The sequence below is a fragment of the Paenibacillus sp. FSL K6-1558 genome, from assembly GCF_038002565.1.
GTDB classification, from domain to species: domain Bacteria; phylum Bacillota; class Bacilli; order Paenibacillales; family Paenibacillaceae; genus Paenibacillus; species Paenibacillus polysaccharolyticus.
The window spans coordinates 3,171,932-3,229,602 of record NZ_JBBOCV010000001.1 but is presented as its reverse complement, the minus strand read 5'-3'; the positions used below and the strand labels follow the sequence as shown (position 1 = coordinate 3,229,602).

The 57,671-nt window shown below is 49.6% G+C and carries 40 protein-coding genes, 1 pseudogene and 1 riboswitch (2 of these 42 running past the window's edge); of the genes and pseudogenes, 39 read left to right on the top strand and 2 right to left on the bottom strand.

What is annotated here, in order from left to right; all coding sequences use genetic code 11:
• From MHI38_RS13905 to MHI38_RS13780, 26 genes and pseudogenes are all read left to right on the top strand, one after another.
• Nucleotides 1–1,194, top strand: the 3' portion of a protein-coding gene (locus MHI38_RS13905) for a catalase (protein WP_154890288.1). The gene continues 258 nt to the left of window position 1, outside the view; 1,194 of the gene's 1,452 nt are visible here — the last part of the coding sequence; the start codon falls outside the window, past its left edge; its stop codon occupies nucleotides 1,192–1,194.
• Nucleotides 1,195–1,445: 251 nt separating this feature from the next.
• Nucleotides 1,446–1,862: a BlaI/MecI/CopY family transcriptional regulator gene (locus tag MHI38_RS13900; protein ID WP_090924139.1), complete on the top strand. Its 417-nt coding sequence runs from the start codon at nucleotides 1,446–1,448 to the stop codon at nucleotides 1,860–1,862.
• A 1-nt stretch (nucleotide 1,863) separates the two neighbouring features.
• Nucleotides 1,864–2,724 carry a M56 family metallopeptidase gene (locus tag MHI38_RS13895; protein ID WP_154890290.1) on the top strand — a complete coding sequence of 287 codons (861 nt, stop codon included), beginning with the start codon at nucleotides 1,864–1,866 and terminating at the stop codon, nucleotides 2,722–2,724.
• A 64-nt stretch (nucleotides 2,725–2,788) separates the two neighbouring features.
• The gene (locus tag MHI38_RS13890) at nucleotides 2,789–3,211 is read left to right on the top strand and encodes a DoxX family protein (RefSeq protein WP_154890356.1); all 423 of its coding nucleotides are present in this window, start codon (nucleotides 2,789–2,791) and stop codon (nucleotides 3,209–3,211) included.
• A 320-nt stretch (nucleotides 3,212–3,531) separates the two neighbouring features.
• Nucleotides 3,532–4,233 carry a pirin family protein gene (locus tag MHI38_RS13885; RefSeq protein ID WP_154890292.1) on the top strand — a complete coding sequence of 234 codons (702 nt, stop codon included), beginning with the start codon at nucleotides 3,532–3,534 and terminating at the stop codon, nucleotides 4,231–4,233.
• Nucleotides 4,234–4,277: 44 nt separating this feature from the next.
• Complete coding sequence (locus tag MHI38_RS13880; RefSeq protein ID WP_090924143.1) at nucleotides 4,278–4,616, top strand: hypothetical protein; 339 nt, start codon at nucleotides 4,278–4,280, stop codon at nucleotides 4,614–4,616.
• A 211-nt stretch (nucleotides 4,617–4,827) separates the two neighbouring features.
• Entirely contained in the window at nucleotides 4,828–6,426 is a 1,599-nt protein-coding gene (locus MHI38_RS13875; protein WP_154890295.1) for a spore germination protein, read from the top strand.
• Between the two features lie 4 nt (nucleotides 6,427–6,430).
• Entirely contained in the window at nucleotides 6,431–7,630 is a 1,200-nt protein-coding gene (locus tag MHI38_RS13870) for a Ger(x)C family spore germination protein (protein WP_186809706.1), read from the top strand.
• Nucleotides 7,623–7,844, top strand: a complete 222-nt coding sequence (locus tag MHI38_RS13865) for a hypothetical protein (RefSeq protein ID WP_154890297.1) — start codon at nucleotides 7,623–7,625, stop codon at nucleotides 7,842–7,844. The genes MHI38_RS13870 and MHI38_RS13865 overlap by 8 nt, the downstream gene beginning before the upstream one ends.
• A 56-nt stretch (nucleotides 7,845–7,900) precedes the next feature.
• Nucleotides 7,901–9,181 (top strand): GerAB/ArcD/ProY family transporter, encoded by a 1,281-nt coding sequence (locus MHI38_RS13860; RefSeq protein WP_154890298.1) that lies wholly within the window; start codon nucleotides 7,901–7,903, stop codon nucleotides 9,179–9,181.
• Between the two features lie 130 nt (nucleotides 9,182–9,311).
• Nucleotides 9,312–10,142, top strand: a complete 831-nt coding sequence (locus MHI38_RS13855; protein WP_154890299.1) for a uroporphyrinogen-III synthase — start codon at nucleotides 9,312–9,314, stop codon at nucleotides 10,140–10,142.
• Between the two features lie 229 nt (nucleotides 10,143–10,371).
• A riboswitch (cobalamin riboswitch) is annotated at nucleotides 10,372–10,560 on the top strand.
• 337 nt (nucleotides 10,561–10,897) lie between these two features.
• A pseudogene (cobJ, locus tag MHI38_RS13850) lies at nucleotides 10,898–12,833 on the top strand (precorrin-3B C(17)-methyltransferase).
• Between the two features lie 270 nt (nucleotides 12,834–13,103).
• Complete coding sequence (locus MHI38_RS13845) at nucleotides 13,104–14,366, top strand: CbiX/SirB N-terminal domain-containing protein (RefSeq protein WP_154984467.1); 1,263 nt, start codon at nucleotides 13,104–13,106, stop codon at nucleotides 14,364–14,366.
• Nucleotides 14,363–15,133: a precorrin-6A reductase gene (gene cobK / locus MHI38_RS13840; protein ID WP_341181320.1), complete on the top strand. Its 771-nt coding sequence runs from the start codon at nucleotides 14,363–14,365 to the stop codon at nucleotides 15,131–15,133. Before MHI38_RS13845 ends, cobK begins: the two co-directional genes overlap by 4 nt.
• An 81-nt stretch (nucleotides 15,134–15,214) precedes the next feature.
• Entirely contained in the window at nucleotides 15,215–15,862 is a 648-nt protein-coding gene (locus MHI38_RS13835; RefSeq protein WP_090924152.1) for a precorrin-8X methylmutase, read from the top strand.
• Between the two features lie 623 nt (nucleotides 15,863–16,485).
• Entirely contained in the window at nucleotides 16,486–17,640 is a 1,155-nt protein-coding gene (locus MHI38_RS13830) for a cobalt-precorrin-5B (C(1))-methyltransferase (RefSeq protein WP_341181319.1), read from the top strand.
• The gene (gene cbiE / locus MHI38_RS13825; RefSeq protein ID WP_341181318.1) at nucleotides 17,603–18,892 is read left to right on the top strand and encodes a precorrin-6y C5,15-methyltransferase (decarboxylating) subunit CbiE; all 1,290 of its coding nucleotides are present in this window, start codon (nucleotides 17,603–17,605) and stop codon (nucleotides 18,890–18,892) included. Before MHI38_RS13830 ends, cbiE begins: the two co-directional genes overlap by 38 nt.
• Before the next feature lie 90 nt (nucleotides 18,893–18,982).
• On the top strand, nucleotides 18,983–19,705 hold the full coding sequence (gene cobI / locus MHI38_RS13820; RefSeq protein ID WP_154890304.1) for a precorrin-2 C(20)-methyltransferase: 723 nt from the start codon (nucleotides 18,983–18,985) through the stop codon (nucleotides 19,703–19,705).
• Nucleotides 19,702–20,499: a precorrin-4 C(11)-methyltransferase gene (gene cobM, locus MHI38_RS13815; protein ID WP_154890305.1), complete on the top strand. Its 798-nt coding sequence runs from the start codon at nucleotides 19,702–19,704 to the stop codon at nucleotides 20,497–20,499. The genes cobI and cobM overlap by 4 nt, the downstream gene beginning before the upstream one ends.
• Nucleotides 20,492–21,580 (top strand): cobalamin biosynthesis protein, encoded by a 1,089-nt coding sequence (locus MHI38_RS13810; protein ID WP_154890306.1) that lies wholly within the window; start codon nucleotides 20,492–20,494, stop codon nucleotides 21,578–21,580. The genes cobM and MHI38_RS13810 overlap by 8 nt, the downstream gene beginning before the upstream one ends.
• A gap of 145 nt (nucleotides 21,581–21,725) precedes the next feature.
• Nucleotides 21,726–23,360, top strand: a complete 1,635-nt coding sequence (locus tag MHI38_RS13805) for a cobyrinate a,c-diamide synthase (protein WP_336121722.1) — start codon at nucleotides 21,726–21,728, stop codon at nucleotides 23,358–23,360.
• A gap of 418 nt (nucleotides 23,361–23,778) precedes the next feature.
• Nucleotides 23,779–24,417, top strand: coding sequence for a ThuA domain-containing protein (locus MHI38_RS13800; protein ID WP_090924157.1), 639 nt, complete (start codon nucleotides 23,779–23,781; stop codon nucleotides 24,415–24,417).
• Nucleotides 24,418–24,490: 73 nt separating this feature from the next.
• Nucleotides 24,491–24,874: a phasin family protein gene (locus MHI38_RS13795; protein WP_090924158.1), complete on the top strand. Its 384-nt coding sequence runs from the start codon at nucleotides 24,491–24,493 to the stop codon at nucleotides 24,872–24,874.
• Complete coding sequence (locus MHI38_RS13790; RefSeq protein ID WP_154890309.1) at nucleotides 24,875–26,545, top strand: ABC1 kinase family protein; 1,671 nt, start codon at nucleotides 24,875–24,877, stop codon at nucleotides 26,543–26,545.
• A gap of 756 nt (nucleotides 26,546–27,301) precedes the next feature.
• A complete protein-coding gene (locus MHI38_RS13785) occupies nucleotides 27,302–28,777 on the top strand; it encodes a SulP family inorganic anion transporter (protein ID WP_341181317.1) in 1,476 nt (491 codons plus the stop codon).
• Between the two features lie 988 nt (nucleotides 28,778–29,765).
• Nucleotides 29,766–31,355, top strand: a complete 1,590-nt coding sequence (locus MHI38_RS13780; RefSeq protein ID WP_154892007.1) for a DEAD/DEAH box helicase — start codon at nucleotides 29,766–29,768, stop codon at nucleotides 31,353–31,355.
• A 560-nt stretch (nucleotides 31,356–31,915) separates the two neighbouring features.
• On the opposite strand, the gene MHI38_RS13775 is transcribed toward MHI38_RS13780, so the two are convergent.
• Nucleotides 31,916–32,851, bottom strand: coding sequence for a hypothetical protein (locus MHI38_RS13775; RefSeq protein WP_341181316.1), 936 nt, complete (start codon nucleotides 32,849–32,851; stop codon nucleotides 31,916–31,918).
• Between the two features lie 409 nt (nucleotides 32,852–33,260).
• On the opposite strand from MHI38_RS13775, the gene MHI38_RS13770 reads away from it, so the two are divergent.
• From MHI38_RS13770 to MHI38_RS13725, 10 genes are all read left to right on the top strand, one after another.
• A complete protein-coding gene (locus tag MHI38_RS13770) occupies nucleotides 33,261–35,054 on the top strand; it encodes a VWA domain-containing protein (protein WP_154892005.1) in 1,794 nt (597 codons plus the stop codon).
• Nucleotides 35,055–35,293: 239 nt separating this feature from the next.
• Complete coding sequence (locus MHI38_RS13765; RefSeq protein WP_341181315.1) at nucleotides 35,294–38,683, top strand: tubulin-like doman-containing protein; 3,390 nt, start codon at nucleotides 35,294–35,296, stop codon at nucleotides 38,681–38,683.
• Nucleotides 38,684–38,696: 13 nt separating this feature from the next.
• Entirely contained in the window at nucleotides 38,697–41,279 is a 2,583-nt protein-coding gene (locus MHI38_RS13760) for a transcription initiation factor TFIID (RefSeq protein WP_341181314.1), read from the top strand.
• 177 nt (nucleotides 41,280–41,456) lie between these two features.
• Nucleotides 41,457–42,740, top strand: a complete 1,284-nt coding sequence (locus tag MHI38_RS13755) for a vWA domain-containing protein (protein WP_341181313.1) — start codon at nucleotides 41,457–41,459, stop codon at nucleotides 42,738–42,740.
• Nucleotides 42,741–42,761: 21 nt separating this feature from the next.
• Nucleotides 42,762–43,454 (top strand): beta-mannanase, encoded by a 693-nt coding sequence (locus tag MHI38_RS13750; RefSeq protein WP_154892003.1) that lies wholly within the window; start codon nucleotides 42,762–42,764, stop codon nucleotides 43,452–43,454.
• A 126-nt stretch (nucleotides 43,455–43,580) separates the two neighbouring features.
• Entirely contained in the window at nucleotides 43,581–44,840 is a 1,260-nt protein-coding gene (locus MHI38_RS13745; protein ID WP_090924168.1) for a TRAFAC clade GTPase domain-containing protein, read from the top strand.
• The gene (locus MHI38_RS13740; protein WP_186809860.1) at nucleotides 44,840–48,055 is read left to right on the top strand and encodes a GAP1-N2 domain-containing protein; all 3,216 of its coding nucleotides are present in this window, start codon (nucleotides 44,840–44,842) and stop codon (nucleotides 48,053–48,055) included. Before MHI38_RS13745 ends, MHI38_RS13740 begins: the two co-directional genes overlap by 1 nt.
• Nucleotides 48,056–48,548: 493 nt before the next feature.
• On the top strand, nucleotides 48,549–49,433 hold the full coding sequence (locus tag MHI38_RS13735; protein ID WP_090924170.1) for an ABC transporter ATP-binding protein: 885 nt from the start codon (nucleotides 48,549–48,551) through the stop codon (nucleotides 49,431–49,433).
• 102 nt (nucleotides 49,434–49,535) lie between these two features.
• Nucleotides 49,536–50,354 carry a ferric iron reductase gene (locus MHI38_RS13730; protein WP_186809859.1) on the top strand — a complete coding sequence of 273 codons (819 nt, stop codon included), beginning with the start codon at nucleotides 49,536–49,538 and terminating at the stop codon, nucleotides 50,352–50,354.
• Between the two features lie 65 nt (nucleotides 50,355–50,419).
• Nucleotides 50,420–50,899, top strand: a complete 480-nt coding sequence (locus MHI38_RS13725) for a glutathione peroxidase (protein ID WP_090924172.1) — start codon at nucleotides 50,420–50,422, stop codon at nucleotides 50,897–50,899.
• Between the two features lie 124 nt (nucleotides 50,900–51,023).
• Here MHI38_RS13725 and pelA read toward each other — a convergent pair whose 3' ends face one another.
• Complete coding sequence (gene pelA, locus MHI38_RS13720; protein WP_445667210.1) at nucleotides 51,024–52,220, bottom strand: pectate lyase; 1,197 nt, start codon at nucleotides 52,218–52,220, stop codon at nucleotides 51,024–51,026.
• 517 nt (nucleotides 52,221–52,737) lie between these two features.
• Between pelA and MHI38_RS13715 the strand changes: the two genes are divergently transcribed.
• The 3 genes from MHI38_RS13715 to MHI38_RS13705 all read left to right on the top strand — a co-directional run.
• Nucleotides 52,738–54,099: an FAD-dependent oxidoreductase gene (locus MHI38_RS13715; RefSeq protein WP_154892001.1), complete on the top strand. Its 1,362-nt coding sequence runs from the start codon at nucleotides 52,738–52,740 to the stop codon at nucleotides 54,097–54,099.
• Between the two features lie 256 nt (nucleotides 54,100–54,355).
• Entirely contained in the window at nucleotides 54,356–55,213 is an 858-nt protein-coding gene (locus MHI38_RS13710) for a formate/nitrite family transporter (RefSeq protein ID WP_154892000.1), read from the top strand.
• A gap of 468 nt (nucleotides 55,214–55,681) precedes the next feature.
• A protein-coding gene (locus MHI38_RS13705) for a molybdopterin-dependent oxidoreductase (protein ID WP_154892015.1) crosses the window boundary here: on the top strand, nucleotides 55,682–57,671 show its 5' portion. The gene runs 74 nt beyond the window's last position; 1,990 of the gene's 2,064 nt are visible here — the first part of the coding sequence; its start codon is at nucleotides 55,682–55,684; its stop codon lies off the right edge, out of view.

The following is a 57,671-nucleotide window of genomic DNA, read 5'->3' as shown; positions in this document are numbered from 1 at the left end:
GTGTTCGTACGATTTTCAACTGTAATTCATGGTACGGGTTCTCCTGAGACCGCACGTGACCCTCGCGGGTTTGCTGTTAAATTCTATACACGTGAAGGCAATTATGATATTGTGGGTAACCATCTGCCTGTTTTCTTCATTCGGGATGCCATTAAATTTCCGGATATGGTGCATTCTCTCAAACCGGCTCCAGATACCAACATTCAAGATCCGGCGCGATATTGGGATTTCATGACCCTCTCCCCGGAATCAACACATATGATGACTTGGCTGTTCTCGAATCTGGGCATTCCGGCCAACTATCGGGAGATGGATGGATTCGGAGTACACGCATTCAAATGGGTCAATGACCAAGGTGAAGTACACTATGTGAAATACAAATGGGAATCAGCGCAGGGTGCTCGTGGCCTTTCTCGTAAGGAAGCTTCCGAAGTTCAGGGACAGGATTTTAACCACGCAACGCGAGACTTGCATGAACATATCAAAAATGGAGAATATCCGCAGTGGAAGCTGCAAGTGCAGCTGCTGAAGCCGGAACAGATGGATGATTTCTCTTTTGATCCGCTCGACCCAACGAAAACATGGCCTGAGGATGTACTACCGTTCCAGACAGTAGGGACGATGACATTGAATCGTAATCCTCAGAATTTCTTCGCAGAAGTGGAGCAGGTCGCATTTTCACCAAGTGCTGTTGTGCCAGGCATTGAACCGTCTGAGGATAAATTGTTGCAGGGTCGTCTGTTCTCCTACCCGGATACACAGCGGCACCGTCTTGGACCTAACTATCTCCAAATTCCAGTGAATTGCCCGTATGCACCTGTGCGCAATCATCAGCGTGATGGGCTCATGAACGTGAACCAGAACCCATCTCCCGTAAACTATGAACCTAACAGCTCAGGTAACAGTCCACAGGAAGATCCGGCTTATCGGGAAACCCAGGTTCCATTACAGGGGCATGTCACACGGGAAAAGATTGAGAAAACGGATGATTACACGCAGGCAGGAGAGCTGTTCCGTTCCTTCACACCAGAAGAGCAGCATCATCTGCTGGATAATCTGACGAATGATCTCAAAGCCGTACCGGTAGATATCCAGATGCGAGCATTATGCCACTTCTTCCGGGCTGACGGACAGCTGGGTGGACGACTGGCTCATGGCTTGGGTGTAGATATTTCTGGGCATATGCCAAAATAAAGTGAGATTATCTGTCGACGCGGGAACTTCCCGCATCTCGCACAAGCGAATAGCTGGTCTTTATGCCAGCTTGGAAAGGTCATGATACGAACCGGGTATGACTGCAATTTTGCAGAATTGCCCGGTTTTCTTATGTACTTTTATACACGAATGAAAAACATTTTTACAAATTATTTACATAAAATACCTGACATAGAGGTTGACTTCTCATTTCTGGACACTACAATGGGTAGTGTGAGGGGTGTCAGAATATGAGAATACTCAATTTTAAAGTGGGCGAGCGAGGACTGAATCGTTTTTTTGGACCACTTGAGGCCAAGATTATGGAAGTATTGTGGGCTCGTCCCGGCAGCAGCATCCGTGAAGTACAGACGGCACTGGAACAAGACAAAGACGTAAATTTCAATACAGTTATGACTGTGATGAATCGGTTGGTGGATAAGGGATTACTCGGCAAAACACAGAAGGGCCGCACATCGCTGTACCGGCCGGTACAAAGCAGGGAGGACTTTATGAACGATCAATCCAAGGAACTGTCCCAGGAATTGGTGGACGAATTCGGGACACTGGCAGTGAATCACATGCTGGATGCGTTAGATGAAGCCGATGAAGGCTTGATTGAACGGCTCGAAATGAAGATTAAGCAATGGAAAAAGGATAACGATTAAGATGTGGAAGACCCGTTCCAAGATTTTGTTCACCGTCGGGTTGGGTATTCCGGTACTCGTGCTCATGCAGATGTTCATGTATGCGATGTATAAAATATTTGGATGGGACATCCGGTTGAATCTGCTATGGCTATGCAATCACTGGATGAGTCGTATGGGGTGGATGTCTGTAGGTCAGTTCCTGTTGCTTCTGGTTTTGCTGACTTTTGCTGGTACAAGCTGGATGATGATTAGACGAATTGTCCAGACGCGTGCCGCAGTAACCAAGCTCCGCTCCATGGAGATTCGCGCTTGGTCGGAAGAATTGACTGCAAGGTACAGACATCTTAAGAAACCCCGATTTCTTGTTGTGGGCAAACCTTCTCCGGTTGCGTTTACCATTGGACTGTGGCGACCTTGTATTGTGCTTTCCACTGGCCTGCTCCATATGCTGGATTCGGATGAAGAGAAGGCTGTCGTGTATCATGAGGTTCACCATTTGTGGCACCGAGATCCACTGAAAACAACATTGCTCTCGGTATTTGCTACGATGATGCCGTATATTCCTGTGCTGAAGCATACGTCACAGCAATATCGCATCGTCAGAGAGATTTTAGCAGATAACGAAGCGATTGAACGTACGGGGAATGCCGCAGGTATTGGCAGTGCACTCTTGAAACTGCTTCGGACATGCACACCATCTGGGGAGGGAAGAGCGATGACAATTCAGTCCTCATTTGCCGATACGTCTGTAAATGTGCGTATTTCCCGTCTGCTCGACCCTGAACGTGATGTTACACTGCGCTTACCGCGATATGCCATTCTAATCTCTGTAACGGTGTTTCTGCTGCTGTCTGTTCTGTTTGTATGGTCGATCGGATAGAAAACGACCATGAACCAAGCAATCCATCCGGACTAAAATTATGAATGAAATGGGGAGATGTATGATGAATAACAAAACCATTGAAATTGGACTTTTTTTCTCAAGGATTATGATTGGTCTCATTTTTCTATTACATGGCTGGAGTAAATTCGAGGGTGGAATTAGCGGTACGGTTGGTTTCTTTGAAAGTATAGGGATTCCCGGTTTTATGGCGTCTGTTGTTGCTGTCATTGAACTGGCAGGTGGTGCGGCCATGATCCTGGGTCTGGGTACACGTGTATTTGCCTTGCTGTTCATCGCGGTTATGGTCGGCGCACTGTTCACAGCCAAGGCAGGGCAACCGTTTTTGATGGGAACAGAGTTCGATTACATGCTGATGGCAGGATCATTGACTCTTCTCCTGACTGGCAGCCGCTTTTTGGCGCTGGATTATCTGTTTAACCGGCAAGGAGCTACACGTCAGAACAGCCAAAATGTGAGTGCCTGATCTGCATCAGGGAGGAAAGCGACATAACAGGATGAGTATAATCAAAGCATAATATAACGATTCATAGAAAAGTGTAACGGAAAGTGTTAAAGCGCAGGAATACGCCTGCGGCCAAGCTCTTTGCTTGCCAGTCCGACGAGGTAACGGTGATTGCCGGATCGAGCTGACAGGTAAAGAGCTTTTTGGTTTGAAGGAAGGAGCGTCACTTTTTGGCTTGGACGTATTACCTTAACATTTGATATAATGAGAATAAGTATGCTACTAAGAAAAAATAAGAGGGATCTACACGAACCATAACAGATTTGAGGAGGTTACGCGATATGATTAAGGTTATTCCATCCGAAGCACGTTCCAGCTTTGACCGTGGTTGGTTGCGGGGCAGTCACAGCTTTTCCTTTGGGGAGTACCAGGACCCGGACAACACTGCTTTTGGACCCATGCGGGTGGCCAATGATGATGTCATCGCACCAGGTCGCGGCTTTGGGGCACATCCACACAGTGATATGGAGATTGTATCCATCGTGCTGAATGGCAAGCTGAGACATGAAGATAGTCTGGGCAATGTTGCCGTAACAGGCTTTGGTAGCATTCAGCGCATGTCAGCAGGAAGCGGCGTCATTCATACAGAGCATAATGCCTCAGATACCGAGGAAGTAAGACTTCTCCAGCTGTGGTTTATGCCACATACGAAAGGGTTACAGCCATCCTACGAAACGACTTCGTATGATACAACTGCTCTGGAAGGCGCTCTTGTGCCTGTAGCATCATCCGATGGTGGGCCGCGGGTTGCCACGGTTCATCAAGACATGACGATTTACCTTGGGCGGTTATCCAAGGGCAAGACGCTTGATTTTGAACAGAACGAAGGTCGCCGCATGTACATTTTCTCCATTGAGGGCAAGCTTGGCCTGCAGAATGAACATGTGCTCCATACAGGAGATACCGCACGCGTGGAGCAGACTTCTTCCATGAAGCTGGAAGGGCATGAGGATACGTTTTATATGTTGATTGATTTGCCTTAATGAATAAGAACTCCCACTCCAAGATCAAAGGAGGAACGATACGTATGGCACAGCAGGAATGGTTTATGGTAAAACATGGGGTCACCGGGCGTGGGCTGGCGAACAGCAAGACGGATGCAGCCTTGTCTTATCGCTTTCAGCAGGAAGGAACAGGTTACCTGTTCACTGTATCGGGACTTGATGAGCAGACCGCCTTGAAGATTATTGAGCTGAGACAGGAATTAAACGTATTCCGTTTCGTACAGCGCAAAGACCGTCCTCTGACAAAGCACTGGTATTATGTTGACGGCGACCGCGTAAAATATGACAGCGAGCGGCATACACTCACCATCTATGCCAAGTCGGAAATTCAATATATACCTGATGATTATTTTGCTGACTAACCGAACAGAGATAAGTGTATGATCTAAGATTGTTATTCTGTTCATGGTGTAAGTTATTGATTTAACACGTATGGTTCAGTTTTCAAGTTGATCGTTTCGATTGTTAAGTCTTCCCTTGAGGAAGGCTTTTTTTTGTGAAAAAAGACCACATAATTCCCTGCCTTCTGGCACAAGCTACCTTGTATAAAAACCAAGAATGGAGGGGCGGCATATGGCAGATAAATCATCAAAAGGTAGCGAAAAGTCCAAGACTTCAGCATCAACGACTGACAGTAGCAAATATGTACCCTTGGGACTGCCGTCCCCGCCTATTCTGAAACAACCGATCAGTGCCATACATACCAATCAGATTCAGGCGTTAAAAGAAATCTTCTCAAACTCCTCGGATGTCGTGTTCCGAAACGTTATGATCACACCGGAGGTTCAGGGGCTTCTCGTTTATGTCGAGGGAATTGTGAATTCGGCGGATATTCAGGAGCATATGCTGCGCCCGCTTATTCGAGGGCTGATCCAGCAACGGACTGACGAGCCGGATGTGCCGATTGATGATACACGAATTGAATTAACGCAGGTCAAGCGAGTTCAGACCTGGGCTGCTGCGACCGAGGGCGTGCTCGCCTCGTCGGCTCTACTGGTTATGGACGGAAAAGCCGAAGCTTGGCTGTTCAACGTGAAAGGCGGGGTGCGGAGAGGTGTAGAGGAGCCGCAGACGGAGTCGGTCATCCGTGGACCGCGTGAGGGATTTACCGAGACACTGCGCATGAACACAGCTTTGCTTCGTTTCAAGCTGAAGACACCTGCACTCAAAATGGTGAGTATGACACTGGGCTCCGATACTAAAACCGATGTTGTTCTCGTCTATCTGGAGGGAGTCGCCGATCCCCAATTAATTCAGGATGTCAAAAAACGTCTGGAGAAGATTGAAATCGACGGTATTCTGGAGAGCGGTTATATCGAGGAACTTATCGAGGATAACCCGAATTCCCCGTTTCCACAGATGCACTATTCGGAGCGCCCGGATACAGTTGCCGCGAATCTGCTGGAAGGTCGGTTTTCCATTATGGTGGACGGAACACCGTTTGCATTGATTGCACCCGTGACGATGTGGCAGATGTTACAGGCTAGTGAGGATTATTATGAGCGGTTCTTCATTACCAATTTGATTCGTTGGATCCGCTTTTTGTTTGTGTTTATTGCTTTGTTCCTGCCAGCATTGTATATCGCTATTACGACCTTTCATCAGGACATGCTTCCAACCACATTGATTCTCAGTATTGCCGGTGCTCGCGAAGCCATCCCTTTCCCGGCACTCATTGAAGCGCTCATTATGGAATTATCTTTTGAAGCGCTGCGGGAAGCAGGGGTCAGGTTACCTAAAACGGTGGGACAAGCGGTCAGTATCCTCGGTGCCCTTGTGATTGGTCAAGCTGCCGTGCAGGCGGGTATCGTCTCTGCCCCAATGGTTATTATCGTATCGATGACGGGGATTGCATCCTTCACGATTCCGCGCTTTAACTTTGCCATTACCGTAAGGCTGTTACGGTTTCCGATCATGCTTCTGGCAGGCATGCTGGGATTATACGGCATCGTGATTGGTCTAGTGCTGATTTCTGTACATCTGACACAGATGACTTCTTTTGGTGTACCTTATCTGTCAGGGGTGAGTCCATACCATAAGAAGGATACCAAAGATATTTTGGTCCGGGTGCCTTGGTGGAAAATGATCAATCGTCCTTCGACCGTGCACCGGGATCGCAAACGTATGGCTAGAGATATTAATGGTTCGCCAGAAGCAGAGGAAGGATGGTGATCCCATGCGGTTTCTTACCAAATATAGAGCTGTCATTTCGTTGATTTTGTGTACATCTCTGCTTACAGGTTGCTGGGATCGCGAAGAGATTAATGATGTCGCCTTTGTCATCGGTATTGCTGCTGATAAAGAAGGTGATGAATACCGATCCAGTCTGCAGATTGCCCTTCCTGGACAGTCTGGAGCCTCGGGAAGTGAAGGGGGCGGGGGCGGTACAAATGGTGACAAGCCATGGTTTATCCTCTCCAACACGGATCGAACTTTACGCGGGACTACGCTTAAGGGTCAGAAGTCACTCTCTCGCCGTATTTATTATGCACATCGCCGTACCATCCTTATTGGGGAAGAACTGGCACGTGACGGTGTTGCCCCGATGCTAGATCTGTTCACCCGATATCCCCTAAATCGGTTATCGGCACTTCCTGTTGTTACCAGAGGTGAGGCACACAAGGTCATGGACACGGATGCGCCGATTGAGAAGTTCCCTTCGGAGATGGTACGAGAACTATGTTTTCTTAATATGAGGAATCCAAGATCCCTTAAAACGTTTATAGACTCCATTCTAGACGAAGGGGTTGATCCTTTTCTGCCGATCGCATCCGTTTCGGACAGTGTACCTGAGGGTTGGAAAGGTGCTGTGACCAATATCAAACTGGACGGCTTGGCTATTTTCAAAAAAGACAAGTTGGTGGGCATGATGGACAAGGCTCCGGCCGATGCATTAATTCTTGCCATGGGTGAAGCCAATGAACCCGAAGTCATGATTAAAGCTCCGCGCGGCAAAGGAGATATGTTTATCAAGTTAAACGAGAACAATTCCTCCCTTCATCCCAAGATTGTGAATGGCAAAGTGAGTGTGACCATTCAGATGTATGCCAAGGGAGTGCTTGTGGACAATGAATCGGATTATGGTGACAGGCGCGAAAAGGAAATTTTAAATTTGAATGAAGCCGTACACCGGAAGATCAAAGAGGATATTGAGGAAGGTGTAAGGCTGGTTCAGAAGAAATTCAAAGCGGACATTATCGGCATCGGCCGTTCCATCCATAGGCAGTTACCCAAGGAATGGGACAAGATTAAAGATCGTTGGGAGTTTCTCTATCCGGAGGTTCAAGTAACTGTGGACCCGCATGTCATTATTGAGAATGTCGGTGTTGTCAATAAACCGATTGGAGTCGTAGAGGAGGACATCATACATGATTAAACCGCTGCTGTTTACCTATCTGGCAATGGTAATCGGGGTGCTGATTATGGATTTCAGGCATCTGAAACAAGCGGCCCCCATTAATCGCTGGCTGTCTTATGGAATCATTGCGCTTGGAACAGGCCTCTGGTTCTACGTTACGGCGCTGAACAAAACCGTATTCCTATCGGTATGGATGAGTCATATTATTCAACGTCTGCTACCAATGCCTTGAGGATGTGGCATATGTAATCTTGATATGCAAGAAACAGGTACGGAAGGAGGGGCAGGATGATTCAGAAGGTAACGCACAGGCAAATGATCTTGATGCTCATGCTGCTTAGTATTACGGGGACACTGCTACAACCTCATGCACAAGCCATTTATTATGCAGAACAGCACGCCTATCTTTGTTACATACCCGTTGTTCTGATTATGTTTACATCGATGTGGGTGCTCAGCCGTGTCCAGCGGCGTTTTCCGGACAAGGATCTGTTTGAATCGTTAGTGACACGATTTCCCTTTTTGGGAAGATTAGCCGGATTGATGTACATCGCGTTTTTCTTCTTTGTATTTGCGAGAGATATCCGGCTAACGGGGGATTATGTGAGTATCACATTGCTGGAAACAACTCCAATCTCGATTATCGTGCTCTCTCTGCTTGTCATGGCTATATTTATCGTGCGGGGAGGATTAGGCTCCCTGATTGGCATGGTGGAGTTATATGTAGCGCTTTTTTTGTTAAACTCCATCATTGTGCCGTTTATGCTAATTCAGCAGATCAATATGGATAACCTGAAGCCCTATTTCGATGTTGACCTGGCGGGTGTGGGCAGGGGGAGCTGGTATCTCTTTTCGTTTTATGGAGAGATGATTTTTCTGCCCTTTATCGTAAGGGGAAGTGATTTTCGAGTAAAGTCCATCGTTACAGGCAACATCGTCACGGGACTGCTTATGATGCTTATTGTAATAGAAACGATCACCTCCATCGGTGTACCCATTGCTTCAAGACTTGTATATCCATCGTATGAGCTGGCAAGACAGCTGCAGATTAGTGACTTTCTAGATCGATTCGATCTGGCGCTTGCGGCAGCAACTTTGCCTTGTATTATTACCAAGATTGCGTTTGACCTGTATTTAGTGTGCTGGGGATTGAAACGCATGATTCCCAAAGTGTCTGGTAAAGTACTGACCGGACCCATTGCGTTGCTGGGTTTTGTATGTGCGTTCTGGTTTTTCCGCAATGCGATCCAACTGAATCGATTTACACGGGAATGGACATGGGTTGCCATTGTATTTGAGGTGCTGTTTCCAATCGTATTCTTTCTATTTCTTCGTCCGCGCAAAAAGGAGGCTGGGCATGCACCGAACTCTGAATCGGGAGAGAGGGCCTCGAGAGGCAAACAGCAGGAAGGTGAACAGAAGCAGGAGCAGGCATCTGATGAATCAGATTATTCTGAAGGGAATACGGAAGGCAAGTCAGAAGAGAAATCTGGTGATAAGTCAGCGGAAAAGTCTATAGAGAAAAAAGGTAAACCATCACATGGCGGCGGTAATCTGCAGCCTTCCTGATGAAAATCATAAAAAATTGTTATAGCTTGAGAGCCTGGAAAGCAAGCAAGCATGGTTTCCCTCCGCAGAAGTACCCTGTATACTGTAGTCAGATTGACGAACTTTCGGCTTAATAACGGGGGGAACATGAATGGCTCAACATTTGGCAGGGGTACGTGTGGCATTAACCGGACCGAGAAAGTCCAAAGAGATGTCTCTTTTGGTGGAGAAAATGGGAGGAATCCCGCTTGTGCGTCCTGCACAAGGCACGGTATTTTTGGATGACCGTAACATTCGAGATGGACTGGTCTCTTGGATTTCCGATCCGCCGGATTGGGCAGTGTTTACGACGGGTATGGGACTGGATGCTTTGTTCGACATGGCTGAGGACATGGATGTAGCCGGACAACTTCGGAATGTCTTGGCCGAATCGTGTATTGCAGCCCGAGGGTACAAAACGGTGAATGCACTTAAGAAACTGAAGCTGACTCCATTGGTACGAGATGATGATGGTAGTACAGACGGTTTGATTCGGGAATTTGGCTCACATGATCTGGCAGGCAAAAAAGTGATGTTACAGTTGCATGGGGAAACGGCTCCTAAATTGGTTCGCTGGTTCGAAGAACAAGGAGCTGTCGTGCGTCAGGTATTGCCGTATCGTCACGTGCCGCCGGAAGAGGCAGAGCTGGAGCAACTGCTGAACGAAATCATTCAGCATAAGTTAGATGCGGTAGCCTTTACAAGCGGGCCGCAGGTTCGATTCTTGACGGAATATGCAACTTCCCAAGGCAAGCTGCAGCAGATGCTGACGGCTTTCAAAGAAGGTGTAGTCCCAGCCTCGGTTGGTAAAGTTACGGCGAACGCTATGCGTGAGGAAAGCATCGAAGCGCTGGTTGTGCCGGAAGAGGAGAAGATGGGAGCGCTCATCGTTGAACTGGGACGTTATTTTGCCGCGAATCCTGTGGGTGTCCGGGAAGATTAGTAAAGAGAGCATTCAGAGGGCAAGAGTTGCTGTATGAAGAATCGCAGACGCAATTCGTATACAGAGGAGTATTAAGTTTAGAAGGAATCACATCAGTTATATGGATGGATATATAAAGGTTCTGATCCGTTATCGGATCGGGACCTTTTTTTCATTTTTATCCAAAATTAATGTTTAGGACAATCTTGAGAAGCGTGGACATTATTTCCTGACCGATGGTATGATGAAGACAATATGAAAGCAGCAAGGTGCTCTTGCATAAAGCAAGAGGTAACAGGGAATCGGGTGCAAGTCCCGAGCGGTCCCGCCACTGTAATGGTAAAGCGTTTTCCATGAAAGTCACTCGGTATACCGGGGAAGACAGGAAAGAACGCTAATGATCCAGAGCCAGGAGACCTACCTTGCATGTGTCACCAAACCCTTCGCGGAAAGGAGTGGTGTACGATAAGTTCGGGAAAGGGACAAACCGTGGTTTGTACTGTGCGGCTCTATTTGGGCTGTTCTGGCTGCTTGTAATTCCTTATTATGGAATATTACAGGCCAGGTTTCCTGAGTGTAAGTACATGCGTATCTCATCCGTGATTAGGATGGGATTTTTTTGTTTTTTCGGACAGGAACGAAGTTGCCGAGTTGAGCAGAAGAAATGATGTTTTACAGGGCTATAAACGAGAGAGACACATCTGTATCGGGGAACTTTTGGGATAAACAAGGTTGGGGCATTAATCGTATGACAAGTGGAGTGAGGGGGAAAAGGGATGCAAAAGCAAGGCAAGTTACTGATCATCGGTTTCGGTCCAGGTGCGATGGAGCACATAACGAAACGGGCGCTGGATGCATTGCAGGAAAGCGAGGTCATCATTGGATATAACACCTATGTGGATCTGATCCGGCCTTTGTTGAATGGACAAGCCATTGTGCGTACAGGCATGACGGAGGAAGTCAGCCGGGCACAGGAAGCGGTAAGACAAGCGGAAGCAGGCCATATTGTTGCCGTAATCTCCAGTGGGGATGCCGGGGTATACGGTATGGCGGGGCTTGTATATGAGGTGCTGATCGAGCAAGGCTGGAAGCCAGATACAGGCGTAGCTGTCGAGGTTATTCCTGGCGTGTCCGCTATTCAATCGTGTGCGTCCTTGCTTGGTGCGCCGGTTATGCATGACGCGTGTACGATCAGCCTCAGCGACCATCTGACACCTTGGGAAACGATCATTCGCCGGGTTGAAGCGGCAGCGGCGGCTGATTTTGTCATTGCTTTGTATAATCCACGCAGTGGACGGCGTACACGCCAGATTGTAGAGACGCAGGAGATGTTGCTGCGTTACCGTGATCCGAAGACACCGGTTGGCCTGGTCAAGAGTGCGTACCGGGAACGCCAAGACGTGGTCATGACCACGCTGGAAGATATGCTGAATTACGATATCGGTATGTTAACGACCGTGATTATCGGCAATTCCTCGACCATGATGTACGAAGGACTCATGGTCACCCCGCGCGGATATCAGCGGAAATATACGCTGAACTCCGCGGAACAGCCGCTCAGACCTCACGAGCGGCTGCGCACCGAAGCCGAGCCATGGTCGCTCGGCGCACGGGAAGCCCGCGCTCGCCTCCGGCGAGGCGGCGGGTGTTGGCACGGCCCGCGATGCGCAGGCCGTGCCAACGGCGGAGCCAGCCCTGCGCGGCGCCAGCGCCGGAGAGGGCACGGCTCCGCAAGGGCAGCCGCCCGCAAGCGCATGGGCGGCGACCCCGCCTGCGGCAAGCCCGGCGAGCGGTGCTGGCACCGCCGTGCTTGCCGCAGAGCGGCCCGCGTCCGCGGCGGCAGAGGCCGCACCGCGCGCTGCCGCTGTGGCGCCACGCGCCGGCGCAGCCGAGCTCGCCGCCGAGGCGCTGACGCGGCTCGCGGCAGGCGGTGCGCTCGCAGGCGAAGCGGCAAGCCGCTGGCTGGACGCATCGGCGTCAGGCCCGGCAGCCGCAAGCGCGCAGGGCGCGAGCAGCGCAGCGGTGCTTGGCGCAGCCGCTGCTGTGCCCGTGCCGGGGCGCAAGGCGCCGCTCTTTGAGATCGGCGTGTCGCCCGGCGTGGGCAACAAAAAGTTCACCGCCGCTCAGATGGCCCTGCTGGCGCAGTGCGCAAGCGAGGATGGTGAACTCGAGTATACGCCGGAGCACCAGATTATTCTGAGAGTGCCGACGTTTGAACCGGATGCGCTGGTAGATGAGCTGCGCGCAGCAAACTTTATCGTGGTGCCGATTGGGGATGTGATCAAAGTCAAAGCTTGTGACTTCTGCAACCTGGAGAAGGACGACGCGGTGCCGATGGCTAACCATTTGCAGGACGTGATCGGTGGATTGTCTGCTCCGAAGGAAACGAGCGTAGCGTTAAACGGCTGCGGTATGGCTTGTTACGGGGCAGTGCTGGAGGATATCGGTATCGTGTACCGCAAAGGAGGATACGATCTGTTCCTTGGCGGGAAAAAGTTCGGCCGCAATGCCCACCCGGCTCAGCCTGTAGCAGAGGGCATTCCGGGTGATCAGATCGGCGGTATTGTGGAACGTATTGTCGCGGAGTACAAGGAAAAAGGTCATCCGAACGAACGTTTCCACAAGTTTTTTAAACGCGTTGGAGTTATTCAAGGCTTCCGCCATGTGGATGCGCCAGTCACTGTTGAAGTGAATCCGGTATGCGGTGACTAAGAGTGGAAGTGCGTAGTTTGGGTTACGGGCTTGAAGTCCACTTAAGCATCAGCGGCAGAGTGATCTACGGAAGATAAGAGGCCACAAAGCCAAAAGTTAACCCAGACACAACTCGGCTGAAACCCAGCTGATTGAGATAGATACAACATTTACAGCTGCATCAATACAGACTTAGACATAGATTATACCTTTCTTCCTTGGAACCGAGTGGAGAGCCTTACGAATATGAGAAATCTGATCTGTGGATCGGACAGAGGAGGAAATACGAAGATGGATGCAATTTTGTTGGTGGGACACGGGAGCCGTGATCCCGAGGGGAACCGTGAGTTAAAGGAGTTTGCACGTGAGGTCGCGGAGCAAGCACCGGAGAACACACTGGTCGAAACCTGTTTTCTGGAATTAACCAGACCAAGTATTGCGGATGGAGTTACTGCTTGTGTAGATCGAGGCGCGACCCGTGTCGTACTCGTACCGATTATTTTATTTGCAGCCGGTCATGCCAAGATTGATATTCCGAATGCGATTGATCGTGCCAAAGCGCGTTATCCGCAAGTGCAGTTTATCTATGGTCGTCCAATTGGTGTGCATGAGAAAGTCGTGCAAATTATGCAAACTCGTCTGCAAGAGGCGCAGCCTGTACGCATTACAGCTCAAGGTGAGGGTGAAACAGATACAGCAGTTGCAGCAGTTGCAGCAGTTGCAGTAGCCACTCCGCCTGCTACGGTGACTGATGAAGAGACCGCTGTACTTGTACTTGGACGGGGAAGCAGTGACCCGGATGCTAACAGTGACTTTTTCAAAATGACCCGTATGCTATGGGAGAAGTTGCCGTACAGATGGGCAGAAAGCAGCTTTATCGGCGTAACCCAGCCTTCTTTCCCGGATGGATTGGAACGTTGCCTCTTGCTTGGTGCGAAAAAAATTATTGTCATGCCGTATTTCCTCTTTACCGGTGTACTGATTAAACGCATTGATGAGATGACGGCCGAATTTGCAGCCGCACATCCAGATATTCAAGTCGAAATCGGCGGTTATTTCGGCTTCCATCCGAAGCTGGTCGAGCTGGTGTTGGAACGTGCGCACGAGGGGCTATATGGAAGGGTTACAGCCAACTGTGACAACTGCCAGTTCCGCCTTGAAGCGGCCAAACACCATCATCACCATCACGACCACGACCATGGGCATGACCACGATCACGACCATGATCATCACCATGACCACCATCACCATGATCATCACGATCACGGACATGACCACGGGCACGATCACCACCATCATGAGCACGATCATCACGATCATAGTCATGACCACGAGCATTCCGAGCACGCTGCGGAGGCTGCATCTACTCGTGAGGCGACACTTGATTTCCATCATGACCATGACGAAGAGTTGCATCACTCACACCATGAGCACGAAGGACATCGGAGCAACCAGCAACACGCTTCAGAAGCAACAGCAGGAGATATTCAGCAGCATGCATCCTCTTCTCAGGCACAAGTGGCAGCAACTTCCGAGCAGGTGAAGCGTTCATGATCCTTATGTTATGCGGTACAAGCGATGCACGCGAACTTGCGATCCGAATCCAGCAACAAGGACATAACGTCCTGACGTCGGTTGTGACCGAGAGTGCAGCCCAAAGTCTGACCGAAGCCGGTTTACCAGTGCGGACAGGCCGATTGACCGTAGAGGCGATGGTGAAGCTGATTCTGGAAAATAATACCCCTGTCCTTGTGGATGCGAGCCATCCTTTTGCCGAAGAAGCCCATGCGAATGCTATGGAAGCCGCGAAACAAGCGGACATTCCTTACATTCGTTACGAACGAACGGGGCTTGCTTATGATGACCATGAACTATTACATGTCGTGTCATCTTATGATGAGGCAGCACTCAAAGCCAAAGAGCTGAAAGGTTCTGTCATGCTGACAACAGGCAGCAAAACGCTGCAAATCTTCACCAAGCACCTGCTCGGTGATCCGGATATACGACTTGTTGCACGCATGCTCCCCCGTCTCGACAATATGGAGAAATGCGGTGAGCTGGGCGTAGAGCAACGCAATATTATTGCGATGCAAGGACCTTTTTCCCGAGAAATGAACGAAGCACTGTACAAGCACTATGCAACAACGGTGATGGTCACCAAGGAAAGCGGTAAAACCGGAGCCGTGGATGAGAAAATCCAGTCTGCACTGGAGCTGGGCATTCATGTTGTGCTGATCTCACGTCCAGAGGCGGAGTTTGGCACGGTGTTTGATCATTTTGATGGTGTACTGGACGAGCTGAAAGGTATTTTGGGGAAGTAATCTCCCCGATAGGCTTAATTTGAATAACGCAACTTTGAACGGCTTGATTGTAAATATCGAAAGAAGAATGGAGTGATTCGGGTGGATTTTAAGACGGAATTTAAACCGCTGACCGTGCAACCTCAGGAAATTGAAGGTAAGAGCTTTGAGATGATTACGGAGGAACTGGGGGAGCACCCGTTTACCGATGAGCAGTATCCAGTCGTACAGCGTGTGATTCACGCTTCGGCTGATTTTGAACTGGGCCGTAGTATGGTGTTTCACCCGGATGCGATCCAGGCAGGGATTGCGGCGCTACGTGCAGGTCAGTCAGTCATTGCCGATGTGCAGATGATTCAGGCGGGTGTGAGCAAGGATCGTATTCGCGGTTTTGGCGGCGATGTACATGTACATATATCCGATCCAGATGTGATGGAAGAGGCCAAACGCCTCAACACCACTCGTGCCATCATCTCGACGCGCAAAGCAACCCAAATGTATGACGGGGGCATCTATGCCATCGGTAACGCGCCAACGGCGCTGCTGGAATTGATTCGTCTTGTCAAAGAGGGCGAGGCCAAGCCGGGGCTGATCATCGGCATGCCAGTAGGTTTTGTATCTGCGGCCGAGTCCAAGGACGAGCTACGTAAGCTGGATATTCCTTTTATTACCAACATTGGTCGCAAAGGAGGCAGTACGATCGTTGTAGCAGCGCTTAACGCAATCTCGTTGATGGCTGTAAAGGCATAGAGCGGCGGGAGCACTAAGGCGGTTTGCCTCGTTCGACCAGTGAGGTCAAACGAAATCTACCTGATCTGATTTAAGTCTGGTTAGCGAGCCGTGCCGAATCCTAATGAGAACTGGGAGAGTCTTCACTAAGGGCCATGTCTGAATCTGTTAAAGTCCAGCAACTTCTAACGATTACCAGGAAGCTTATTTTGCGTGAAATCACCCTTTTGAAATTCTAACGATCCTGAGGAACGTTATTTCTCCCAAAACCACCCAAAAGCGCTGGAAATCGCACTGTCTTAGTGAAATAGCGTCTCCTGAGATCGTTAGAATTCCAGCGAGGGCATATTAGGCCAAATAACGTTATCTGTGATCGTTAGCGCTCAGTCGTGAGTGTGTGGGTGTTAAGTAAATGAGACGCTTAGCGTGCGAGTCACCAGAGATGGGGATTCCGCTCCGGTAACTTCTAACGATCACCAGGGGTTAGTGTACAGTTACTAGCACCGCAGTTGTTGAGTAAAACTAAAAATCAATGTATCCACAATCCATACAAGACCAAACAACAATGAACAATCAACATCAACCAACAATCAACATAAGCGCGCGAACAAACTAGCATATAGAAGGACGGGAGGTTCAAAGCCATGGAAAAGAAACGCATGAAAAGCGGAGAAGCACCGGACCCGGATAAACCGATGCGTTCCGGCTTTACGACCGGTGCGTGTGCGACAGCCGTTGCCAAAGGAGCGACACAGCTCCTGTTAACGGGTCATATCCCTGCGCAAGCCGTGGTTTCCTTGCCCGCCGGCTTTGACCACTCGTTCGAGCTGATCGAGCAGGAACTGATGACGGACGGTACGGCGACCTGTGCCACGATCAAAGACGCTGGGGATGACCCGGACGCCACACATTTGGCGAAAATCATTGCGCATGTGTCCTGGCGGGACGAGCCGGGGGTAGAGCTGGATGGCGGCATTGGTGTGGGGCGTGTTACGAAGCCAGGACTGCCCGTGCCTGTTGGGGAAGCGGCCATTAATCCCGTGCCGCGCCGCATGATTACCGAAGCGGTCACCCAAGTACTTGCGGAATATGGTACTGCAAGAGGGGTACGAGTGGTTATCAGCGTACCGGACGGCGAAGAGATTGCGAAGAAAACGCTCAATGCGCGGCTTGGCATTCTTGGCGGTATCTCCATTTTAGGCACACGCGGCGTGGTCGTTCCGTTCTCTACTTCAGCGTACAAAGCCAGTGTAGTACAGGCGATTTCCGTTGCGCAGGCTTCCGGCTGTGATCATATTGTGCTGACAACAGGCGGCAGTAGTGAGAAGTATGCCATGAAAATGATGCCCGAACTGCCGGAGGAAGCCTTTATTCAGATGGGTGACTTTGTCGGCTTTGCGATCAAACACGGGAAACGATTGGGAATGAAACGCATCAGTCTGGTCGGGATGCCGGGCAAATTCGCCAAAGTGGCTCAAGGGGTCATGATGGTGCACTCCAAAAGTGCGCCGGTGGATTTTGGATTTCTTGCGTCCGTGGCTCGCGAGACCGGGGCTGGCGATGAACTGGCGCAAGCGATCGAGGAAGCCAACACGGCGACTCAGGTGGCGGATATGATGACCGAAGCGGGATATTTACCTTATTTTGAAAAGTTATGCCTATACGCCTGTCAGCACTGTCTGGAACATGCGGGGGGCGGCGTAACGGTGGAAGTGGTGCTCGTCACCATGAAAGGAATGGAACTGGGGAGGGCGGAAATCAGTGAACTCGAACACAACAACTGGAGCAAAGAATCGTAACATCCGCATTATTGGCGTGGGCGAAGAAGGCGCGGCGGGACTGACGGCAGACAGTCTACAACTCATTCAGGAGGCCGATGTGCTGGTAGGCGGCGAACGTCTGCTGCAATTTTTCCCGGCGTTTGCGGGAGAGAAGCTGGTGATCAAGAGCAGTTTGAATGACCTCGTTGCGAAAATAAAAGCGTTGCAGGACTCACACAACATCGTTGTGCTCGCTTCGGGGGACCCGCTGTTTTACGGCATCGCCGGGTATTTCGCGCGCAAACTCGGCCCGGATCAGCTGGATATCCGGCCTAATCTCAGCTCGCTGCAGCTGGCATTCGCAAGGCTTGGCGAGAGCTGGCACGACGCCGTGCTTGAAAGCGTGCACGGTCGCCCCCTCAAAGGTCTAGCCCAGCGCATCGATGGCAAAGCCAAAGTCGCGCTGCTCACGGACGAGCATAACAGCCCCGCTGCGATCGGGGCGTATCTGCAACAGTTCGGCATGACGGAGTATGATGCCTTCGTTGCAGAGAACCTGGGCGCGGCAGACGAGCGTGCCCGCCACTACACCCTGGACGAGCTGGCAGCGGCTGAGTGCAGCCCGCTGAACGTCGTCATTTTGTTGCGCCGCAAGGATGCACCGGCGCCGCGCAAAGGCTTCGGGTTTGCAGATGAAGAATTCCATCAGCGCAAACCCGAGAAGGGCCTCATCACCAAACGTGAAGTCCGCGCGTTCAGCTTATCTGAGCTGAAACTGGGCGAGGACAGCATCGTGTGGGATATCGGCGCAGGTTCCGGATCGGTGGCGGTGGAGTGCACGCGGCTGGCGCCGCGAGGCCAGGTCTTCGCCATCGAAAAGAACGAAGGTGACCTCGTGAACATCGAGGCCAACCGGATCAAATTCCGGACGGATTTTACCGTCCTTCATGCCAAAGCGCCAGCGGGGCTGGACGAACTACCGGGTCCCGATGCGGTGTTCATTGGCGGCAGCGGCGGTGAACTTGCGCAGCTGATCGCCTTGTGTGCGTCCCGGCTGCGCCCCGAGGGACGCATCGTCGTGAATGCAGCGACCATCGAAACGCTGCATGACAGCATGAAGGCGATGCGCGATGCAGGCATGGATGCCTCCGTGACTTTGCTGCAGACGGCGCGGAGCAAGCCGATCCTGAACATGACCCGTTTTGACGGACTGAACCCGATCTATGTCATTACAGGTCAATTTATAGCAGGAGCAGAAGCGGAAGCCGAAACAGCGAACGGAGCGGAATAGTTTGCAGAGAATGAAAAGGGGGAGAGTAGCATCAGCACAACAACAGGAAACATCAACAGTACCGGAATTCACACGGAAAGTTCAGAGAGCATGACAGGGGCCGGCGTTAGGGTTGGCACACTCTATGGCGTCGGTGTCGGGCCGGGAGACCCGGAGCTGATTACGGTCAAAGCATACCGGATGATTCGCGAATGCCCGGTGGTCGCCTATCCGAAGAAACGCAAAGGCGGTAAATCCTACGCCCACGAAATTGTTGAATTGTATGTGAATCCGGAGGAGAAAGAGATGCTGGGCCTGATCTTTCCGATGACCAAAGACCCGGTCGTACTAGAGCGGGAGTGGGGCAAAACCGTGGAAGCGTGCTGGGAAGCACTTAAGGAAGGCAAAGATGTAGCGTTCGTGACGGAAGGTGATCCGAACTTATACAGTACATTTATCCACCTTGCACGTCTCATGCGTGAACTTCATCCTGAAGTGCCGATTAGCTCTATTCCGGGCATATCCTCCGTGCTTGGTGCGGCGGCAGCGCTGGATATCCATCTGGCAGATGGAGATGAGCAGGTTGGCATTATTCCGGCTACAGCGGATAAAGAAGCGATGCGGCAGGCGATTGAGCATCACGATACGATTGTGTTTATCAAAGTAGCAAAGGTGCTGGACCCGATGCTGGAGCTGCTGGAGGAGATGGGACTTGGCGGCAAAGCGTCGGTGGTCACCAAAGTCACTTCTCCTTATGAACTGGTCTGGCGTGACGCCCGTGAACTGAAAGGGCAGGAGCTGGAATATTTAAGCCTGATGGTGGTGAGCAAATGAAAACATTGGAACCGAAAGTGTACATTGTTGGTGCAGGCCCGGGAGATCCCGAGCTGATTACGGTAAAAGGTTCGAATATTTTGAAAAATGCCGACCTCGTTCTGTACACGGATTCCCTCGTGAATGACGAACTGATTGCGACTGCCAAACCCGAAGCCGAGGTGTTGCAAAGCTCCGGCATGGATTTGGAACAGCAGGTCGAACTGATGTGCACAGCGGTTCGTGCAGGACGCAGCGTAGCACGTGTACATACGGGTGATCCAGCGATGTATGGTGCCATTTTGGAACAGATGGTTTTGTTGAAACAACAGGGCGTGGAGTACGAGATTATTCCAGGCGTTAGCTCGGTATTTGCTTCGGCAGCGGCGCTGGGAGCGGAGCTGACCGTACCGGAACTGACGCAGACCGTCATCCTGACGCGTGCGGAAGGACGCACCCCTGTGCCTGAACGGGAGAAGCTGCGCGATTTGGCCTCGCATCACTGTACGGTGGCGCTCTTCCTAAGTGCAACATTGGCAAAAAAAGTCGTGGTGGAATTCCTTGCCGCAGGCTGGAGCGAAGATACACCAGTGGCGGTAGTGCAGCGAGCAACATGGCCGGATCAGAAAATCGTGCGTACCACGCTGGCTAATCTGGCTGCGGATCTGCGTGCCGCAGGCATTACGATGCACGCGATGATTCTGGCAGGCTGGGCGCTTGATCCTGATCTGGTGAACCGGGATGCTCACCGTTCCAAACTGTATGATAAATCCTTCACCCACGGCTATCGCAAGGGAGTGAAGTCCGGTGAGTAATCCGTTTGCTGCTGTAGCGATTACGAAGCACGGCGTAGAGATGGTACGTAACCTCGAAGGACAGTTTCAGGGTACAGACGTCTATTATATGAGCAAATTTGCCCGTGGCGATGAGGAACAACTTGGATATACCCTGTTTGAAGGTTCGGTGAAGCTGATTCTGCCAGACCTGTTCAAACGTTACAACGGCATCATTCTGTTTATCTCGCTGGGTGCCGTCGTCCGTATGATTGCTCCGCTGCTGGTGGACAAAAAAGTCGATCCTGCCGTGCTGGTCATCGATGACCGCGGCGAGAACGTGATCAGCGTGTTATCTGGTCATCTTGGCGGTGCCAATGAACTCACGCGTCAAGTGGCGGAAGTGCTTGGTGCGCGTGCAGTCATTACGACAGCTTCGGATGTGCAGGGCACGATTCCGGTGGATATGTTTGGTCGTGAACTGGGCTGGATCGTGGACAGCTTTGATAAAGCAACCCCGGTAAGTGCGGCGGTGGTCAACGAAGAGCCGGTGGCACTTATTCAAGAGACAGGCGAACGCAACTGGTGGCGGTATAACAAACCTGTACCTGATCACATTCGGGTCTTCGGCAGTATGCAGGAGACGGAAACGTTTGCGTTTAACGCTGCACTGGTGGTCAGTGACCGTCTACTTTCGGCGGCGGAAGAGGAACGTTTTCTAACCAATGGTGTGTTGTATCGTCCGAAGAGCCTCGTGCTCGGCATGGGCTGCAATCGCGGAACGGCGATGGAAGAGTTGGAGCAGGAAGTGCTTGCCACGCTGGAAGAGCTATCCCTGTCTGTGAAGAGCGTGCGCAACGTGGCTACGATTGATCTGAAAAAAGATGAGGAGGGCCTGCTGGCCCTATGCGCCAAGTACGGCTGGGAACTCGTCACTTACACTCCAGAGGAACTGAATACGGTGCAACTTGCCAATCCGTCCGAGACGGTATTTAAATACACCGGAGCCTATGGCGTAAGTGAACCGGCGGCGCTGCTCTCTTCGGGAGCTGATCATTGGCTGCTGGAAAAGAAAAAGAGTGGCAACCTCACGATCTCTGTCGCACGGGTTGCGTTTGATTAAGCTAGGGTTCGTGTGATTGGGAAGCATCTTATGGATTCACACATAAAAAGTAGTTGTTACAACCTCATGTAAAGGACCGTCCCAGTCGTTGAAACCGATATGGGATGGTCTATTTGTTATATGTACAGCAAAGGCGGGATGAACGATGAACTCAAAAAATGTAACGTACAATAACCAAAGTGCACCTCGGCTGATCATCGCAGGTACGGGGAGTGGTGCTGGCAAAACGACTGTAACGCTCGGACTAATGAAGGCACTGGCCCAGCGCGGATTGAGCGTGCAGGGATTCAAATGCGGCCCGGATTATATTGATCCAACGTATCATACGGCAGTAACTGGTCGAGCTTCGCGTAATCTGGACGCCTGGATGACTTCACCTGCATATGTGAAGCAGACCTTTCAGCGGGCATCCGCAGGACATGATATTTCCATCATTGAAGGCGTGATGGGCCTCTACGATGGCAAAGATCCGCTCAGCAACATCGGCTCTACCGCCGAGATCGCGATGATTACGCAGACACCGGTGATTTTGGTTGTCGATGTACGGAGTATGGCGCGCAGTGCAGCGGCCATCGTACTGGGCTTTCAGCATCTGGAGCCTGAATTAAACATTGCTGGTGTGATTGTGAATCGGTGCGGAAGTGCGGGTCATTATACAATTGTGAAAAAAGCCATTGAGCAAATGTGCGGCATTCCGGTCGTCGGTTGGCTGAAAAGGGATGAAGACATGTCGATTCCCGAGAGACATCTTGGACTCGTTCCTGCCATTGAGCGTGGTGAACTGGAACCTTTATTTCAGCGGGCAGCCGATGTGTTGCTGGAAGGCACGGATCTGGATCTTCTGCTGGAGCTGGCAACAAGTGCTCCCCCGCTCTCGGTGCATTCCACCATTCTAGCTGGCTCAACGAATGTCATCCCGAGTAACACAGCTCATGTGGCTGATACTGCTCGTACTAGCGATACATTGAATATATCTAGTGATACAGAAATGGCTCTCATTAGCGACAAAACCAATACTAACGATATGGCTAACGCAAGAGATATCACTAACATTGCCTGTTTAGCCAGTGTAAAAGACGCGGAGCATGTAGCCCAACACGCGGCTCTTCACATCCACAGCAAGCCGGATACGTACCAGCCTGTTATTGCCGTCGCTCGTGATGCGGCGTTTAATTTCTATTATCCCGATAACCTGGAACTGCTTGAAGCGGCTGGGGCAAAGCTGCAGTATTTCAGTCCACTCGCTGGTGAAGGCATCCCGGCTGAGGCGGATAGTATTTATCTGGGTGGTGGTTTCCCTGAAGAGTTTGCCGCGGTGATTGCCGGAAACGAGCGTTTTCTGGAAGGGCTCCGCGAAGCAGCCCGTTCCCAGATGCCGCTGTTTGCGGAGTGCGGCGGCTATATGGTACTAGCCGAAACGCTCACGGATCGTGAAGGGCGGACATATACCATGGCAGGTATTATTCCTGCGCAGGTACAGATGCAGAAGAAACGAGCTGCACTGGGGTACCGTGAGGCGAGTGCGGTTCAGGATTCCTTTTTGCTAAAACAGGGTGAAGTTCTACGGGGGCATGAATTCCATTATTCCACGATGACGTACCGCGAAGAAGGAGCCATTCCATACGCGTATGAGACGAAGGGGTTAAGGGGTTCGAAGCAGGAGGGATACGCGTCGGGCAGTATCGTAGCTGGATACACACATGTACACCTCGGTTCTGATCCGCAAGCCGCACAGCGATGGGTGGAGCATTGTCGACTGTACCGCGAGCACCAAGCTTAATTCAAGTGTAGCACCGTGTGCAATGATCGTGCTCAGAAGTGCTCAGAACGAACATGCTTAACTTATCCATATGCGGAAGGGCTTGAATTCGTTTTGAACCTCCTGAGACTTTGGTCGTGAAGTTGGGTGTTGGACTGTACAATTAAAGGTTTTTAGTGAAACATGTGGAATGTGTTAGGGATGGGGTGTGACAGGGAGACGGTGAGTCCAAGCTGGATCTGCATGATATGGATATGCCAATCCGTTATACGGCTATACTAGGAAGTATTGTGGGATGGGAACATCTTATTCGAAACCTTAGTGGAAGAGATGAAGAAACACCACGGTAGTCGATTTTATAAAGCGTGGTTAATTTATAGGATATGGAGTGTGCAGACGAATCTAAACGAATAACATCAGAAGAAAGGAGATGATTATAATGGATCATCGCAAAAAGGCACTTTTAATTGGAGATTATACACATCCGGACTGGCATCCGCTACAGGGGGTAGACGGGGAGATTAGCCGGATTTTTCAGGATACGATCACGGTTCAATGCAGTGAAAATCGTAATATGCTACTTCATGAAAATATTTCGGGATTTGATGTATGTATCTCATACATGGACGATTGGAGAGGAAAAGTCTCCCCGCAGCAGACAGCAGGTCTGTTGTCTTACGTAAGTAACGGGGGCGGTCTGGTCATCTTACATAATGGAATCTCGCTTCAGAATCGAAATGAGATCAAACAGATGATTGGCGCCAAATTTCTTCATCACCCGCCGTATGCGCCGCTGGAGTTCACGGTGACGGAAGAGAGCCATCCTGTAACAGAGGGCATTTCCGGTTTTACGATGGAAGAAGAACCATATGAATTTGAGTTTGGTTCATTTACCGAGACTAAAATTTTGCTACACTATCAGTCTAAAGAGGGGCCGAAACCGGCAGCCTGGGCACATAAGTATGGACTCGGGCGGATTGTTTATCTGATGCCTGGGCATTCAGTTCCATCCTTTGCGAATGAAACATATCGTCGATTAGTTTTGCAAGCGGGAAAATGGGCAGCGCGGTACGTGTAAGGAAACTCTCCTTTTTGCATGTCGAGGTTTAACAGGTGTAATATATAGACAACCGAAGAGGAGGATGAATAAGATGAGCGATTTGTTCAAGAAGGCGTTCTCGTTAGGGCTTGGTCTTACGTTAGTTAGCAAAGAAAAGATTGAGAAAACCGTGGATGATCTGGTGGAGCGCGGGAAGCTTGCACCTGGAGAATCCAAAGCGTTTGTTGAACGATTGTTGGAGCGCGGGGAAGAAGAGCAAGGCCAGCTGAAACGTGTCATTCAGGAGCAGGTCAAACGTGTGCTTCAGGAAGCTGGCGTGGCATCCGAAAGTGACGTAACCAGTTTGGAACAGCGTGTCGCGGTTTTGGAAAAAAAGCTGGCCGAGCAGAATCAGACACCTCAGCTTCAACTTGATGAATCCCCGGCTCCGGTTGTCGAAGATTCTCCTCCTCTCAAAGGAAACGAGATCGAATAGATGGCTGTGCGGATCAAACATGTCGGCAGATACCGGGAAATTGCCATGGCGCTGGTGCGTCATGGCTTCGGTTATATGGTCGAGGAGCTGGGGTTATTCCAGCTACTCGCGCTGCCTAGAAGGTGGATGTCGCGTGAAGCGCAACCCACCAAGACGTTAAGTGAACGGATCAGGCTGGTGTTGCAGGAGCTGGGGCCGGCTTTTGTGAAGCTGGGGCAACTTGCAAGCACAAGGGCAGATCTATTACCTGAATCGGTGATCCGGGAATTGGTCAAATTACAGGATCAGGTTCCGCCGTTCTCGTCAGAGACGGCACGGGGTATTTTGGAACAGGAATTGGATACACCGCTGGAAGAGATCTTTTCCCGGTTCGAGGATACCCCGGTGGCCGCAGCCAGTATTGGTCAGGTGCATCTGGGCAAACTTCAGAGCGGAGAGGCGGTAGCGATCAAAATCCAGCGCCCAGGCATATCGCGGATTGTGCAACGTGATCTGGATATTCTGCGTGAACTGACTGCGATGGCAGAGAAACGTTGGGATTGGGTAAAACAATACCAGATCCCGCAGATGGTGGAGGAGTATGCCCAGGCTCTAATGGCTGAGCTCGATTATACGGTGGAAGGTCGCAATACGGAGAAGATTGCACAGCAATATCAGCAGGACCCTAAAGTGAAAATTCCGGTAATCTACTGGGATCAGACCTCATCACGTGTATTGACCATGGAGTATATCGAGGGCATTAAGCTGAATAATCGGGATGAACTGGTGAAGCGTGGTCATGATCTGAACAATATTGCCGAGCGGCTGGTGGATGCGTTGCTCAATCAGATTTTTATGCAGGGCTTCTTCCATGCCGATCCGCATCCTGGTAATCTGATGGTGCTGAAGGACGGGAGACTGGCTTTCATCGACTTCGGTATGGTGGGCAGTCTGAGTGATGAGATGAAGCAGCAGCTTGCCTCGCTTATTATCGGGCTGATGCGTAAGGATACGGATAGTATGATCCGTGCGATTGAGAAGCTCGGTATGATGCCGGATGACATGGACGCGCGCGCTCTTCATGTGGATTTGGATAAACTTCGAACGAAATATTACGATATTCCTTTTTCCAAAATCAGTGTAGGACAGGCGCTTAATGATCTGTTTGGCATTGCCCAGAAACATAGGGTTGTCATGCCCGCAGATATACTGTTGATGGGCAAATCCTTGCTGACGATGGAGGGGGTCATTGAACATCTTGATCCTACCTTGAGCATTGTGGATATGGCAGAGCCGTTCGGGCGAAAGCTGCTCAAGGAACGTTTTAGTGCGGGTCGGATCAAAAATCGGCTGTTTCGCAGTGCGGCAGATATGGCCGAAAGTGTCATTGGTTTGCCGGGACAGCTAAGGCAGTTGTCCTCCATCATCAGCAAAGGTAAGCTGCGACTGGAGATCAGCGTTCCCGAATTAGAGTCGCTCATGCGCAGACTGGATCAGATCAGCAATCGTTTATCTTTCAGCATTGTGCTGCTCGCCTTCTGTATCATCATGGTTGGACTTATTATCGGTTCTTCGATTAGTCACCAATCCACGATGCTATGGGATATTCCGGTGATTGAGATTGGTTTTCTCGTGGCGATCCTCATGGTGGCATTTCTGCTGTACTCGATATTCAAATCGGGCAGGTTTTAAGCCGGAAGTTCAAGCTTTTATAATTAATGCAGTTAGCAAACGAACGCCAAAAAGTGATTGCTTGAAAATAGGAATAACTCACCATAACCTGTAAATGCCAAAATAGACTGCAAGGCCTTTTATGAAAGGTCTTTGCGGTTTTTTTTGATGAGTAGAGATAAAGAGAGTTAAATCTAGAAGGATGAAGATAATAGGAGATAAGCACCTGTTTTTGCGAAATTACAGTGTTCGTACATATGTACGTCTGTAACTATAATAATAGGTCAGTAGATTAACGGCCCCGGTTTTTCTGAGAGAGGAAAACTAACAACAGGCATTGCTCTGTCTATCCAGCAAATATATTTGAGATTAGATGGTGAGACGAGATGCCGTAAGCAAGAAAGACAGTTGAATGGTAACGGAAATGGTCAGTACATGCTGGAACGGCAATGACATGATGATTATGAGACGGTGTTTGCGGCTGAATCAAGGCATTAGATCATCATGCACTTAGGGACAAGTAGACTAGCGATAGACAGGTTAAGGAAGCGGTTTGCTTTTAGGCATTACAATGAGCAGGCAAGAGTCAGGCATAGTAGTAAGTAGTTTTTTTCTGTGAAGACTTATCCGTTATTTTGTGTTGTTGGCAGACTTCCCACTGTCGTTTTTATGGGTACCCAGGTGAGAAATTGGACATGTACGACTTCCGTTTTTGTTCAGCAGATCGTTAAAGATTGTTAATTTGAGGAACAAACTTAGGAGGCAAAGCAACAACATATGAATACGTTAAAACAACAGTGGTTTGGCAATATCCGTGGAGATGTGCTCGCAGGCATCACCGTAGCACTGGCGCTGATTCCAGAAGCGATCGCGTTTTCCATCATTGCAGGTGTAGATCCGATGGTGGGATTATACGCGTCGATTACGATTGCTATCGTCATTTCGATTGCGGGCGGTAGACCGGGCATGATCTCGGCAGCAACAGGAGCTATGGCGGTATTAATGGTAGGGCTGGTCAAGGATTATGGCGTGGAATATCTTTTTGCGGCGACCATCCTGACGGGCATCATTCAGTTTATTTTAGGGATATTTAAAGTGGGGCGATTTATTACGTTTGTGCCTCATTCGGTGTTGACCGGATTTGTGAACGCACTAGCGATTCTGATCTTTATGGCGCAGCTCACCCACTTTACGGGAGCGAACTGGATCATGTACGTGATGGTGGCGGGAACACTGGCAATCATCTATATTTTACCGCGTTTTTTCAAAGGGGCTCCGGCTCCGCTTGTAGCGATTATTATCATGACTATTATTACGGTGGTCTTTCATCTTGATGTCAAAACGGTAGGTCAGATGGGCAATCTGACAAGTACATTGCCGATGTTCCATCTGCCGAATATTGCGTGGACATGGGATACACTAATGATCCTGTTGCCGTATTCGTTTACGATGGCACTTGTCGGTTTGCTGGAGTCCCTTTTGACCGCAACCATTGTGGATGAGATGACGGAAACCAAAAGCAGCAAAAACCGCGAGGTGCGTGGTCAGGGGATTGCAAACTTTGTAAACGGATTGTTCGGCGGTATGGGTGGCTGTGCAATGATCGGACAGTCCGTCATTAATGTGAAGTCAGGCGGCCGAGGCAGGCTGTCGACATTTACGGCAGGGGCGTTCCTGGCGATTTTGTTATTGCTTCTAAGCGGTGTGGTGAAGCAGGTACCGATGGGTGCGCTGGTTGGCGTGATGTTTATGGTGTGTATTGGTACGTTTGACTGGAGTTCTGTGAAAAATATAGCCCGCGTCCCACGCGCTGAAGCGATTGTTATGGTCGTGACAGTAGCGATTGTTGTTTACACGCATGACCTGTCGCTTGGTGTAATGGTTGGCGTCGTGCTCAGTGTGCTGCACTTCGGCTGGAAACAGACCAAAATTCGCGTCCAGTCTAGCGAGGAGCAAGGACAGAAAGTGTATCGTGTACACGGACCGTTCTTCTTCGGTTCCTCGTCCCATTTCGTGGACAAATTCGATGCGGAAGCCGATCCGCAGGACATCACCATTGACTTTGACGGCTCGCATATCTGGGACAATACCGCGGTTGTGGCGATTGGCAAAGTAAAATTCAAATACGCGAAGCTTGGTAAAACCGTGCATTTGCGTGGATTAAACGAGGAAAGCTCCCGATTGCTGGAGCGCAGCGGATTTAAGGCTTCTGATGCGGGTACCGTCCCGGGGACGGGCGGACACGGAGCATAAGGCTGAAGTAAAGCGTAAAGCTCATGTAAGGCTCGGGTAAGGCGTAAAGTTAAAGCGAAGTGTAAAGTTCAAGTAAGGCGTAACGTTTAAGTAACTTGTCCAAAATGGTATTGGTATTGGTATCTGAACGTTACAACATCAACAGACGGCAAGTAAGCTAAAAATAGCGGACTGCGATGCGAACGAATATAGGCTATAGATAACGCTAGACAGTATTGATATGCAGCGGTCTCCTTGCGGTGTGTGCCGGGGGAGTCGCTTTTTTTGTAGCTGTGAGCGCTAACGATCAGGAGAGAGCTTATTTAGCCCAATTTGGGCCATTTTCATTTCTAACGATCACCAGAGACGCTATTTTACTGATTTCGCTACTTTTAGTGAGAGTTTTCGTGATTTTTGACGAAATAGGCTTCGTGGCGATCGTTAGAATTCAGCCAAGGCATAATTCGAGCAAATAAGCTCTGTGGTGATCGTTAGGACTTTCGTGGCTGGTGTCACAGTAGTTGGTGTAGCTTGATTTACGAAAAACAAACCTTGTGTGTTCCGTACTCCCTATGTCCGGCTTATTATGCGCCGCGTGTGAAATATAAACTTAAAACGTCTGCTTTTTACGCTACATTCATGCTACAAGTTGGCGCGGTAGTTCAGTTTCGCTTTTGTTTTGCTGGATGAACGTGTAAACTACAGGGTATGGAGAAGAAGAGCAATGGAATGATTGCTTTTTAAAAATTCATTTCATAATCAGAGTTGAATTCAGGAAAACTAGTTTGGACTCACAGGATGTGTACTGCAGTTACGGGTGTGATTGGAGTAGAGAATCAGGTTCAGATGCAGAACTCGGGCACAAGGACGTAAATAGCAGGCTCGTATGCCGACTCAGACAATGACATAGACTCAATCAAGTTCAGACGGAGATGCCTATGCATTTCCAAGGGGGCTAGGGTCTTCTATGAAATGAACTTATCTAAATGAATATACAGAGGTGTAACGATTGGCAAACTTTGAACAACTGGGCATTCGCCCGGAATGGTGCGAGGTGCTGAAACATCAGGGCATCGCCGTGCCAACTCCAGTACAGGAGCGTTCCATTCCAGTACTGCTGGGTGGACGTGATATCATCGCCGAGGCGCAGACGGGCACAGGGAAAACGCTGGCTTTTTTGCTGCCGATTATTCAGAAAATTAACGTATCCGACCGCTCTCCGCAGGCACTGATTATTGCGCCTACGCGTGAGCTGGCATTGCAGATTACGGAAGAAGCGAAGAAACTGACCGCGAACGATGACAAGCTGCATGTGCTTGCGGTATATGGTGGACAGGATGTAGAAAAGCAGTTGCGCAAACTGCAAAACGGAACGCAGATCGTTGTAGGAACACCAGGGCGTCTTCTGGATCACCTGCGCCGTGGTACCTTGAAGCTCGATAATGTGAAAAAGCTGGTGCTGGATGAAGCAGATCAGATGTTACACATGGGCTTCCTGGACGATGTAGAAACGATTTTGAAAGAATTGCCGCATAGACGTCAAACGATGCTCTTCTCGGCTACGATGCCTAAGGGCATTCGTGTTCTGGCGAAAAACTACATGAAAGACCCGGAGGACGTGAAAGTTTCCTCCAAGTCCGTGATTCCGATTCATCAGATTCGCCAGCAGGTGCTGGAATGTACAGATCGCGGCAAGTTTGATGCACTTCGGGGTATGATTGATACGTATCGCCCGTATTTGGCGATTATTTTCTGCCGGACGAAGCGCCGGGCTTCGAAGCTGAACGAAGATCTGAGAGAAGCAGGATATGAGAGCGACGAGCTTCACGGGGACTTGTCCCAATCCAAGCGAGAGAATGTCATGAAGGCATTCCGTGATGCGAAGCTGCAAATCCTTGTGGCTACCGATGTCGCCGCACGCGGTTTGGACGTTGAAGGGGTTACCCACGTATTCAACTACGATATGCCACATGATGCGGAAAGTTATATTCACCGTATCGGTCGTACAGGCCGGGCAGGTGGAACGGGTCTTGCCGTGACGTTTGCAACCCAGCACGACAGACCGGAACTTGCTCGGATCGAGGAAGGTACGAATCAGAAGCTGAATCGCATCCAATGGACAAGCGAAGGACCAGTCGCTTCTACGGGAGCTTCTCGCCGCGTAATTAATAGCGAGGGCAATGATGAGCGTGGTGGTCGTACTGCCGGGACAGGCAGTGCCCGTCGCGGTGCAGGTCGTAACGACCGCCGAGATGGTGGACGTGGCGGTCGTGGATCACGCGGAGGCGAAGGTGGCCGTAGCGGTGGACGCAGTGGCGGCCGTAGCGGTGACGAGCGCAGCGCAGGCCGCGGATCGGCGCGTAGCAGCGACAGCAGTCGCGGTGCAGCAAGCCAAGGCCGCAGCAGCAGTAGCCGCGGCACAAGCCAAGGCGGCCGCGGTGGAGCAGGCCGCGGCGAAGAGCGCAGCAGCGGCGGCTGGGCTGGCCGCAGCGCCGACAAGCGCACCGCTGGGCGCGGTGGCGCTGGTTCAGGCCGCTCGGACTCCGCTGGACGCGGTCCGAGCAGGGGCGACCGCCGCGATTCTCGTCGCGGGCGGTAACGCACTGGCGCAAGCGGCGATGCAGCCGCATGTTGCGCTAGAAGCATCATAGCCATGCCACCGCAGTAGCGGATGCCGCATGGCTCATATCAAGAGCGTTCGGGTACGCTATCGTACCGAACGCTCAAACCAAGGGTCGCGACGGAAGCACGTCGCGGCCCTTTTTTACAATCAGGATGCACATGCACTTATTCACACGATGTGAACCGCACTCCAGCCTTCACTCGTTATACAGTCACCACGCTATGATGGCTCCCCTGTGATCGTTAGAATTCGCACAATATGAACCAGAACGACAAAACACCTCATCCTAGACCTAAGGACGGGGTGTTTTTGGTTTAAAACTTATATGATTAAAAGATGGCACGATATCTTGCTTACTAGATCACAACAATGCAGGGAAGCTCGGTGTACCGTTCGTCTATAATTAGGGAGCTGATTTGCATTATTTTACTTACGGGTTAACTGGTTATTACACGCGGTTCGCTCACTTTTTATGAATCCGAATCTGAACGTAAGCCAGTCTTGATACGATATAGACCGGCTTGTTGCACAGACGGTCACCCATGGACATCAGCATACTGGTCGCGGTATTTCTCGTTATATACCCGGCCGACGGACTCCGCGAGTCCACCGCGTGCCTTGGTTGGATAACGCTCGATCGTGTGATAAAGCCGCATAAACCGGTCTTTGGGCATGAAACGTGCATAGCGGGTGATCAGACTGGGAAACAGTTCAATATATTTGCTCTTACGCACGGCAGCAGCCGCCACGGCGGTCAGAATCTTGATGCCATTATGCAACTGTAAAATGTGAACCTCATACGTGGCGATATATCGAATCGCGTCTTCACGAATCAGTTCCGGCTTCAGCCGGGCAATTTCGCCAATATACTCGGCGAGCAGTCGCTCGAAGTTCTGGAGCAGTAGCGGTTTAAGTTGCAAGTCCATATCGCTGCGTAACACGAAGGATTGCAGTAACGCGATCTGTTGCAGACGAATCCGGTCGTTATAGATCAGGGAGCCGATCTCGCGCAACATCTCGTAGGCGAGTGCCTCGTCCTCTTTTCGCGCTTCGGCAACAAGGGCCCAGTTCTGATTGATCCCTTGGCGAATGATCTCTTCGTCCAATCGTAGCAACTGTCTCATTTCGCGCCGTTGTTCAATCTGGAATGAACGCTGCTGCAAGAAGATTAGGCCGCCGAACAGTAACAGCGTCATCGTAACAGCGATCATAGACTGGTCCAGCGTTTCACCGAAATAAGTAGCTGCGGCGCCGATCAAAAGAACAAAGAAAGCATCACGGACCATCCTGCGTTTTACTCGTGAACTTGCTTTTTCCTCTACGGTGACAAGGGTGCTACGTCCGCAGGAAGTGCACTGATCTTCCCAGAGGCAGGTATACTGCCCGCAGCGTTTGCAGATATGCAACTTTTGGTAGGCATATGTCGTTCGATAGAAAGGCCGGATGGATACTACTTTTTTCGTACTACTCATGCTCCATCACGCCCACCATTTAGAATATTGTACAGGGTACGATCCGTGTCTTCACGGGAGACGGTCTTTCGCCGATGAACCTGAAACGTGATCACCTTGATCATAACAAAAAGAAACACTATGGCGAGGCATACGTATGTAACCATAATTCCGTCCCTTTCTAAGGCTTGAAGATCAAGCGCTGTTATATTGCGGTTTGTTGGTAATAGCTATATCATATTTCCATAGTTGGAATTTTAATTCCAACAAAAGCGCTAAAATCGTCGATTTTTGTCAGACATTACAAAATTGTAACTCAGAATAGGGGTGCTTTTCAGATTTTATTAGAAGACTGTTAAGATTTCCTTAAGGCTTGACGCCTATAATAAACTATTCGCATTTTAATCTCAAACGTGAAGGAGTACAGCCCATGCTGCGGATACGCAAAAAACGCTGGCTCAGCGGAACTCTGGTTCTGCTGGCATTACTAACCCTGCTGCTGCCTTCGGCATTGCTCCCCCAAGCGGAAGCTGCCCAGGCACAAACGAGTGGAATCGACGCGGTGCTTGTAGCCGATGTCAGCAACTCGATGAATACAAGTGATCGCGACAAGATCAGTAACGAAGCGATGAAAATGTTTATAGATATGCTGCCCACCGTCGGCGATAAAGTAGGTATCGTGGCTTATACCGATCAGGTGGAGCGAGAAAAGGCAATGCTTGAGATTCAGTCTGACGCAGATAAAAGTAATCTGAAAGACTTTATCGACCAGCTTGGCAGAGGCCCATACACCGATATATCCGTAGGTGTTGCGGAAGCCATGAACATATTGAGCCATGGGGCCGACCCGTCGCACTCGCCCATGATTGTACTGCTTGCGGATGGCAATAACGATTTTAACAAAAGCAAAGGACGCACCCAGGGCGAGTCGGATGCGGATCTGGCAAAAGCCGTCAAGGATGCGCAAGCGAAAGGTATTCCAGTCTACACGATCGGACTGAATGCCGATGGCAAGCTGAACAAAAATGCACTTGCAGACCTTGCCAAACAAACAAAAGGCAAGTCGTTTATCACCGATACACCGGATGATCTGCCGCAGATTTTGAGTGAAATTTTCGCCGATCATGCCAAGCTGAATGTTGTGAAGCTACCTTCTGTAACCGGAAACGGCAGTTATCAGGAAGTTACCGTGAACGTGCCGAATGACAGCGTGCTCGAGGCCAATATTTCCATCATGTCTTCGAAGCCAGTACAGGTACAGTTAACCGATCCTTCTGGCAAGAACGTAAACCTGAATTCGAATGAGGCCAAGCTATCTACCTCCAAAAGTTATTCGCTGGTGAAGCTCTTGAAACCTCAGGAGGGCGACTGGAAACTTCGGGTAAAAGGGGCTCCCAAAGACAGCATCGATATCAACTTGCTGTTTAACTACGATCTTCAACTCGTTGCGGACCCAATTAAGACCAAGTCCTATACGAAAGGCGACAAGATCGACCTGTCAGCGAGGCTGGAAAATGGCGGTCAACCGCTACAAGATAAAGATCTGTACGCGGACATGAAGGCCACCTTGATCGTGAATGACAAGGACGCAGGCAAGAGTGAAGAGCAACCGCTGAAGAACACCGGCTCCGGTTTTGCCGGAACCTTTGAAGTGCCGGACAATCACAACTATGAACTGATCATCCGTGCAGAGGAAGACAGCTTTTACCGTGAAAGTGCACCGATTGTCATCAACGCAGGGGGCACAGGCGGAAGTCAGGCAAAACCTACAACGCCACCTGCTGCGAATGATAAGCCGTTCCCTTGGTTGCCCGTCATCCTGGGTGTGATTGCCCTGATCGTGGTGGCGGCCTGCGGTTGGTTCCTGATGGGCTGGCTGAAACGCAAAAACCGCGGCTTTGTCGGTCAGATCATCGTGGAGATTCGGGATGAGAACACTGGAGACAAATCCTATCCGCAATACAAAAAGCTGGCATCCTTCCGGGGCAAGTTCCACCTGCATCAATTGTTGCAGCTTGATCCTGAACTGAAGGAAACCGAAAAATATATATTTACTCCTGGCAATGGAGACCGATTGATCATTCGCAATACCGCAGGAGGTACGCTGGAGAAATCAGGTCGTGCGGTAGATGCAAGCTCAGGCGTTGAACTGAAGAACGGTGATCGACTGAGCATCCCGCTGCAACAGGCGGATAAAACGATTTTGATTGAGTATTTGGTGTAACGTGTTAGAGCTCAGTGAATGAGAGCTTTAAAAGACAGATTTCAATTTACACGTTAACGGAGAGGACAGAAAAAAGCTGGAGAAGCGAAGCGTTCGCCTTTATCACCGGATATCAACCTTGAAAAACATATTCAAAGATATCCGGGGATAACAGCGATCGTAAGATTATTCTGTCATCGGAGTGGCAAGTGTAAATGATATTTCTAGTCTTTTTAATTGAAATACAGGGAGGATATTGAATGAAACCGATCGTGAGAGAACATATTCAACAACTGGATGTATCACTGGGCGGAGGTATCGTCAGTGAGAAAATCAGGGTCGATACGATTGACAACCCGATTCTGATTATCGGTCTGGGCGGAACGGGAATTGACGCGCTACTGCGTCTGAAATATCAGATCAATCGTCGTTTCAAGCTGCCACAAGACCCGGTGTCCAAGAAAAAGATGGAGAAGCCGGACAACGTTGAATTTCTGGCGTTTGAAACGAACGAACAGGATCGCGCGAAGAAATACAGAGGCATCGGACTTGATCCGATCAACGAATTTGTACTGCTTTCGAATGCCGAGATTGGTGGCCTTTTGCAGAACCGCAGCGTGCTGGAGCCGTATATTATAGACTGGCTGTCTCCTGAACTGAGCATCACGGACGGTATGAACGGAGCCGCAGGGGTGCGTCAGGCTGGACGTTTGCTGCTGTTTACGAAGATCAATCAAGTCGTACAGGCCATCGATAAAAAGATCAAAACATTATCCGTTGGTACGAATAAAAAACTAATGGTATTCCTGCTCACCGGATTGTCCGGTGGTACAGGCAGCGGCTGCTTCCTCGATATTTCCTATATCGTGCGTGGCATCATTGAGCGGGATCACGGCTCTGCCGGGATTGACCGCGTCAACACGCTCGGTTACCTGTTTACGCCAGACGTGAACTTGTCCAATAAAAGCCTGAGTGAGCATACACGCGAATATATTCGCAAGAATGGATATGCAGCGCTCAAAGAGCTGGATTACTGGATGAACGTGGACAGCCGCGGTGAGCGGTTTACCCAGAAGTACGGCAACATTTTGGCCGTGAACTCACCGTTGCCGCCATTTAACCTGTGTCATCTGATCTCGGCGACGAATACGGAAGGTAAATTGCTGGAGAATGCCTACGACTACTGCATGAACGTTACGGCGGAGAACATCACCAACTTTATCTCCAGTGAAGAGAAGCAGTCGGGTGAGGAATTTGCGATCCATGACTATATCAGCAACATTCGCACCAACATCGCACAGATGAACAAAGTGTACCCGGCCAACTACGACTACAACATCATCGGTGCATCTTCGGCTGTACTGCCGATTGAAGAGATGACAACATATCTGGCCTACCGGATGTTCGACAAAATGAGCACCATGTTCTCCAAAGCACCGAATCAGGAAGATACCGAGAAGTTTGCACGTAAGCTGGGCATCGATCTCGAAAGTGTCGTCAAATCCTTCGAATCCCGCGTACCTGAACCGCTACCGGGTTACCAGAACAGCGAACGTCTATCCTATGGCAACGTGGTGAAATCCCAGGTCGTCAACATGGATACGGAGCTGGAACAGAACTTCCTGGCACGTGCCCGTGAGGAATATATCAAGGCGAAGAAACAGCTTCCGGGCGAGATTGCGGGTCAGTTTACCGAGCAGATCCGGCGGATGTTTTTGCATCCTGAACAGGGGCCGTTCTATGTCTCTCGTTTGATTTATACCGAAAAAGGATTCTGTGTACTGAAAATGATTCAGTCGTACATCGAAACGCTACGGGAAAATGCATTCCGCATTCCACGTGATATTGAAGCGGCTCAGGAGCAATCCGAAGAGAAGCTGGGTGATGCGAAGAGTGCTTTTGTCTCCAAAGAGAAGAAAAAGAATGCTTATATCGAAGCGAAAATTCATGAATACTGGCTGCATGCCGATGTGGAACGCAACGACCAGATGATTGAGTTCTATGAAGACTTGTATGAGCTGCTGAATCAAGAGAACAGTCGCATTTATAACGTATTTTCCGAGACGCTGAATGCACTCAGCTCCATCTTTGCCAAGAACGGCGATCTGCTGACACGCGGCGAAGAGCAAACGGATCATAAAGGCAACAAAACCTATTATTGGAACGTGGTAAGTGTACCGGATATCGTGAGCGTGGTGGACGGGTTGCTGGACAAACGCGACACGGATGATCTGATCCGCGACTTCTCGCGTGAGCTGCTGGAGAATTCGAGCCAGTGGGTGAAGGAAAACGAGATTGATATCGTCAGCTCCATCTCTGATTTCCTGAGTGAGAAGTTTGGTGATCTCATTACTCGCTCCATGGAAGATTTCCTGGTGATCAAATATGGGAAAGACGAGTCCGTTGAGAAATTCGTGGAACGTTTTATTGCAGGTAAGCTGGATGATGAGGCCGTGCCGGTATTTAATCTGAGCAATAGCACAGGCAGTCTACATTTCCCTTCCTGGGGGTTTGTGTCCGTGCCAGCACAGGCTCCGGGTATCTTGAAAGGGATTCGTAACTACCAGAACAATGCCGTAGGCAAATCTCACTTTACTGTTAAAGAGAGCGAAGTGCGGAACCGTATTTTCTGGCTGAATACACGCAACGGGGTACCGCTCTTTGTATATACACCGCTCAAAGTGTATGAAGAGAGCTATGAACGCACGATTTTGGACAAAGAGGGTATTGGACGCCATCTGGTGCAGACGGAGAAAAATAACTGGACGTACCTGCCATCTCCAATCCCGGAAAAGTCTTGGGGAGATGTGTACGAGAATGCCCGCGTGAAGCAGTATAATGCACGGGTTCGCAATGAATTCGAGCAAGCGCTCGGTTATAACATTGTCACTGCCAAATCGCAGGATGAAAATACAAGTAACCGATATGCGATTGTCACGACGGAACCGTTTGACCTGTCTGCCAAGCTGGCTGCTTACGACATGCGCCTCACATCGAACGCACCGAATCTGGGTGAGGTGAAACGAGCTGTTATGGAGCTGAAACGCCTGCAATCCGAAGGACTGCCGCGGGTGGACACGAAGGATATTTTCGGAAGTATTAATGAGGATATGGCGAAAGAGAACCTTGTACGCTCTCCGCAGCTCATCGCGCGAGTACGTGAAGAACTGGCGAAGATGAATGCGATCACAGCGAAAGTGGCTGAACTGGAAGGCATTCTCACACAGTATCAGGATGAAGAGCAGTGGTATGACCGCTTTATCGAAGCACTCTATACAGATACGATTGTTAAAAAGGGTGCACTATACGTCTATGACCGTGATCCGGAGGAAGACGCATGGGAACCGTTCGCTAACCTGATGAAAAGCCGTAATTTCGCTGAATACGAAGTGTTTGGCAACTTCCGCGGCCTGTCCGAGAAGGATCGCAGTACATTGCTACGCAAATCCTCCCGTCGCGACAACGACCTGACCGCTTCCGAGGATATTACACCGCTCCTGAGCAAGCTGGATGATCTGGCGGCACTGTTTATGGAGTCACGTGATCGTCTGGAGTATGAACGGGTAGAACTCGCGAACGGAGAAGACATCTACCAGTTCTACAGAACGATGTCGTCGAAGCTGAACGATATTCGCAGAAGGCTGAAATAAGGTGGCTGATGGTATGAATGTACCAATGAATATGCAGCAAAAAGAAAACGGGATGCAGCACGCCTTAAAGCGTGAGCTTTACAAGTACGCTTCCCGGTACGCCGTAGAACAGGAACGCCAAGGAAGCCAAGGGGATGGACGCAGCAGCATCCATTACCCGGCCTTGTTCCTTTTTGTTGGTGATCTGGTGAAACCTGCGGTGTCCGCTGTGCATGATATTAACCAGTTGAAGTGGGATAACGAAGACGGTGTAGTATACGTACACATTGGGACAGATGATACATCGAATGAAGCCGATGCTGCAAATGCATCGAGTCCTTCGAGTCCTTCAAATGCTTCAAACACATTGAATCCAGTGGATGCAGTGAATGCAACGAATTCGTCTCACAATCAGGAGAAAGCAAAATCAGGTTACGGGGCCGAGTCATCCTATGAAAACGCTCAGGTCACGTACCACCGTTTACCGATCTCCACCTCGCATTCACAGCGGAGCTCTTCCAAAACGCTGCGCAAGGATGTACACCGTAGCTTTCACGAGTCGGCAGCGGCGCTTTTTGGATTAAATCGAATGATGCGGCGGGTAAGCAACCGTATTGCTGAATATGGACGGCTGTATTCGTCCTTTGATCGAATTTACGTAACCGTCATTACCCGGGCCGATGATCCGCTGAATGTACTGTTGCCGGAGATAACGAAGCTGGCCGAGACCATTCTGGCACAGTCTTTCAAGTCGGTACAGACGGATCTTCATGTGCTGGTTAGTGAGATGGAGCAGGTCGATTCCTTTGGATATGCCAGCGCAGCGGGACTTGCTTTTCTGCGTGAGCTCGATTACATGCAATCGTTGGATTACATGTTCAGCGGCAAGTTGCTGGTGACGGAGGACGGGATATCCATTCCCGTAACCCATCCTGCAGCGCCCTTGTTTGATCTGGTCTATGTACTTTCGGACAAAAACGAACGTGGCACCGGTGTACCTGGCGGCTGGATTGAAAATGCCGAGATCATCTGCCGCATCTGCCTGCTGAAGAACCGAAAGCAGGAGGAAAGCTATGAAGACCGGGCTGCCATCGCCAGCACGGGCGCGAATACCTACAATAATACGTCGTTTAAAAATAATATCCGTACCACCTCGGATCAGCATGGGTATGCCAGTGCAGGTTTTGCCGAGATCAGGCGGCCGAACAAACCGATTGCACTGACCGTGCTGTACCATCTGTACCGTTATCTGCTCAGCCGGATGCAACAGGAGCCAGACTGGAGCATCAAGGACAAAATGACCTTTTTCGGACTGGATGCCTCCTCCGTGGAACGTAAGGTGGAGGGGCTGTTGCCAAGCGAAGACCTCGTTAGTGGCATGAGCGGCATCATGACGCATAATCGCAGCTTTGCTGAACTCAAGCCGCTCTCTTTAAGAGAGGCTGAGCGAGCGCTATATGGAGAAGGAGCGGAAGCCTATTTCCGTGAAAATGTTGTCCGTCCGGTGCAGGAACGTGTACGCGAGCGCAGTTCTTCGGGGTCGCTTCGCCGTCAGGCCGAGCAGTCTCATATGGAATATCCCGAAATAGGATACTTTCAGTGGGCTGCCTGGAGCGACGGTGAGCCAGGGAGTGTTCGTGAAGCCCTGCTCGCCCTGATCCGCGACAAATCGATGCAACTCGAATCCGCACGGGCACTGATGGAACAGCGTCAGCAAGAGCGGGTGGAGGATCAACCGATCAAACGTGCGCTCTTCCGTGATAAGCAGAACGTGCGCAATCTAATCGATTGTTTACTGGAACGTGTATATGAACCCAAGGTAGAACTGCTACGGTTGGAAAATGAACTGCATTTGCTTCGTATCTACGATACGGAAATGGAAGAACTGCATCGCTACAGTCGTCAAGTTACAACCTCACTTGAAGCGCTGGAGCGTACATTGCGTGAAGTAGCGGAAGAGAGCATTGCCGCTGCTGACGAATACATTGGTCAGAACGTCATGGAGTATTACGGCAAAGTAACGGAAGAACTGATCGCCGATCTGGAGGCAAGACGGGGGCGGGAAGTATGGTTCGAAGATCGCTACATGGGAGACATGAATGAGCTTGTGATCAAAGGCAGTGACCGTTTGCTTGCACGCTTAATGGAAGTTTGCCGTGACTTGTTGCTTTCCGCGGAACCGCTACGCTTGTCGTTTGAAGAGGAACTACTGCAGCGAGCTAATGTGACGATTACGTACAGGGATCGGGATGTGTTGACCCGAGATGATCTATTCCGCAGGCTGTATCGCACATTGGAAGATCAGGCCGTTGTTCGGATACGGGTGTTCGACTATACGCAAGAGCATCGGTATGAAGAGAAGTACTTTTTTGGCGACCATCACAGTGCTTTTATGGACTACGCGGCACATGCCGAGGAAACCTCACGCATCTACAAGCTGGGTGTGGTGTATGAGGAACGTAGCAGCGGGGTAGAGAAGCTTAATCTGATGGGTGGTTTCCATCTGGAGGATCTTATGGTGTACCGCAACGGCAAGGTGTACTACGACTCGTATACGGAAAATGGTTATGAGCTTCATCCTGCGGAGCTAGCAGAGAAACTGTCTCCGCTTCGGTAGCGGAATGAAAGAACATATAGCACAATGCACGTTGGAAGGGGCATCCTGTTAAGGGAGTGTAGAGGTAAACCATCTTTAAGTTCAACTTGCTTAGATTAAGCAGAGGTGTCGTTCTATGTTTCGTGGGTACTAAGTCAGCCCGCTTCTGGCGGGCGTTGAGAAAGGATGCATGCAGACATGCAGCGAAAAATCAATCTTCTCCTGGTGCTGTTCAGCCTAATTGGCGGAGCAGTTGGTTTTGCGGCAGGAGAAATCATGCTGCATCAGTGGCTTGGGGAAATGCCGCGCCTGCTGCTGATGGGGTTATATTTCGGTGTGCTAGCACTTAGCGTGGGGCTGTTCTGCCTACTGGCAGAGATGATCTCACCAAGACTGAACGGTGCTTCGTGGAAGCTCAGGTATCTCAGCTTGTCCTGGAAGCTGCTTGTGCCTGCAACGCTAGCATTGCTACTGGTTGTAGGGATGGGATTGCAATTGCTGTACCAGATCAATCCGGGCGGGGCAAAACAGGTCAAAGACATCATATTGATGATCGATAATTCAGGCAGCATGAACGAGACTGATCCCAATAACGGGCGGTTTGAAGCAGCCAAGACGCTCATTAATCAGATGGAGAGCGACAAACAGGTGGCTGTCATTACGTTTGACGATCAGCCTCAACTGTTGCAGCCGTTTATTGCCGTAGATAGTGAAGCTGCCAAAAGCGAAGTGAATAGCAAAATCGACGGCATTGTCACCACATCCGGGGGGACGAATTTTGATGCGGTACTCCGGGAAGGCATGAAACTGATCGAAGACAAACAAGATCCGAAACGGGGAACAGTCGTTATCCTGTTATCGGACGGATTCAGTGATGCTGATATCTCGGGCATTTTGCCGCAATATGTACAGGAACAAGTGGCTATCCATACTGTTGGTCTGAGCCTGGTAGACCCTTCGGGGACGGATTTGCTTAAGAGCATTGCTCAGCAAACCGGCGGGATGTACTATGATGTACCTGACGCAGGTGGGCTGAATGTCGCGTTCCAACAGATTTACGATACGATTGATGAACGTACTCTCGTGACGGAGCGTACAGGTGCGATGGAACACAGTATGTATCTGGCCATTTTCCGTGTTGTGGCTTTGCTGCTGATCGGTGTGGCGCTTGGCGTATCCCTTGGACTTGTGTTTGATAACCGTCATCTTGCACTCAGCTTCGGTGTAGGTGGTGCAGTATCAGGTTTGCTAGCCGGACTGTTACTGGAGTGGGGGTTAAACGGTTCTAGTGTGGGTGATGCTTTCGTTCGATTTGGAGCCATGCTGATCCTGTCAGGTATACTTACCCTTTTCTCCTGGATTGTTCCGATCAAAGAGAACACACCACGCAAGAGCAAAGGGCGCCGGGATGCTGGCCGTGGAACTTCTTCTGCGGAAGGATTCGGTAGGCGGCCAAGAGATACACGCAGCAAAGGATTCTAACATCGGGGAGGTCAACGGAATATGCGGTTTATGAATGCAGATGCAGATCCTTCGGCTCCCCGGATTCGAAAGTTGACGCTCGCAGTAGACGAAGGTCGTTGCACACTTCGCTGGCTCTGGCCGGAGCAACTTGAGGCGGTATACGTGGAACGATTGGAACTTAATCTTATGAATACGGATCGTGTGGGTGAAGAACACAGGAGTGTTACTGATTATGGAGACCATGTGGGCGGATCGACACAGGGCAAGCTGAAGCTGTATACGCGAGAGGAGTACAAGGCGAATAACGGGTATGTGGATCGAATTACCGGCTTTGGTGCGATTCAGTACACGGTGTACGCATGCCAGATGCATGAGGATGGGCCTGTACTGATCCGTCAGCAGGATGAAGATAATCAGGGCATTGCAAGTGCAGGCAAGGCGGATATCCGCTTTGCCATTCGCTATAAGAGCGGTTTTTTTCAGAAACGCAAGACGGTGTTGATCACGGTAACTGCTGAGGTACCTGTGCCTAAAGAAGCGCTTTGTTATGTTCGTAAACAAGGTGGCGTTCCGCTGAACAAGGACGATGGAACGGAGTATCCATTTGTGAGTGATTTTGTACCGGGGAAAAATGAAATGCCGCCCGTGGAAGTGGCCAAAGACGACTATATCAGGTTATTCTTCACGGACGGCCCCAAGTACGGAGCTGCCTATAGGCTGATATCAGATTAAACAGACATGACGACTGAAGTTGAGCTTTCAAGCGATTGGAAGGTTGTTCTGTCATCGAAGTGTACCTTGTAAATAACTCCATTTAACTTGGATGTATTTTACACAGATAAGGGGAGGGGAGTGTCTATGAGTTTTTTTAGCCGGTTTTTGAAGAGACAGCAGCCGGAGGAACGGCCGTTGTTCTACGATATCGTATGTCCATACTGCTTTAGCAAATTCTCACCGGAAGAGGTTGTGTTCCGTGCGGCTCACCATCGTGACGATGACGAGGATTATGCACTCGGAGAAGATGCCAAGCTTAACCGATATCGTGAACGCTTTGGGCTGGATACGGTATTTGATATGGAAGCTGTACTGTCACCTTATGATGTACCGGAGGAGCACCGAATCTATTCGGATAACATTGTCATGGGCCTGAATGATCGTTACGGTGTGATGACACGCCGCCGTCTGTGCCCGCATTGTCATAATGAGTTGCCTGTAACAGCGGGTAAGGCACCAAGCAATATCATTTCAATTATTGGTGCATCCCAGGTCGGGAAATCCGTGTATATGACTTCCTTAATTCATACGTTGCAGCATTATACTGCGGATCATTTTGATGCCGCTTGTATGCCGCTGAATGCCGAGATCAGCCGCCGTTTCCGTGCGGATTATGAAGAGCCGCTGTTCGAACGAGGCGACTTGCTGGATTCCACGCAGAAGGAAAAGCTGCAGGAGCCATTTATTTTTCAGTTTGTGTTCAAGGACGAGGATAAAGCGCCGCTGACCCTGGTGTTTTTTGACGTGGCAGGTGAAGGTATGGTGGAGCAGGATTATCTGGGCTTGCACGGACAGCATATCAAAAACTCGGCAGGTATTCTGTTCATGGTTGACCCGCTTCAGATTCGTTCGATCCGGGACAAAATCCGCATTAACCTGGGTAACGAACCGGGAGAATGGACGCCGAAGTACGATGAGCCACGCGATGTGGTGCTGACCCTTTTCGGTGACTTTATCGCCTATCAAGACAAGGCCAAAACCAATATTCCAACCGCTGTCGTGCTCACCAAAAGTGACATGCTGCATTCCCTGAAGGACGAGGAGGGAGATTACATCAAATCCAACAGCAATGTGTTCCGCAACATGGTTCACCGCGACTCTTTCGACCTGACCGAGTTTGAGAATATCGACGGGGAGATTCGCCGTTTTATCGAGAAAGTGGATCGTCCGTTTAAAGGTACGATGGATGTGTATTTCAAAGACACCGCTTATTTTGCCGTATCTGCGCTGGGAAGTAATCCGGTAGATATGAAAATTCAGGGCGTGGTTAGTCCCATCCGAGTGGACGAGCCTTTCCTGTGGCTGCTATACAAACTCAAGTACATTGAGGGGAGAGTGGGATGATGCGTTCTACCAACACTCCGCCCATTGAACAGCAGATGTACACGAGAGAGCGGCGCGGGGTATTCCGGACAACGGAGGGGTTTGACACGGTGGCTGCATCACCGGGACTGGAACCTTCTTTTATCAAAAAAATACTTCATCCTTACTGTGTCTATGATGCTCCTGCGGAGCTGACAGGCCGAAGTGATAAGGACGAGAGCAAGTATCCGGCTTCGATGCACCTGCTACATCTGGAGAGTGGCGAGACCATTCTCGGGCAAAATGTGTATCAGGCTGCGGATTTTACCGGCCTGCGCAGCGCGTTTTTCGCTCACAATTATGTTCTATCACCGGCAAGCTCGGAAGAATATATGAAACGTGGCGACTGGCTGGATGCCGTGTTCGCCAACTCATATGATATCGAGCAGGGTACAGAGCTACCTGCACTGACAGCATTGCCTTTAGCGACAGAAGGTGGAGCAGGACTTGGAACTGAACTGCCCGGCGGTAGCTTTGAGGCAAACACGTCACCGAGCCAGATTCTAAGCGCTCTGAAAATGGACGAGACATTGTTCAAGCGTATGCTGTATGCCGTGATGCAATCTGTGGCGGCACGTCGCAAGGTATACATAGCACTGGATGTGCCAGCAGAGGAAGTAACAGCAGGAGCCAAGGCATTGCTTCGTCTGCTGTACAAGGCATTGCCGTATGCATTCCGACGTCAGCTTGGTTTTATGACATTTGCCAAAGAGCCACAGGCCAAGAAAGGTATTCATGTGCAATTTGTGGAGCGTGGCACACTGCGTCCCAAGGATCGAAATACGGAGAAGGATTTTACATTTGATCTCGTCTCTGGGCGTGTCACGCACGCGGATGCTTCAGTTGCGAAGTTACCATATGCAGAATTTGCGTGGTTTTTGATGCAGGATCAGGCAAGGTCGGCCGAGTTTTATGGATTTGCCGATGAGATGTTGGCAGGCATGGAGCCTGGACGTGAACTTTCCATCGAAGCCTATGGGGAGCTATCTGTATTTTACAGCCTTGAACAAGGCGTAGAGGATTTATATCTGAATAACAAACATGAGGTCTTGAGCGGCTTGTTGACATATCTGAAGCCGGAGGGCGGATTACAGCAGCGTTCACGTCTGAACGAACTGTTCCTGACCTTGCTCAGCCGGGAACTGGATAGTGTACGGCGGGAAAATGTACCTGAAGAAGTGGTGGCTTCTCGCATCGGTGAGTATTTTCGGGTCGCTGCACCAGTGGTGAAGGCCCGGATTGTGGATTATTTTATCTACGGTGTAAACAATGCGCGAGCGCAGAAACGATTGCGCGCTGTGCAGGAGCTGTATACCATTTTGGATCGGGATGCTCAGTTGAATCAGGCCTTTTTTGATAAGGTGCTGGGTAATGCTTCATTGACCGAACTGCTGTTTGAGCCATATCTGGACAATCAGCTGAAACGTACCGAAACGGCAGCAGGTGTGATTGAGCTTATCCAGCGATGGGTTACGGCTCATCCATCTGCCATCCAATCCGCTTTTTTAGTGGAACGGTCTTGTACCGAGCTACGGGAAAGACTGTGTTCTGCGCCCAATCCGGTGCAATCAGCGAACGAAGCTCTTCAACGGGTTAGCGTTTTGGACTTTATCACCGAGAGTGGTGCGATGGAATCGGAAATTACCGGATATATCGGACAAACAGAGTTTTTTGCCGACTCAGGACAGCGTGCTGAGACTGTGTCCCCTGCTAGCAAACCAACCGCCTCATCTCTTCGCGGCCAACAGGCTGCATATCAGGAGGCTTTAACCAAGCTAGCTGACAAACTTGCTTATGTCATCAACCTGTTTATGATCCAGGATCTTGATCTGGACCGGGTGAATCGGGAGCAACTGTTGCAGATCGATATTTTGCAGCATGAGCATGAGGTTCGGGATTGGTCGGTACGTCAAGGTTCGGATGTCGTTGCAAGAACCAATATGATGCTGGCAGCCAGAGCTTGGCTTAGCGGTGACGGTAATGCGGAAGAAGGAATGGAATCTCTCTCCCTTGCTGAGCGGGATGAGCTTCAGCGCTGGACTCGTCGCTGGCTCGCGGCAGAGCTACGGAATCAGCCGGGAACACCAGCGTATGAGGCATTGTCGCTTGCGTTTTATCGTGGGGGTAGCGGGAGTAATCGGCTTGATTATTCGGGTCTGATCGAGTTTGCACGCAGTCATATGGGGCACCCCGAAGAGATCTATACTTTTTTTGAATGGTCTGGTGCGCAGCGCATGTTTGTTCGCGGTTCTAACGCACATAAAGGATATGCGGATGCCATCATCCTGTATTTCAAAACGCATGATCGGGAAGCGTTCCGATCCAAGTCTGCTTTTAAGCCGTACTATGCCAAAGCAGGAAAAGCGCTGAAGCCGGTCTATGATCGGGCCAAAGCGGAACTTGCCTCCCCGTTCATGCGCATGTTAACAGGACGGAAGAAAACACGGTGGCTGGGATTGTTGCTGTTGTTCCTGATTCTTGGTGTTGCAGGTGGTACGTATGCTCTGATGAACAATTCATCTGAACCTGAGGCACAGCCACCCATAGATCGGGAACCTGTAGTTGCCACGAATCCAGAAGAGAAGCCAGCAGACTACATTGCTTATATTGTTGCAGAGAACAAGCAGGAAGGGTCTAAATCACCAGCCCAATTAGTCATCCGCTTTCGGAGCGAGACAGGCGGAATTCCTTTTGAAAAGGGGGACCTTCAGCTACGTATGGATGACGGAAGCACAAAGGATATCGATGTTACAGACCAATGGGAAAGCCTGAGTCGTGGTGAAGGCTCTGATACAGAAAATACAGGTCAAGGTTCAGCTGATTCAACGACTGGCGTAACAGACGAGACAGCAACGAAACAAGGTGATTCCTCGAAGGAACAGCCAGATGCTTCAACGAGTGAAGCGGATAAGGGTGCTCCATCCGAAGTTGACAACGCGTCAACCGGCACAACAAATGAATCACCGGAGCAAAGCCAAAATAAAACAGGTGATAATTCAACCGATGAAGCTTCACCAGAGGGCCAGAATAAAACGGATACTAAGGCACCGTTAACCTTGGCAGAAGCAGATCGCTTGTACCCCTATGGCATGCAGATTAAGTTGCCAGACGATATCAACCCCGATCAAGTTGTGAGCATCCAGCAAGGTGCAGAAGGCTCGGGGATCACGATTAACCTGATGCAGAAGCCAAGCTGAATTTGTATTAGGCACCATGTGAATTGGAACTGGCAAGGAACTATAAAGTGAGATTTGAGGGATGATTCTGAAACGGAGGTTTCAGAATCATCTTTTTTTGTGTAACAATTATCTTTTCTAGATGAAGTGTGCTGATGAGTTGTTTTTGTTCACAAATTAGACATATATCAATTGATTCAAATTAAGGTAATTAGGCGAGCGGTGAAAAATCGCACGGAATGACTGAGAAATACTCTCATATAATAAGTGTCATAGTAGCCATCGAGATGCTGATTTCGAGCAAAGAATGCCTTATATCATCAAAAAAATTGGGATTTTTGGTTGACAAGTGATAATGATTATCAGTATCTTTAGTGTAGCAGATTAAACAGTTTCTTTTAGAAGGTTAAAGCGTCGGAAAATTCAGAAGTAATGAATCAGAATATAATTTCAATTTCGTTGTCGTTATGATAGCCGGAATACATACCGGGATTAATGAGAGAGGGATGATCGCATGTTTCGTCTGGAGACGTCCAAGCTGGATATCGCTTATGAGGAAAGACTGATTGTTGAGGATCTGAACATTCAGATTCCCCAAGGGAAAATTACCGCACTTGTGGGAGCCAACGGTTCGGGGAAATCAACGATTCTGAAGACTATGGCACGTATTATGTCTCCGAAGGCAGGTAGCGTGTTACTCGACGGCAAGTCCATCCATAAGCAGTCTACGCGTGAAGTTGCCAAGCAACTAGCGATTCTGCCTCAGAATCCTACAGCACCGGAAGGGCTGACCGTTACAGAATTGGTTTCCTATGGTCGTTTCCCTTATCAAAAAGGATTCGGTTCCATGCGTGCAGAAGACAAACGCATGATTGAGTGGGCGATCGAAGTGACTGGCATGACGGAGTTTCATGACCGTCCGATCGATCAGTTGTCCGGTGGACAACGTCAACGTGCGTGGATCGCTATGGCACTTGCACAGGAAACAGATATTCTGTTCCTGGACGAGCCGACAACCTTCCTCGATATGGCTCACCAGCTTGAAGTATTGCAGTTGCTGGAGCATCTAAATGCCACTGCTAATCGTACCATTGTGATGGTCGTCCATGACCTGAATCATGCATCTCGGTATGCACAGCATATGATCGGCATCAAGCAAGGTAAAGCCATTGCAGAAGGTTCCCCAGTTGAAGTGATGACCTCAGACGTGCTGCGTGAAGTATTTAACATTGAAGCCGACATCGTTATGGACCCGCGCTCCAATGTACCGCTCTGCTTGCCATATGCGCTCGCTGGCGAACGTCCAAAACCAGTTGCTCCTGAAACCAAGGTAGTGAACAGTGCGATGGTTCATGCGGCAGGTCGCGCCGAACATCGTGTGCAAGCAACAGGCAGTTAAAATAAACGAGCTGGATCGGATGTGCGATCCTGAATTATAGATATGAAGCCGCTGTGCGCTGTTAGCACGCGGCTCATTCGCATTCACAGGAGGTTTCAATTAATGAGCGCAATCAATTACACCTGGCTTGAACAATATGCACGTATTTCGAGGAATCCCATTTTGAACTCTGTTTACGCTGCACCTCTGGCTTCGTTAAGGGACGCAGAGCAGGCAAGAGATATGCTAACAGCATATAACGAACATTTGCGTGCAGATAGCTTGCAAACCGCAGCGGTGTATTTCATGCATTCCGTTCGTGGTTTGCTCTTGGGTATACATCACCTAAACGCGATGTGTGACAAGGTGCTGGATATTTCTCTGGATAATATTCGATTACAACTCACCCTGCAGGACGGATATCCCGCATTTCATTTTCAACTGCTAGATGACGCTGAAAAGGCTCATCCAGCACCCCCCGTCAACGACGAGCACCACTCAGCGGTAGCTTCTACATCTACACGTCAGGCGATGCTTGCAGCTTATTACGGAGAACAGCTTCGGCCTTTAATTGAAGGAGTGGCACTGGCTGGCGGGGCGAATACAGGTCAGATGTGGGCACAGCTTGCGTCGATCCTGAGATGGTTCAAAACGCTGGCTGTTCAGATGGAGATTACAGATCAGGAGCGAGAAGCTGTTATTCAGGGGTATGAGCATGTCATAACGATGCCACCGGAAGTTCTGGGATTACGTAAAAATCTGTTGAAATTCAAGCCGGTAGAGATAGACAGCCCGTATCAACCGGGGGAGAAGATCTTAATGAAGTCAACATGCTGCCTGTATTATAAGGTGGACGGGGGTCAAGATTATTGTTACACGTGTCCCAAACTGAGCAAAGCTGAGCGGCAAACTCGATATGAGGCGATTGTAGCTTCCCGGTAAATTTGAAGTTCACACTTGAACACGTTTATAATTGGGATATTACGATCTCATAGGAGGAATTAGCAATGTCCGTATATTCGTACAAGGCGGTAACCACCGCAAATCAGGAAGTGCCGCTGGATATGTATCAAGGCAAGGTGCTCGTTATTGCAAACACAGCGAGTAAATGTGGATTGACCCCGCAATACGGTGAATTGCAGAAGCTCTATGACCGTTATCGTGATCAAGGCCTCGTCGTACTCGGATTCCCTTGTAACCAATTTGGTGGGCAGGAGCCGGGAACAAGCGAAGAAGCTGAATCCTTTTGCCAGATTAACTACGGCGTTAATTTCCCGGTCTTTGCAAAAGTAGATGTGAACGGAGAAGAGGCTCATCCCCTCTTTCAATATTTGAAAGAACAACAGCCCGGATCAGGTGAAACCAGCGACATTCAATGGAACTTTACCAAGTTTCTTGTGAACCGCGAAGGTGAAGTTGTTGGCCGCGTTGAACCGAAAGAATCACCAGAGTCCATGAGTGCAACGATTGAGCAATTGCTAGGTTAATGTGCTACATCTGCTGTAAGGTAAACGTATGATGACGAGAAGCCTGTCCTGCTATTTCGCAGGGACAGGCTTCTTTTTATTGTCTAAAGTGTTGTATCTACACAGAATACTCTACTCAAAATTATTATGATTTGGGAAGTGGCTTGCTAAGCTTGTAATACCCTTGTTCGGAGGCAAGCTTCAGCAGATTACGAGCATAACTTCCAGCCCATGAATAGCCATGTCTGCGCTCCTCGCTGATGTCCAGAATGTTCATATATTTTTTGCCGTCCCGATCTGCGTAAAAAGGAATATCTTCATCGACGTTATAGAAACGGTACCAAATGACACTGCCAGCATCGGGCTCGAAATAAACGGGGCCTTGCCGATTGTATTTGGTGCCATCTTCACGAACGGTATCAAACCATTTCAATGCGCTTTTAGCAGCATGTTCGATTTCAGGTGTCTGAGGTAGAGACATAAGGAAAGCGGTAATGGCAACTGACTCTGATCCCGATTTGGAAGCCAGCTCATAGGCTCGGCCAGGTAACGGTTCATAGGTCACAGGATCATGCTGTGCACCCCAGACAGTAGGTACTCCCTTATTTATAATCTGGGCTTTCAGCGTATAAGCAATACCTTTATCTAATGCAAGCTTTAGTTTACTGCGTTCCTGGCTCGTCAGAATATCATTATCAAACCCGTGTTTGCGCTGGGTGATATCATCTAGTAGAATCATCGTTTGCACCATCGCATTGTCATTGTACGTTACGGCATCCGAATAATTACTGCGTTTAGGATAGACCTGAGGCCAGCCACCCGAAGGGTACTGTGACACGAGAATAAAATCAACGGCTTTGCGGACACTGTCCTTAAAGATCGGATTACCGGTTTTGACATACATTTCAGTCAGGAAGCGGATTTCCGATGTTGTAGCATCATTATCGAAGGTTCCAAGCTCAACACCGCTCGGGTCTTTCCAGCCAGAACGTTCCGTTACACCATTCCAAGGGGTAGCATATTGTTTCTCCATGTCTTTGTAAAAGCCGCCGTGCGGCATCTGCCAGGATACGATATTCAATGCATAAGCCGTATCTTTGGCGAGATCCCCTGTGGCGAAGTTGCTAATATCCCTGAATTTCTGCAACAAAGAGGACACATCTACAAGGGTAGAACTAGACTTCTGGCTTGGCAACACTTCGGTTTTAATTGTCACTGGGGCGGAGGAAGGATTAACATCGGCAGCAGCGGCATGTGGAGTGACTAATGCGGCAGTGATCATGGCCATAGAAAGTGCAACGGGTATGATGCGTAATGGGGCTAACAATTTAGGGGTACTCAAGTGAACGCCTCCTCAAGCTATTATTTTTCCGAACTAATATGGAACATATATAACATATAATCCAATAAAAGGATTCTATATATTGTAAGCGCTTACCAATAAAGAAATCAACCTTTAATTTCAAATGGCATCCATTTTTGCATTCTGTTCATTCATCCTGCCCATTGTGTTCGATAGAAGATAGCTGGCACTGCGCTAAAACGGAATTTGAATGATTTGGAGAGCATAAGCAATAGGCAACTCGGGGAAAATGTAAGCAGTGAAAATAAGATTGGGTCCGTACTTATAACGATAAAATCTATGGCGAACTTAAGAAAAAAGTAGAACTGTCGCATGTTTTATGAGGAAATTGAATTTATTTTTGCAAAACCTATTGCATTGTGAAAAAGATCACATTATAATGAGTGTATAAAGTGAAATAAATCACAAGTGATCTACCGAACAAATAGTGAATTATTTCACAAAATCAACCATGTTTATTAAACTCATTTTTTATATACTCCAAGGAGGAACTCTCATGAAAATCGCAGTCATCGGATGTACACACGCAGGAACAGCAGCCATCGTAAATACCGCCAAATTATACCCGGATGCCACCATTACCGTATATGAACGCAATGATAATATCTCTTTCCTGTCATGTGGTATTGCGCTCTACGTAGGTGGAGTAGTCAAAGACCCTGACGGCCTGTTCTACTCTTCGCCGAATCAATTGGCAGATCTCGGGGTAGTGACCAAGATGCTTCACGAAGTTACAGCAGTGGATGCCAAAGGCCACACCTTGCGGGCTAAAAATCTGCAAACCGGGGAAGAATTTGAAGATACATTTGACAAACTGATCATGACTACAGGTTCATGGCCTGTTGTGCCGAAGCTGGAAGGCATCGAGATGGATAACATCCTGCTTTGCAAAAACTACAATCACTCCAACACTATTATCGAAAAAGCCAAAGATGCGAAACGTGTTACTGTAGTCGGCGCAGGATACATCGGTGTGGAACTGGTCGAAGCATTCCAGATGAACGGTAAAGAAGTGACGCTGATCGACAGCGTGGATCGTATTTTGAACAAATACCTTGATCCTGAATTTACAGATGGAATTGAAGATACGCTCACGAATAAAGGCATTAAACTGGCTCTCGGTCAAACCGTACAGAAATTTACGGGCGAGAACGGCAAGGTAAACAAAGTCATCACATCCAAAGGGGAGTTTGAGACTGACTTGGTCATTCTTTGCATCGGATTCCGTCCAAATACGGAGCTGCTTAAAGGCCAAGTGGATATGTTGCCAAACGGTGCAATTATCGTCGATAAATATATGCAAACTAGTCAGGAAGATGTCTTTGCTGCAGGTGACAGCTGTGCGATCCACTACAATCCAACCGGCAAAGCGGCTTACATTCCACTAGCAACAAACGCCGTGCGGATGGGTACACTCGTAGCGAGAAACCTGGTTCGTCCAACGACACCTTATATGGGAACACAGGGCACATCGGGCATCAAAATTTATGAGCAAAATATTGCAGGAACAGGAATGACCGAGATGTCTGCTAAAGAAGAGGGGCTTGTTGTCGAATCGGTTGTTCTGGAAGACAGCTACCGTCCTGAGTTCATGCCAACGGCTGAGAAACTGTTGCTTAAAGTGGTTTACGAACAAGCGACTCGCCGGATTGTCGGTGCACAGGTAATGTCACAAGTGGATCTGACGCAGTCGATCAATACGATCTCGGTTTGTATTCAGAACAACATGACGGTGGATGAGCTGGCGTTTATCGACTTCTTCTTCCAACCGCACTACAACAAACCTTGGAACTTCCTGAACACAGCAGGTCTGCAAGCCCTGCCTCCGGTAGAGGTTAAAGCGCCAGCGCTGGTGTAAGTCGTGAGGTGAGTCATGAATGTAGGCGGCTAGCAACGATATTAAAATTGGGTACATCATAAAATAAAGACAGAAGGAAGGCTGGCGATCGTATCGTCAGTCTTCTTTTTTTGTCGTCTAAGTAGCAAATTGAATTATCTTCTTAGATTACTTTGTGATTATTTGCACAAAGTTTTCGACAAGGTCGAGATACAATAAAACCATAGATGAATTCAATGATTTGCGAACGGATAGAAGACAAAGGAGAGGATGACATATGGCGACCAAAACACCTCTGGAGGTTGCACAATATACGGCGCAGGCTGGTGTTAAGAAAGCACAGAATCCGGTTTCTTCTGTGCTGATTCTTGGTTTCCTGGCGGGAGCCTTTATTGCGCTTGGGTTTCTGCTCGATATTCGCGTAATTGCATCTGCACCAGCGGAGTGGGGGAGCATTGCAACGTTTATCGGAGCGGCGGTGTTCCCGGTAGGTCTGATTCTGGTTTTGATTGGTGGTGGAGAACTGTTAACGGGCAATATGATGGCTGTACCGCTCGCTGCAATCACACGTAAAATCTCTCCAGCCAGCATGTTGAAGAACCTGCTACTTGTGACCGTGGGTAATTTGCTCGGTGCATTGTTTGTGGCCTTTTTCTTTGGTCATGTGCTTGGGCTCACCGCAGAGGGTGTATACCTGAGCAAAGTGGTTGATATGGCAGGACACAAATTGCATGACAGCTTCCTGCAGGCTTTTATCTCAGGCATAGGCTGTAACTGGCTGGTAGCGCTGGCTGTCTGGCTGTCTTATGCATCCGATACGATGAGCGGTAAAATTCTGGGCATTTGGTTTCCAACGATGGCGTTTGTGGCTATCGGATTTCAGCACGTTGTGGCCAACATGTTTCTGATTCCAGCGGCGATCTTTGAGGGGCACTTTTCCTGGGGCCAGTACGTCATGAATTTTATTCCGGTTTGGCTAGGTAATTTAACGGGTGGAGCGTTGTTCGTAGCGGCTGCGTATTGGATGGTATATCTGCGTAAAACAGAGCCAGCGGCCAAGCCGGAGACGGTTGTTCCTGCTATGGTTTCTTCAGTGGAAGCAGAAGGTAGAGCGATGTGGAGTAAACAGGCGTAATTTATGGGAGAGTCGACACTTAGGAGCATTGTAGCATCATATTTGTAAGAATACGGAATAACGAAGTGAGATGATGCATTTCATCGCTTCACGACAGGGTTGATCGTGGAGAGATGGGAGGGGGTCATCTTTTTTTTTGCCCAAAATTAAATTCGCCATGACAAGGTTCGGGGGAACGAAACCTGAGCATGGCGAATTTCGGGAGTGGTCCATGATATGGCATGAGGAGGAAGTGGGGAAACACCAGCCTAATGCCTTGTTCTTAATTTACCCTAGGGTTCAGAGAATGAATCATAGGCAGAAAACTTTTTTCGAAATTAAAGTTTTCGAATGGAATGACCAGTTTGCACACATAACATGCTACCCAGCAATGATGAAGATTTGGCCGATTCATTCTGTTCTCTTTACGTTATAACCCTGAACGGGATATGATATAGGGATAGCTATTGAAAGAGGGGGAGCCCAATGATGATTGAACAGGAGAATGGTGTATTTCCAGCGGTATGCCCGCTCGATTGTCCAGACACATGTGGTCTGCTATTACATAAAGAAAACGGTAAAATTACGAAGGTCACCGGTAATCCGGATCATCCGATTACGAGGGGTGCAATCTGTAATAAAGTTCGAAATATGACGGAGCGGGTGTATCATCCCGAGCGACTTCAATATCCGATGCGACGTGTCGGCGCCAAAGGTGAAGGCAAGTTCGAGCGTATCAGTTGGGACGAAGCGATTCAGGAAATCACAGGAAAGTTCAAAGACTTGTCTGCAACGTATGGACCTGAGAGCATTCTACCTTATAGTTTTTACGGTAATATGGGTGTGCTAGGTGTCGACGGCATGGATCGGCGTTTCTTCAATGCGCTTGGCGCAAGCGTGCTGGAGCAGACGATATGTAATGCTGCCGGTAACACAGGCTGGAAATATACGATGGGAGCCAACCACGGCACGTTGCCTGAGGATACAGAGCATGCAGATCTGATTGTGGTGTGGGGTGGGAACATTGTCAGCACCAATATGCATCAGGTTGTACTGGCGGAGAAGGCTCGTAAGAACGGTGCCAAAATCGTTGTCATTGACGTTCACCGAAATCGTACGGCACAATGGGCGGACTGGTTCATCCCGCTCTATCCGGGTACGGACAGTGCGCTGGCACTGGGAATGATGCATGTGCTGTTTGAGCAAGGACTGACGAATGAAGCGTTTATGCAAAAATATACCGTGGGACACGAAGCACTACGCGAGCATGTCCGTAGTTACACACCGGAGCGCGTAGCACGCATTACAGGCGTGCCGGAAGAAACGATCGTAGAGCTGGCACAGCTCTACGGAAGAGCGCAGGCCGCTCATATTCACATTGGCAATGGCTTGCAGCACCATGACAATGGGGGCATGAACGTGCGCAGCATCGCCTGCTTGCCTGCAATTACAGGGCAGTGGCTGAAGCGCGGCGGCGGTGCAGTTCGCACGAACAGCTACGGGAGCACCAACGGTGACGCGTTGGAGCGGCCTGACCTAAGGCAAAATGCCAATCCGCGGGTCGTAAACATGAACCGGATTGGCGAAGCATTGCTGGAGGCGGAGCAGCCGATCCGGGCTATGTTAGTTTACTGCAGCAATCCACTGGTGGTAGCACCGGATACGGAACGAGTGGAGCGAGGTTTTGCACGGGAAGATCTGTTTACTGTGGTTCATGACCTGTTCATGACGGATACGGCAAAATATGCAGATATTGTGCTGCCAGCGACATCATCTTTTGAAGCAACAGACCTATACCTGTCCTACTGGCACCAGTATGTCCAGCTACAAGAGCCGGTGATCGCACCAATCGGCGAGAGTAAAAGCAATGTGGAGCTGTTCTCGTTACTTGGCCAAGCCATGGGTTATGATGCGGACATCTTTGGTGAGAAGCCGGAGCAGATGATTGAGAACGCACTTCAGGGCACGGAGAACCCTTATATGAATGGGATTACACTGGATCGTCTGAAGCAACAGCGGTTTGTGAAGCTGGACATGTCGGCTCATGAATCTTTCCTGGAACATTTGCCTACGCCATCAGGCAAGATTGAATTATACTCCGAGCAGATGCAGCAGAAGGGACTACCGCCATTACCGACATACGCCGCGTTAGTTGAAGGTTTTGATGGAGAGAATCCGGCTGGTCCAGATGAAGCGTATCCACTTATGTTTGTATCTCCGCCGAACCATAATTTCTTGAATTCCAACTTTGGTAATTCAGCTAAACATCAACGTTTGGAGAAGATGCCGCTATTGCAAATTCATCCAGAGGACGCGGCTCGCCGCGAAGTACAGGATGGCGATGCGGTTGTGGTATGGAATGAACGGGGACGTATTGAACTGACCGCCAAAGTTACGGATGCCATGCTTCCGGGAACGGTCATCAGCCAAGGACTGTGGTGGGACGGCGAGGGCAAAAAACAGCGCTCCAATTCCCTGA

What these genes read in the sequence shown, in the direction of transcription:
- MHI38_RS13900 (WP_090924139.1), top strand. Translation starts at nt 1,446, where the DNA reads ATGAGAATACTCAATTTTAAAGTGGGCGAGCGAGGACTGAATCGTTTT.
- MHI38_RS13895 (WP_154890290.1), top strand. Translation starts at nt 1,864, where the DNA reads ATGTGGAAGACCCGTTCCAAGATTTTGTTCACCGTCGGGTTGGGTATT.
- MHI38_RS13890 (WP_154890356.1), top strand. Translation starts at nt 2,789, where the DNA reads ATGAATAACAAAACCATTGAAATTGGACTTTTTTTCTCAAGGATTATG.
- MHI38_RS13885 (WP_154890292.1), top strand. Translation starts at nt 3,532, where the DNA reads ATGATTAAGGTTATTCCATCCGAAGCACGTTCCAGCTTTGACCGTGGT.
- MHI38_RS13880 (WP_090924143.1), top strand. Translation starts at nt 4,278, where the DNA reads ATGGCACAGCAGGAATGGTTTATGGTAAAACATGGGGTCACCGGGCGT.
- MHI38_RS13875 (WP_154890295.1), top strand. Translation starts at nt 4,828, where the DNA reads ATGGCAGATAAATCATCAAAAGGTAGCGAAAAGTCCAAGACTTCAGCA.
- MHI38_RS13870 (WP_186809706.1), top strand. Translation starts at nt 6,431, where the DNA reads ATGCGGTTTCTTACCAAATATAGAGCTGTCATTTCGTTGATTTTGTGT.
- MHI38_RS13865 (WP_154890297.1), top strand. Translation starts at nt 7,623, where the DNA reads ATGATTAAACCGCTGCTGTTTACCTATCTGGCAATGGTAATCGGGGTG.
- MHI38_RS13860 (WP_154890298.1), top strand. Translation starts at nt 7,901, where the DNA reads ATGATTCAGAAGGTAACGCACAGGCAAATGATCTTGATGCTCATGCTG.
- MHI38_RS13855 (WP_154890299.1), top strand. Translation starts at nt 9,312, where the DNA reads ATGGCTCAACATTTGGCAGGGGTACGTGTGGCATTAACCGGACCGAGA.
- MHI38_RS13845 (WP_154984467.1), top strand. Translation starts at nt 13,104, where the DNA reads ATGGATGCAATTTTGTTGGTGGGACACGGGAGCCGTGATCCCGAGGGG.
- cobK (WP_341181320.1), top strand. Translation starts at nt 14,363, where the DNA reads ATGATCCTTATGTTATGCGGTACAAGCGATGCACGCGAACTTGCGATC.
- MHI38_RS13830 (WP_341181319.1), top strand. Translation starts at nt 16,486, where the DNA reads ATGGAAAAGAAACGCATGAAAAGCGGAGAAGCACCGGACCCGGATAAA.
- cobI (WP_154890304.1), top strand. Translation starts at nt 18,983, where the DNA reads ATGACAGGGGCCGGCGTTAGGGTTGGCACACTCTATGGCGTCGGTGTC.
- cobM (WP_154890305.1), top strand. Translation starts at nt 19,702, where the DNA reads ATGAAAACATTGGAACCGAAAGTGTACATTGTTGGTGCAGGCCCGGGA.
- MHI38_RS13805 (WP_336121722.1), top strand. Translation starts at nt 21,726, where the DNA reads ATGAACTCAAAAAATGTAACGTACAATAACCAAAGTGCACCTCGGCTG.
- MHI38_RS13800 (WP_090924157.1), top strand. Translation starts at nt 23,779, where the DNA reads ATGGATCATCGCAAAAAGGCACTTTTAATTGGAGATTATACACATCCG.
- MHI38_RS13795 (WP_090924158.1), top strand. Translation starts at nt 24,491, where the DNA reads ATGAGCGATTTGTTCAAGAAGGCGTTCTCGTTAGGGCTTGGTCTTACG.
- MHI38_RS13790 (WP_154890309.1), top strand. Translation starts at nt 24,875, where the DNA reads ATGGCTGTGCGGATCAAACATGTCGGCAGATACCGGGAAATTGCCATG.
- MHI38_RS13785 (WP_341181317.1), top strand. Translation starts at nt 27,302, where the DNA reads ATGAATACGTTAAAACAACAGTGGTTTGGCAATATCCGTGGAGATGTG.
- MHI38_RS13775 (WP_341181316.1), bottom strand. Translation starts at nt 32,851, where the DNA reads ATGAGTAGTACGAAAAAAGTAGTATCCATCCGGCCTTTCTATCGAACG.
- MHI38_RS13770 (WP_154892005.1), top strand. Translation starts at nt 33,261, where the DNA reads ATGCTGCGGATACGCAAAAAACGCTGGCTCAGCGGAACTCTGGTTCTG.
- MHI38_RS13765 (WP_341181315.1), top strand. Translation starts at nt 35,294, where the DNA reads ATGAAACCGATCGTGAGAGAACATATTCAACAACTGGATGTATCACTG.
- MHI38_RS13760 (WP_341181314.1), top strand. Translation starts at nt 38,697, where the DNA reads ATGAATGTACCAATGAATATGCAGCAAAAAGAAAACGGGATGCAGCAC.
- MHI38_RS13755 (WP_341181313.1), top strand. Translation starts at nt 41,457, where the DNA reads ATGCAGCGAAAAATCAATCTTCTCCTGGTGCTGTTCAGCCTAATTGGC.
- MHI38_RS13750 (WP_154892003.1), top strand. Translation starts at nt 42,762, where the DNA reads ATGCGGTTTATGAATGCAGATGCAGATCCTTCGGCTCCCCGGATTCGA.
- MHI38_RS13745 (WP_090924168.1), top strand. Translation starts at nt 43,581, where the DNA reads ATGAGTTTTTTTAGCCGGTTTTTGAAGAGACAGCAGCCGGAGGAACGG.
- MHI38_RS13740 (WP_186809860.1), top strand. Translation starts at nt 44,840, where the DNA reads ATGCGTTCTACCAACACTCCGCCCATTGAACAGCAGATGTACACGAGA.
- MHI38_RS13735 (WP_090924170.1), top strand. Translation starts at nt 48,549, where the DNA reads ATGTTTCGTCTGGAGACGTCCAAGCTGGATATCGCTTATGAGGAAAGA.
- MHI38_RS13730 (WP_186809859.1), top strand. Translation starts at nt 49,536, where the DNA reads ATGAGCGCAATCAATTACACCTGGCTTGAACAATATGCACGTATTTCG.
- MHI38_RS13725 (WP_090924172.1), top strand. Translation starts at nt 50,420, where the DNA reads ATGTCCGTATATTCGTACAAGGCGGTAACCACCGCAAATCAGGAAGTG.
- MHI38_RS13715 (WP_154892001.1), top strand. Translation starts at nt 52,738, where the DNA reads ATGAAAATCGCAGTCATCGGATGTACACACGCAGGAACAGCAGCCATC.
- MHI38_RS13710 (WP_154892000.1), top strand. Translation starts at nt 54,356, where the DNA reads ATGGCGACCAAAACACCTCTGGAGGTTGCACAATATACGGCGCAGGCT.